The sequence below is a fragment of the uncultured Sulfitobacter sp. genome (assembly GCF_947499945.1).
Classification (GTDB): Bacteria; Pseudomonadota; Alphaproteobacteria; order Rhodobacterales; family Rhodobacteraceae; genus Sulfitobacter.
On record NZ_CANMQD010000001.1, the window covers coordinates 1,534,057 to 1,591,111 of the forward strand.

Below are 57,055 nucleotides of genomic sequence, written 5' to 3' on the forward strand. Positions count from 1 at the left end.
TGAGGACGCGGTCGCCCAGCACATGAAGACTTTTCGGGTCAGGCATGGTTGGTATCTGACCCAGCACCGTTACGATAAAAGACACCACTTGGGCCGCGCCAAAATCAGAGACGGCTGTTGGAACAATCCCCTCAGTTTTAAACTGAGGCTCAGCCAACGTGTCGTCATTGTTGAAGTCCGCAAAGAAATTGAGGTAGCGACACTGGCTTGCATGCGCGAGAGGCCAAAAATCTGCCCAACGTGTCTTGGCGGTCTGTAGGGTACCAAGCTCAATTACGAAAGCATCGGGATTGGCAAACAGCATATTCGTAAAGCCCGCACCGTGGTTCGAGATCATCATTTCGGCCTGCGCCATCAATGCAACTTGCTCCAATGGCTCAAGATCTTCGAACACTACATATTCAAACCCAAACCGCTGCAAATGCTCCAGCAACAAATCCTGCCCCGCCAATGGACGCGGCCTGCTTTGTGCGCTCCCCCGACCAATAAAGAACCGTTTTGGCAGATACCCAAAATCGCGCCCTTCTATTGCCTTGAGCGCCCGCTCTCTCAACGCGAGCAAAGGAGTGCTTACTGCGTTCATTGCTAACACGGGTAGAAAATCGATGCTGCCAAAGATGTGACCCTCAGGCGCAATATCCGCCAGCTTTTCCAGATCAGTTTGGGGCATTTGGCACATACCGCCGATAAAGTTATAGGCAGTCAACACGAGGTCATAGTCTTTCGGAGTGCGCTCAAAGAATACCCGCCCCAAGAATTCAGGGAATAACGCAGCAACAAAAGCGTCGGCAAATTCACGGTGCTTTTCTTCCTGATTTGGGAAGTGAAAATAGATGTTTCCCTGAAATCCAACGTCATCAAGAACACACAGATGACTCAGTGATTCTGTGATGAAATGATAATAGTTGAAGGTGTTCCGACACTCGATAGCGAAGTCCAAATCAGACTCTAAAAAGGTTTTTTCTTCACCAATTTTCCGACCTTCATTCCCTGATCGGCATTTTTTGAGATAGGCGTTAAGAGCTTCGATTGATGGCCTTTCCTCGCTATCATTCTCCAACCGAAAGCTATTAAATAGTCGCGTTGCAGATGCACCAGACAGCACAAGTTTGTCACCCGCCATCGCGTGCGATTTACGAAAACTGGCACGCTCGATCACTGCGGGCACTGCGTTGATTTCCACCGCACTCTTAAACCGCTTATGGCGGTCCACAGATCTAACAAACGATCGGATTTTTTCGTTAATTTCAGGGTGGGCACTCACGGCGAAACCGACAATCGTGGCTGGTGGGATCGTGCGCCAGAAAAACTTGGGTCGTCTAAGTAGCTTGAGGCCCTCATCCTGCCACGGGTTGAGGAACAGCGCTTCTGGATCTGCGGAAAGGTCAATCTTGTTGCGCACAGGTTTCAACCTCTATCGGAGGAATTGGAGGTTGTTCTAACACATTCACCGCACTCGTCCATCCGGTTGGCCCCCTTCCCTCCTTTGCTGTGGTTTTGTAAGGACGTAGGATGCGAGGGGGAAGCATATGAACACCGCGACAGTTACGCCAATGATGGCCCAGTACTTGGAGATCAAATCCGGCTATCCGGATGCTCTCCTGTTTTATCGTATGGGTGATTTTTATGAGTTGTTCTTCGACGACGCCGTCGCAGCTGCCGAAGCGCTTGATATCGCCCTGACCAAACGTGGCAAACATGATGGCAGTGATATCCCTATGTGTGGTGTTCCTGTCCACGCAGCCGAAGGATATCTCCTCACCCTGATCCGAAAAGGGTTTCGCGTCGCCGTAGGTGAGCAGCTAGAGACCCCCGCCGAAGCGAAAAAACGCGGCAACAAATCTGTGGTTAAGCGCGATGTTGTCCGCCTCGTTACACCTGGCACGTTGACCGAAGAATCATTACTCGAAGCGCGACGGCACAATTACCTCGCCGCATTTGCTGACGTGCGCGATACGCATGCGCTTGCGTGGGTCGATATTTCGACAGGCGCTTTTCATGTCATGACCGTTCCACTCGTGCGCCTAGGTCCAGAACTTGCCCGCCTCGCCCCATCCGAACTTTTGATTGCGGAAGGAAAAGAAGGTGAGCACCGCGAGCTTGAAGCCGAGTTTGGCTTGTCCCTCACCTCACTGGCCCGTGCGAGTTTTGACAGTACGGGCGCGGAGGCGCGGCTGTGCTCGCTGTTCGGCGTGTCGTCTCTTGATGCATTCGGCAGTTTTGACCGCGCCGAAGTGTCCGCGATGGGTGCCTTGATCGAATATCTCGATATGACCCAGAAGGGCAATCTGCCGCTGTTGCGCAAACCTGTGAAAGAGGCCGAAGCGCGAACAATCCAGATTGATGCTGCGACACGGCGCAATCTGGAACTTACCCATTCACTTTCTGGTGGCCGATCAGGCACTCTTCTCTCTGTAATGGACCGAACTGTCACAGCTTCTGGTGCGCGACTGTTGGAGCGTCGCATTTCAAGTCCTTCACGTGTGTTAGAGACGATTCACGCACGGCTTTACGCAATTGACTTTGCTATGGGAAATCCAAGGGTCGCCCAAGACATTCGTGACCGCTTGCGTTCTGTGCCAGACCTTGAACGCGCATTGTCGCGGCTTTCCCTTGATCGTGGTGGGCCGCGGGACCTTGCTGCGATCCGAAATGGCCTATCCGAAGCCGCTTACCTTAATCAGACGCTTCAAGCCCTTGATTTACCACCCCTGTTGAGTTCTGCCGTAACAAATCTTGCAGGGCATGACGAACTTGTCGACCTTTTGGACGAGGCTTTGATCGCTGAGCCGCCCCTACTTGTTCGGGACGGTGGCTTCATCGCGCAAGGTTATCGAGAAGAGCTAGATGAAGTCCGCCAGCTTCGCGATGAAGGACGGAGTGTCGTGGCAAACATGCAGGCCCAATTCGTCACTGATACAGGTATTTCGGCTCTAAAGATCAAACACAACAATGTGCTGGGCTACTTTATCGAGACGACGTCGACCCATGCAGAAAAGATGTTGTCGCCCCCGCTGTCCGACAAATTCATCCACAGACAGACAACGGCCAATCAGGTGCGCTTTACCACTGTGGAATTGTCAGAACTTGAGACAAAAATTCTCAACGCTGGCAATCATGCCGTTGAATTGGAAAAGCATCTCTATGCGGGCCTTAGGGAAGCAATCTTGGTGAAGTCTGGCGAAATTGGAGCGACCTCTGCGGCGCTGGCAGAGCTTGATTTAGCTGCCGCACTCGCCGATCTGGCACAGTCAGAGAATTGGGTAAAACCTCTTGTCGACAATTCCCGCGCATTCGACATTCAAGGGGGGCGGCATCCCGTGGTTGAACGTGCCTTGGCCCAACAGTCAGGCATTCAATTTGTGGCGAATGATTGCAATCTGAGCGCTGACACCGATGCCGCAATCTGGTTGCTCACTGGTCCGAACATGGCGGGTAAGTCGACCTACCTCCGTCAAAATGCACTCATGGCACTGATCGCTCAAATGGGTAGCTATGTTCCCGCACGCTCTGCCCACATCGGTTTAGTTAGCCAGTTGTTCAGCCGCGTTGGTGCATCTGATGATTTGGCACGTGGTCGATCAACCTTTATGGTCGAAATGGTTGAGACTGCTGCGATCCTCAACCAAGCGGACGATCGCGCGTTAGTAATTCTTGACGAGATCGGGCGCGGCACAGCGACTTACGATGGCCTGTCTATTGCATGGGCCACGCTGGAGCATCTCCATGACGTAAATCGCGCACGCGCTCTGTTCGCCACGCACTACCATGAGATGACAGCACTGGCTGGAAAACTGGACGGGGTCGATAATGCAACTGTTACGGTCAAGGAGTGGGAAGGCGAGGTCATCTTCCTGCATGAAGTGAAAAAAGGAGCGGCCGATCGCTCTTATGGTGTTCAGGTCGCACAGCTTGCTGGCTTACCTCCTGCGGTCATCGCTCGCGCACGGGTCGTTCTAGAGGCGTTGGAAAAGGGTGAACGTGAGGGCGGTGCGACGCAAAAGACGTTGATCGACGATCTACCGTTGTTCGCAACTGCCCAGACCCCACCACCAATGTCCCTGAAGGTGTCAGCTCTAGACAGTATGATGGATGACATTATGCCAGATGAGCTAACGCCGCGCGAAGCGCTGGACTTAATCTACAAATTGAAAGAGGCGGCCAAAACCTGACCGCCTCCTCCATATCGTAAACACTAAAATGTTTAGCCAGGTGTAGAGGATACGCCAACTTGCGCAGGACGCAGTAAACGATCATGCAGCATGAACCCTTCAGCAGCGACCTGAATGATATCGCCAGCTTTGGTGTTTGGAACTGGTGCTTCGAACATCGCCTGATGTACCTTGGGGTCAAAACGATCACCAACTTCTGGTGTCACGGACACGATCCCATGCTTTTTGAAGACCGAAAGAAGCTCTCGCATCGTCAGATCAATACCTTCAAGAAGCGGACCTGAAACAGCGCGCTGCTCCTCTGTGGCCGCTTCCAGTGCACGCTTCATATTGTCATAGACCGACAGCATATCACGGGCGAGCTTTGAGCCACCGTAGTTCTCGGCCTCACGGCGATCCTTATCAGACCGCTTACGCGCGTTCTCGGCATCGGCGAGCGCGCGCTGAAAACGATCTTTGTACTGATCGCGTTCTGCCATTACTTCTTCGAGAGCCAGTTCGGCCTCATCAATTTCTTCCATCTCGTCCGCATAAGCTTCTGCTTCTGCGGCTTCGGGATCATCCAGAAAATCGTTCGGGTCTGCCATTTTTCACCTCTAACTCCGGTCGGAAATTAGCTTTCCGACCAGTTGCGCCGTGTAGTTCACAATCGGCACGATACGTCCATAGTTCAGGCGCGTTGGGCCAATAACACCCACAGCACCGATGATCTTACGATCAGAGTTCATATATGGGGAAACTACCAAAGAGGAACCCGAAAGTGAGAAAAGTTTGTTCTCAGAGCCAATAAAAATGCGCACACCATCACCATCTTCGGCCAATTCAAGGAAATCAGCGATATCACGCTTGCGCTCAAGGTCATCGAAGAGGCTCCGCACCTTCTCCAAATCTTGCGCTTCGCCACTTCCAGTGAGAAGATTTGCACGGCCCCGCACGATAAGCCGCTCTGGCTGGTCCTCTCCACTTTCCCAAATCACAAGGCCACTCTCGACCAGTTCAGCTGCAAGGGTGTCGATTTCTTGACGGCGTCTTTTCATTTCCGTCTTGATGGTGCGCTGAAGCTCGCTCAGGGTTTTCCCCTCAACCAGGGAGTTCAAAAAATTCGCGGCTTCGCGCATGGAACTGGGGGTTTGTCCATGCGGCGGTGTAAACAGCCGGTTTTCAACATGCCCGTCAGAAAATACCAAAACCGCCAAAGCACGATCATGGGACAACGAAACAAATTCGATATGTTTGATCGGCGCTTCATGCTTGGGCGCGAGGACAAGTGATGCACCCTGCGTCACACCCGACAAGGCAGTGCCAAGACGATCAAGCATACCCGTTACATCATCTTCATTTCGACCCATCGTGGCATCAATCTGGGCGCGGTCACCCACATCTGGATTGCCAACTTCGAGCAATCCATCGACAAACATCCGCAAGCCCATTTGGGTCGGCACACGCCCTGCACTTGCATGAGGGCTATCGAGCAGACCCAGATATTCCAGATCCTGCATCACGTTGCGGATCGTTGCCGCGCTGACCTTCTCCGAGAAGTCGCGGGTGAGCGTTCTGGAACCCACAGGATCTCCATTTGCAAGATACCCTTCGACCACGCGACGAAACACTTCGCGAGAGCGATCATTCATTTCCTGCAAAAGGCCCGAGGTGTCTGTCATACTGTCACATTAAGGGTGCGGGGGTTGCATCTGCAAGGGACGGAGAGGTATCTCCAAGCTCAAATCAAACAAAAGGAATATTCCATGCGCCCATCCGGTCGGAAACTTGACGAAATGCGTGACGTCTCTGTCGAGGTTGGCTTCACGAAACACGCCGAAGGCTCCGCCCTGATCAAAATGGGCGATACACATGTTCTTTGTACCGCGTCGATTGAGCCGCGGGTACCTTCGTTTATCAAAGGCTCCGGCCTTGGTTGGGTCACAGCAGAATATGGTATGCTGCCGCGCGCGACCAACACACGGATGCGCCGCGAAGCGGCAGCGGGTAAGCAAGGCGGGCGCACGGTAGAAATCCAGCGCCTGATTGGCCGTTCCCTGCGCGCAGGTGTTGACCGCGTGGCACTGGGAGAACGCCAGATCACGGTAGATTGCGATGTACTTCAGGCGGATGGCGGCACGCGGTGCGCCTCTATTACAGGGGGTTGGATCGCCCTCCGGCTTGCGGTGAACAAACTAATGAAAGCTGGCGATGTAATGAGTGATCCGATGCTCGATCCTGTGGCTGCGATCAGCTGTGGCATTTATGCGGGTCAGCCTGTTCTAGATCTTGATTATCCAGAGGACTCTGAGGCAGGCGTGGATGGTAATTTTATTATGACCGAAAGCGGTCAAATGATTGAAACCCAGATGAGCGCTGAGGGCTCCACCTATTCCCGCGGCCAGATGAACGAACTCATCGACTTGGCTGAGAAAGGTATTGCAGAATTGACTGCAATCCAGAAAACGGTCTGCTCATGAGCCGTAAGTTTGAAGGGGAACGCATTCTCATTGCCACTCACAACGCTGGCAAACTAGAAGAGATGCAGGAACTGTTTGCGCCACTTGGCATCACGGTTGTCGGCGCAAAAGAATTGGGTCTGGAAGAGCCGGAAGAAACCGAAGACACCTTTATCGGTAATGCGCGGATCAAAGCGCATGCAGCAGTCAAGGCGACTGGCCTCCCTGCATTGGCAGACGACAGTGGCATTCAGGTTGCCGCCTTGGACAATGCCCCCGGCGTCTATACGGCTGATTGGGCAGAAACTCCCCATGGCCGTGACTTTGTCATGGCGATGCACAAGACACATGATCTTTTGGAAAAGGCGAACGCCCCTTACCCTCGCGCGGCGCGGTTTTGCGCAACGCTGGTCTTGGCCTGGCCTGACGGACACGACGAGGTTGTCGAAGGTTTTGTCGACGGGACGTTCGTTTGGCCAATGCGCGGCGAAACAGGTCACGGCTATGATCCGATCTTCCAACTCGTTGGTGAGACACGAACCTTCGCCGAGATGAGCCATGATGAAAAGAATAAGATAAGCCACCGCGCTGATGCGTTCACCAAACTTCTGGCCCAGTGCTTTGATCGTTAAACCCGCTTTTTCAGAGGATTGGCGGCAAGGTGGCTTTGGCATCTATATTCATTGGCCCTTTTGCGAAGCAAAGTGCCCGTACTGTGACTTTAACAGCCATGTTTCGCGGAACATCGATCAATCTGCTTGGAAAATGGCCTACCTTGCCGAGCTAGAGCGATGTGCAACCGAAACACCAGGACGGACTGTTACCGCGGTTTTCTTCGGAGGTGGCACCCCAAGCTTGATGAACCCCGATACAGTCGCCGCTGTGATCGCAAAGATCAAAGCACTTTGGCCAACAGCAAATGATCTGGAGATCACACTTGAGGCGAATCCAGGCTCTGTCGAAGCGGGTCGTTTTGTGGCGTATCGTGACGGTGGAGTGTCCAGAATTTCGATGGGCATCCAAGCGCTGAATGACGTCGATCTGAAACGACTTGGCAGGATACATTCAGTCTCCGAAGCCCTAGCTGCATTTGAGATTGCGCGAAATACGTTCGAGCGCGTCAGCTTTGACCTCATATATGCACGCCAGGATCAAAGCCTCAAAGATTGGGAAGCCGAACTAAGACAGGCTCTAACCTTATCAATAGATCATCTTTCACTGTATCAGTTAACAGTCGAAGACGGCACAGCTTTTGGTGACCGTTATGCAGTTGGAAAACTACGGGGCCTTCCAGATGATGACCTCGGCGCGGACATGTTTGACCTGACGCAGGACGTATGTGGAGCAGCGGGTATGCCCGCATATGAAGTATCAAACCACGCACGGGATGGTGCACAGTCACGGCATAATCTGATCTATTGGCGGTATGGTGACTACCTTGGAATTGGTCCCGGTGCACACGGACGGCTTACGGTAAACGGTCTGAGGCACGCAACTACTTGTTTTAGCAATCCGAAGCGTTGGCTCGACGCCGTTGAAGAGGGCGCAGCAGAGCAAAGTAGGGAATCCTTGTCCATTGAGGATGAAGCTACGGAGTTTCTCCTGATGGGCCTTCGGTTACGAACCGGTATTGATGTTAATCGGTATGCGGCTCTTGCGCAGAAACCGTTAGATGCGGCTGCTGTGACCCACCTAACGGACATTGGTATGATTGAAGCCTCAGAATCTATATTAAGGGTTACAGATCAAGGGTTTAGAGTTCTAAACTCTGTGATATTTGCGCTTCTGACTGACTAAGTTGCACTCAACAATCTGCAGAGCTCGTCGAGCTCCTCCAGCGTCTTATAGCTGACAGTCAACTTGCCGCTTTCCTGCCCCGGCTTGTGCGTGAGTGAGACGGCCATCCCCAGATTGGCCGCAAGATCGCCTTCTAACGCTTTGGTATCAGCGTCTTTGTCAGCTTCGTCCGATGTGCCCGTGGGCTTATCCTTTGCTGGACCAGCAAGTTCCTTTTTCACAAGTGCTTCCGTCGCCCGCACTGAAAGCCCTCCCTTGATGATCTGCTGGGCCAGCTTCAAAGGGTCCTGTGCGGGAATCAAGGCACGCGCATGGCCTGCACTAATCTTTCCCTCACGCAAAAGCTCGAGAACAGATATTGGGAGATTGAGCAGGCGCAAAAGATTCGCAATATGACTGCGGCTCTTACCTAATGCCTCAGCCATCCTCTCTTGGGTATGGCCAAATTTATCCATTAATTGCTTATAGCCGGCCGCCTCTTCAGCAGCATTCAGGTCCGCGCGCTGAATGTTCTCAATAATTGCAACTTCGAGAACTTCGATATCCGTGAATTCCCGTATGATCACCGGCAGTTCGTGGAGCTGCGCCATCTGCGCTGCACGCCAACGGCGCTCTCCCGCGACGATTTCATAGTCGCCGTTTGCACGCACACGTACGATCAGGGGTTGTAAGACACCCTTCTCTTTTATTGAAGCTGCCAAATCATCAAGGTCATCCTGAACAAATTGTTTCCGCGGCTGATCTGGGTTCGCTGAAATTCGCTCAATTGGTATCATCTGATCCGCTGCCGAAGGTCCCTTAGCAGCGACAGTTTCTGTTTCACTCACATCTGCCATCAGCGCAGACAATCCACGGCCAAGACCCCGTTTACGATCATTCTTATTAGACATGCTGCACCTCTTTTACGGCTGTTTGATTATTCTTTATGAGTTCTTCCGCAAGACTCCGATAAGCCTGAGCGCCCTTGGACAAGGTATCGTATGCAAGAACGGGCATGGCGAAACTCGGCGCCTCGCTTACGCGTACATTTCTTGGAATCATTGTCTTAAAGACAAGGTCTCCCAGATTGTCACGTGCATCCTGCTCAACCTGTTGCGATAGATTATTCCGTCGATCATACATTGTTAAAACGACGCCTTCGATCCGTAAATTCTTATTCCCAGATTGGCGGACTTCCCGAATGGTAAGCATCAGCTGAGATAATCCCTCAAGAGCGAAAAACTCACTCTGCAAAGGGACAAGAACAGAGTGCGCTCCGATCATCGCGTTCACCGTCAAAAGATTAAGAGAGGGAGGGCAGTCAATCAGGATGTAATCAAAATTAAATGCATCCATTTGCGTTTGACGCAGCGCATCGTGTAGCAAAAAGCTACGCTTTTCGTTGGACAACAGATCTAGATCAGCAGAGCTCAAATCTACAGTTGCAGGGACGATGAAAAGGTTTTCCGTCGGCGTTTTTAGAATGACCTCGTTAAGGTCAACGTCTTCAAGTAATAATTCGTAGGTCGTGAATTCCCGATCATCCAAACTGATGCCTAAACCCGTTGATGCGTTACCTTGTGGGTCTAGGTCGATAACCAGCACACGTTGCCCTTTTTCAGCCAAGGCTGCCGCTAGATTAATGGTTGTTGTCGTTTTACCTACGCCGCCTTTCTGGTTTGCAACTGCTATAATTTTTGGACCACTTGGCCGAGAGAGATCAGACACGCGTAAGCTCCTTAATCTTCAGAATTGTAGCTTCAGGATTGGTTTCACTCTTAACAACTTCGATATCGTATGACCAAAGTTTCTTTGCATTTTCGTGCTCTCGCTCCCATTGCGTTCCCTTTGGAAACAACGCGACTCCCGTCGTCGACAGGTGGCGCTCTGCGTGAGTAAACAACCCGTTCAAATCATCCAGTGCGCGCGCTGACATAACCTCAGCTCCAAGCGGTTGCATTTTCTCTACCCGCTCCGCAAGAACTTTTATGTTGAGTCCCAACTCGCGGTTTACAGTTCTAAGAAATGCACACTTCCTCTGATCGCTGTCCACCAATATAAAGGAACGGTCTGACATCTTTTCTTTTGCCATAATCGCGGCAACAATACCGGGAAATCCCCCGCCACTTCCAATGTCGAGCCAGGTGCCTTCTTCTGGCGCAAGATCGTAAATTTGAACAGAGTCTATAATATGCCGGTCCCATATCTGAGAAGCGTCGCCAGAAGAGACCAAATTTATTTTTTTTGTCCACTTCAACACAAGCTTCTCAAATTCACGGAGGCGCTCTATTGTTTCACGTGAAACATCCGTTAATGATCTGTGATCTTTCATGCTGATTTCTTTACCTGGCCCTTACGGATTACAGCCAAAACTAACGTCAAAGCAGCAGGAGTCATTCCATCAATGCGGGAGGCTTGTGCTAGATTCTCAGGACGCGCTGCAATCATCTTAGACTTGAGCTCATTAGATAAACCCTCGATTATCGAATAGTCGAGTGAAAGCGGAATACGCTCACCTTCGTCTTTACGGAGCAACGCAACGTCGTTTTCCTGCCGTTTGATATAATTGGCATACAGCGCGTCTTTTGAAATCTGCTCTCCGATATGATCCGCAACATCATCAAGATCTGGATCTAAGGCACGAATATCAGAGAAGTTAACATTCTGAAATGAAAGGAGCTGAAACCCTGTACGCCGCTGGCCATCCTGATTAATAGCGATGCCAACAGTATTGGCCTCTTTTGGTGTAAATGTTTTACTCTCTAAGAATTTACGACATTCTGTCAGGCTCTGCATCTTTCCCTCAAAAATCTTAGCACGCTCTATCGAAACACAGCCGAGCTTGATACCTTGACCCGTCAACCGCTGATCCGCGTTATCGGCTCTGAGCGACAGCCTGAATTCTGCCCTTGAGGTAAACATCCTATACGGCTCCGTTACACCTCTAGTCGTAAGATCATCAATCATCACCCCGATGTAGCTATTCGTGCGGCTGAAAATGACAGGCTCACGCCCGCTTACAGCCAGAGCAGCGTTAAGGCCCGCAACAAGGCCTTGCGCCGCAGCCTCCTCATAGCCTGTTGTACCGTTTATCTGCCCTGCCAGATATAGACCACTTACTTCCTTAAGCTCCATAGTTTGGCTTAATGCCCTCGGATCAACATAATCATACTCAATTGCGTACCCAGGTTGAAGAATTTTTACCGCATCGAGACCTTTGATCGATCTGACGTAGTCTTCTTGAACATCAACTGGGAGTGAAGTCGAAATCCCATTTGGATAAATCGTTGGATCGTCCAGTCCCTCGGGCTCCAAAAAGATCTGATGTGACGTTCTGTCGGCAAATCGCACGATCTTATCTTCAATAGAAGGGCAATACCTCGGGCCCACTCCATCAATGTGACCGCCGTACATCGCTGAGCGGCTCAAATTCTCGCGAATAATATCGTGTGTTTTCTCATTTGTATGAGTTATCCCACAAGATATTTGACGTGCGCCTGCTTTCTTCGACATAAAGGAGAATAGTGTTGGAACATCATCAGCGGGCTGCATCTCCAAGCCGTCCCAGTTAATTGTCCGCCCATCTAGCCGTGGGGGAGTACCTGTTTTTAACCGCCCTAGTTTTAGTCCAAGATCATCGATCCGCTCCGCAAGTTTTTGGGACGGATTATCACCCATCCGGCCTCCTGCTTTTTGAATATCACCAATATGGATAACCCCCCGCAAGAATGTTCCAGTAGTTAGAACAACCGCACCTGCGGCAATTGAACTCCCTGACGCCAGCTTAACACCGCAAACACGCGAACCCTTCGTCAAGAAATCGACAGCTTCACCCTCAATGATTTCAATAAGCGGGTGTGCTTCTATCTCAAAAAGCATGAATTTACGGTATATATTTCGATCAGCTTGCGTTCTAGGTCCCTGTACAGCAGGCCCCTTCCGGCGGTTTAATAGCCGAAATTGAATACCCGCTGCATCAGCCACACGCCCCATCAACCCGTCGAGAGCATCGATTTCACGAACTAGATGGCCTTTTCCAAGTCCGCCAATTGCGGGATTGCAAGACATCACGCCAATCGTCTTGCGCGACATCGTGATTAGTGCCGTTCGAGCACCCATCCGAGCGGAGGCATGCGCTGCGTCGGTACCGGCATGACCGCCGCCGATTACTATGACATCAAAATGTTTCACGTGAAACAATCCTCACTTTCCAAGGCAAAAACTAGCAAATATCTCGTCTAACAGATTCTCTGCGTCAATGCGACCAACAAGAACTTCGAGCGCATGTATCCCGATATGCAACTCAGCTGCTGCAATATCATAAATATCTGGACCACTTTGGAGTAACTTCTGAGTTTCCAAAATACAATCACGAGCGGTAGTCATCGCATGGGCATGTCTCGCATGTGTTGCAAGACCAACACCAGAAGCCATACCAGAAAGTATTTTTTCAACATCACTTAAAAGTTGATCTACCCCTAATCCGGATTTTCCAGAAACAGCAGGGTAGCTTCCCCCAGTGATATCGGCCTTCGCTTTCAGAACGATATCATCATGAGCAGGGTCAAAAGGCGGATCTGCGCCTTCCTCCAACAAAAATACCCTCAGATCGGCATCAGCGGCACGCCGCAAGGCCAATTCAACCCCAAGAGTTTCAATTTCATCGGTACTCTCACGTATCCCTGCTGTATCAAGCAAAGTCACAGCCAGTCCGCCAAGGTCCATCCGGACTTCGATCACATCTCGTGTTGTTCCGGCGACGTTCGAAGTAATTGCAGCTTCGCGGCCCGCCAACCTATTCAGTAGGGTTGATTTCCCAACATTAGGCGCCCCTACAATCGCCACTTCAAAACCAGTTCTTATGCGTTCTGCTGCTTTTGTTCCTTCAATTTCAACAGACAACTCATCTTCAACTACAGCAAGGAGGTCGTTAACTTCGTCACTAACATCAATGGGGACATCCTCATCTGCGAAATCTATAGTTGCTTCGAGGAGTGCTGCCGCACGAATTAAGGACCCCCGCCAATGATCAACCTTCGATCCTAGCGCGCCAGATAGAACACGGAGGGCTTGCTTGCGCTGCGCCTCAGTCTCAGCTTCGATCAGATCAGCAAGTCCTTCAACTTGAACAAGATCTAGCCGTCCATTCTCCAGCGCACGCCGCGTAAATTCACCTGGCTCAGCTAAGCGTACTCCCTCAAAAAGGCTAAGCTCTTCGAGCACGCGCCGCATGATCGCTATACTTCCGTGTAAATGAAGTTCAACGACATCCTCACCAGTAAAGCTCTCTGGTCCAGAGAAACTTAAGATCAACGCCTGATCAATAAAGCCTCCATCACGGTCTTTGATCATCCGCAACGCTGTCGCACGTGGTTTAGGTAATGATCCCACCATCTGCGTACAGATTTCATGCGCCAACGGGCCAGAAACCCGCACAACGGCCACCCCTGCGCGGCCCATTGCAGTTGCTTGGGCAAAAATAGTATCCATCGACCTAAGCCTTTGAATTTATGTGACGTTTTAGGTATTCATAGAATCAAAGAAGTCAGCATTAGTCTTTGTTTGCTTCAACTTGGATATCAGAAATTCAATACCATCTGTAGTCCCCATCGGGTTGAGGATGCGGCGCAGTACAAAAGTTTTCTGCAAGTCAACTTTATCGACCAGCAGCTCCTCTTTGCGCGTACCTGATTTGAGAATGTCGATGGCAGGAAATACGCGTTTGTCTGCGATTTTGCGATCCAGCACGATCTCGGAGTTACCTGTCCCTTTAAACTCTTCAAAGATGACTTCGTCCATCCGGCTACCAGTATCGATCAGCGCTGTTGCAATGATCGTTAATGAACCACCCTCTTCAATGTTGCGAGCCGCGCCAAAGAAACGCTTCGGACGTTGCAGAGCGTTGGCATCCACACCACCGGTCAGAACTTTACCCGATGACGGTACAACCGTGTTGAACGCTCGACCCAGACGCGTCACCGAATCAAGCAGGATGACAACATCACGCTTATGCTCAACCAGTCGTTTCGCCTTTTCAATGACCATTTCAGACACGGCAACATGACGCGTCGCTGGCTCATCGAAAGTTGAGGACACAACCTCACCCTTCACAGACCGCTGCATGTCTGTAACTTCCTCAGGCCGCTCATCAATAAGCAAGACGATCAAGTAGCACTCAGGATGGTTCTTTTCGATGGAGTTGGCAATGTTTTGCAGCAAGACGGTTTTACCTGTCCGCGGGGGCGCCACGATCAGAGAACGCTGGCCTTTACCGATGGGCGCTACCAGATCAATGATACGCGCAGAGCGATCCTTAACTGTCGGGTCATCCACTTCCATTTTCAGCCGCTCATCAGGATAAAGCGGTGTCAGATTCTCAAACGCAACTTTGTGACGCGCCTTGTCAGGGTCTTCAAAGTTAATGAGCGTCACCTCGGTCAACGCAAAGTACCGCTCGGTATCGTCAGGGGCCTTAATCAGCCCGTCAATAGTATCTCCTGTCCGCAAGGAATGCTGGCGGATCATGTCAGGCGAAACGTAGATATCGTCGGGACCCGGCAAGTAGTTCGCTTCGGGTGAACGCAAAAAGCCAAAGCCGTCCTGCAACACTTCGAGAACGCCGTCCCCCGAGATTTCCCAACCTTCATCCGCACGTTCGCGCAAGATTTGGAACATCATCTCACCCTTGCGCATCGTGGATGCGTTTTCAATCTCCAGCTCTTCCGCCATGGACAGCAGTGCTTTGGGAGATTGCTTTTTCAGGTCGGCAAGGTTGAGGGTCTCAAGTGTCATGCAAATATCCTTGGCCCGCGCAAAAGCGATCATAGGCCGGTCGGTAAATTGTGTCGGGTTGATCCATCCTCGGACGAGGTGATGAGCATCCAATACGTGGGGTTTGGTCGCCTGTCAATAAACGCGCGATTTAGAACTTAACCGTAACAGAGAACACAATCACAATCATCAGCAGCGTCGGCACCTCGTTCATGATCCGGTACTGCCTGCCTGTGGTAGAGTTTTTACCAACCTGGAACCCCCGCATCCTGCGCATCAGCCAAACATGAAAAACCGTCATCGCAATCACGCTTGCCCCCTTGAGCCATGGCCAGACGTCACCCCAAAATACAATTCCGGGCGTTACAACAAGCAAAAGACCAAACAGCCAAGTTGCCATCATCGCGGGCTGCATAATCACTTTTGCCAGTTTGTATTCCATCATGGCAAAAAGTTCATGGGTCTCTCCACTCAGACCTGCCCGCTCGGTGTGGTGCACCATCAAGCGAGGGAGGTAGAACAGTGCTGCCATCCATGAGATCACGGACATGATATGAAGCCCTTTGATCCAGGGATAGGCCAGACTCAAGATATCACTCATATTATTCTCTCCCTCTCAGACCTTCTCTTTATAATAATAAAGATAGAAAGAAAGATTGTTGATTTAAGTAGGTAGCAGGATTCCTGTGGATTAAATGGTTATGCACAGGAATGACTGGTCAGAACAAACTGAGCAGAACTATTGTTAACAAGATACTAATTTCTAATTTATTAAATATAAATCAGATACTTATGGAGTAAATCTTCATTTTGAGCGTGTGGGTAACTCTGTGTGTTATCTTCAGTTAATGAAAGTTACCAAATGGTAAAATTATCCTTATCCACCGTGGGCGAATCTCTGGCTAAGGTGGTGGAAATGACACCTTATCCCCCTCTTGAACCCAAACCCGTTATTGTCGACAAGTTGTTGTTAAGAACATCTTAAGATTATGCATGAGTTATCCCCATGAGTGTCCACATCATCCTTGCCTCAGGTTCCAGTATTAGGACCCAGATGCTCAGCCAAGCAGCGGTTCCTCACGAGGTCCAACTGGCGCGGGTGGACGAGGATATGATGAAGGCATCGCTCATCGCAGAGGGTGCCCCGCCTCGCGATATTGCCGATGCTTTGGCAGAAATGAAAGCGTCAAAGGTCAGTGATAAAAACCCCGGTGCTTTGGTGATAGGCTGTGATCAGGTTCTAGAGCATAACGGAACGCTTCTGAGTAAGCCTGAAACACCCCAAGAGGCACTTGCGCAGCTCAAGCGGATGCGCGGAGACCGACATACGCTATTATCCGCTGCCGTGATCTTTGAAGATGGCAAACCGTTGTGGCGACATATTGGTGTTGTGCGTCTACGGATGCGTGATGCGAGTGATGCATATCTCGAAGAATACGTTGAACGTAATTGGGAGAGCATCCGCCACGCCGTAGGCGCTTACAAGCTTGAAGAGGAAGGCGTGCGGCTTTTCTCGCGTATTGAAGGCGATTACTTTAATGTGCTTGGCATGCCCTTGTTGGAAATCCTGAATTACCTCACCCTTCGTGGAGACATTGCCCAATGACCGAACTGCCTCGCATCCCTTTGGCTGGTGTTATCGGCGCTCCGATAGCCCATTCAAAATCGCCACAGCTGCACCGTCACTGGCTTAAGACTTATGGAATTGCAGGCCATTATATCCCGATGGAGGTCAGCAATGACAATCTGGAAAATGTGCTCCGCACCCTGCCCCAAATGGGATTTGTGGGCGTTAACATTACAATTCCACACAAAGAAAAGGTAATGGAAATCGCCGATCTGGTGACGGATCGTGCGATCCTGATTGGTGCTGCAAACACGCTAATTTTTCGCAAAGATGGAAAGATTCACGCGGATAACACAGATGGCTATGGCTTCATTGAAAATCTGAAAGCGGGTGCACCGCAATGGAACCCACGGTCTGGTCCGGCTGCTGTCCTTGGTGCGGGCGGCGCTGCGCGGGCAGTTATCTCATCGCTGCTTGAAGCGGGAGTTCCAGAAATCATGCTCTCTAACCGGACAAGGGTAAGAGCCGATAAGCTTAAACAGGATTTTGGAAGTCGTATTCGTGTCTATGAGTGGGTTCAGGCAGGCAATATGATTGATGATGCCGACCTGTTGGTGAACACAACATCGCTCGGGATGATTGGAAAGTCAGAGCTGCGCGTGCCGCTTGATGGTCTGCGCTCGTCTACAATCGTCACTGACCTCGTCTATGCACCGCTCAAGACCAAACTCCTCGCCACAGCAGAGGATTATGGCTGTGCCACTGTTGATGGTCTTGGAATGTTGCTGCATCAGGCCGTGCCTGCTTTTGAGCGTTGGTTTGGTCGCCGTCCCGAAGTGGACCGTGCCACACGCGCAGCGGCATTACGTTGATGTTTAAGCTTGGCCTGACAGGCTCCATCGGGATGGGTAAATCCACCACCGCGCAGATGTTTGTTGATGAGGGTTGTGCGCTTTGGGATGCAGACGCGGCTGTGCACCGTCTCTATGCAAAAGGCGGTGCAGCTGTTGCTCCATTTGCCCAAGCTTTTCCTGAAGCAGTTATTGATGGTGCCGTTTCGCGTACTGTACTCAAAGATATCATTGGCCGTGACCAAAATGCGCTCAAGCGGATTGAGGCCATCGTTCATCCACTTGTCGGACAGGATCGCGCGGCGTTCCTTGCTAAGACGGATGCTGACATTGTCGTGTTAGATATTCCGCTACTGTTTGAAACGGGTGGCGATGCTCGTGTGGACGCAACCGCCTGTGTATTTGTGGATGACTCGACACAAGAGGCACGTGTGATGGAGCGGGGTACGATGACGCGTGAGCAGTTCCTCAGCATCAAGGCAAAGCAACTCCCCGCATCAGAAAAATGTGCTCGCGCTACTTATGTGATCGAGACAGACACACTTGAACACGCTCACGCCCAAGTGCAGAAAATCGTTGAAACTATTCGGAGCCAGTTAAATGCGTGAGATCGTCCTTGATACCGAAACTACAGGTTTTGACCCCAAGACAGGCGACCGGATTGTCGAGATTGGGGCGGTTGAATTGATGCGGCATGTCGCGACTGGTGTCACATTTCATGAATACATCAATCCAGAGCGAAGCATGCCCGACGACGCCTTCCAGGTGCACGGTCTTGGCGATGATTTCCTTCGGGACAAGCCCAAGTTTGCGGCGGTGGGGCAGGCGTTCCTCGACTTTGTGGGCGACAGCAAAATGATCATTCACAACGCCGCCTTTGATATGAAGTTTCTGAATTTTGAACTGGCCAAGATAGGCCTGCGACAGCTTCCTTGGGAACAGGCGGTGGATACGCTTGCAATCGCCCGAAAGAAGTTTCCCGGCTCACCGTCTTCCCTCGACGCGCTTTGTCGGCGCTTTGGCATCAATAACGATGCGCGTACGCTTCACGGTGCCCTGCTCGACAGTGAAATTCTGGCCGAAGTGTATTTAGAGTTGATTGGCGGTAAGCAGCCTGACTTTGGCCTGTCTACCCGTGCCGCGCCGAAAGTAGGTGAAGTAAGCACCGAGTGGACACCGCGCCCGCGCCCCACACCCCTGCCCTCACGGCTCACTGAAAAAGAAAACGCCGCCCACGCCGAGTTTGTCGGCAAGTTGGGCGGCGGTGCTGTTTGGCTAAAAAGCTAATCGGATTAAGCGTCGGCGGTGGTCGCAGCTTCTGCTTGACGGCGCTCGATTTCACCACGGTACAGGGCAACAAAATCGATATTCTCAAGGTTGAGCGGCGGGAAGCCACCGTCACGTGTCACGTCACTCACGATGCGGCGCAAGAACGGGAAGATCATGCGCGGACATTCAATAAGAAGGAACGGGTGCAACTGGTCTTCGGGAACCTGTTGAATGTCAAAGATGCCGACATAGTCAATTTCCAGCGCAAACAGAGTTGTATCCGCGCCTTTTGCCTTTGATGTCACGTTGAGCTTGATCGCTGTTTCGTACTGGTTCTCGGCAGTACGTTTTTTCGCATCAAGGTTCACTTGGACCTGTACATCAGGCTGCACATCGGACGGTGCCCCTTTTTGCGCCATGATATTCTCGAATGACATGTCACGGATGAATTGACCCAAAACGCGCAGTTGTGGGGATGCTGGTTGTGTTGCTTCGGCCTCGGCCATATCGGCTCTCCTCTTTGGAGGTTAAAGTACTCGGAGTGGCTTATCAGATCAGGTTAAAGCGCTCAATCGCTTACTTTTAACACTTAACTTTTGGTCCAGCCAGAATTCCCTTTTGGTGCGTCATCATCGGGCAATTCGGTAAATTCACCGTCAATCACATCACTTCCACGATTAGATGGCTGGGGGTGCTGTCGCCCTGCCCCCGGTGTGCCAAAGCTCTGGATGTTGATCCGCGTACGGATTGCTTTGAACACTGCCGTACGAAACGCAGGGATCAATAAGGCAAATCCAACAGCGTCAGTGAAAAACCCCGGTGTAAGCAAAAGTGCGCCCGAGAATAGTATCATCGCACCGTGCACCAATGGCTCTGTCGGGTCACGCAGATCGCTGAACGACGATTGAAGTTGACTCAACGCCAAACGGCCCTGACTGCGCACCAGATATGTACCTGCAATCGCCGTCAGAATGACGATGAGAAGCGTCGGCCACATGCCAATAAATCCGCCAACTTGAATGAATAGTGCGATCTCGATCACCGGAATGGCGATGAATGCGATTAAAAGCCACATGTTATTGCTTCCTTTCATCGGGGCTAGAGTGGACTTGAGCCCCCTTCGCACCTACATAAGGGGTCAAGAGCATTGTTTCCACGCCTAGCCCTCAAGAGGTCCATATGAATTCGCCGCTTATCCAGCTTCTGGTGCTTGCCGCAATCGCGGTTTTTCTCATCCTGAGGCTTAAAAACGTGCTTGGCACGCGAGAGGGCTTTGAAAAGCCACCCCTGCCGATCCCGCAGGAAAAACGTGGCGGTCCTGCCTTTGAAGTGATCGAAGGTGGCCCCGATCTCGATATTACTGATCATTTTGATGAGGGTACGGCGCAGGCACGTGCATTGTCCGAGATGAAGCGCATTGAGCCTTCATTCAACGTGACAGACTTTCTTGCTGGAGCGCGCGGTGCCTACGAGATGATCGTGATGGGGTACGAAACGGGTGAGTTGGACAATATCAAATCCTTCCTGTCCGAGGACATATACGAGAGCTTTGTCGACGGTGTTGCCGCGCGTGAAGACCAAGGGCTGACGATTGAGGCCAATTTTATTGGTGTTCGCGAGATGAGCCTTGAGAACGTAACGCTCGATCCTGACACGAAAGAGGCGGAAATGACGCTGAAGTTTGTGGCAGAGTTGACACAGGCTGTGCGTAATGCCGAAGGCGAGATTGTAGAAGGCAGCATCACCGATGCTAAAAAGCAAAAAGACACGTGGGTATTCTCCCGCCACATGGGCTCGGATGATCCGAATTGGTTCTTGGTTTCTACAGACGGGTAAAATGCGCAATTCGCATAAGTGCCATTATCGGGGCCTCGCTTTTGGCGGGGCCTTTGGCGTCTGAGGTGAAATATGATGTGTTGTCTTTTGACCAGCTTGACGGTTGGGCAGAAGATGACCATGCCGCAGCGTTCGAGACATTTCTAAACACTTGTAAAGACATGAAAGATCCGGATTGGAACGCGGTCTGTGCCTATGCGCAGTCACGCCCCGATCCCCGTGATTTCTTTGAGCTGCTGTTTCGTCCTGTCCTGATGGACGATGGAAAAGAAGCGCTGTTCACCGGCTATTTTGAGCCCGAACTTGAGGGTTCGCTTACGCGAACAGATCGGTACCGTTTTCCCGTTTATAAAATGCCTGTCGAAGCGAGACAGAATCGCCCATGGTTTACACGGCAGGAAATTTTGGAAAGCGGTGTGATGGATGGGCGTGAGCTGGTTATCGCCTACGTTGATGATCCGGTTGAGCTGTTTTTTCTCCAGATCCAAGGGTCGGGTCGAATCCGCCTCCCGAACGGAAACTACGTGCGAGTCGGATATCGCGGCTCTAACGGCCATAATTACCGCTCCATTGGTCAGGAGCTCGTCCGCCGCGGCGTGTATCAAGCGCATCAGGTCAGCGCCCAAGTAATCAAGAATTGGGTGCGTCGTAATCCGGTTGAGGGGCAGGACCTCCTTTATCATAATCCGTCCTACGTGTTCTTCCGTGAGGTGAGTAAAGTGCCGAGTGACAAGGGACCGCTTGGTGCGATGAACCGTTCCATCACGACAATGCGCACAGTTGCGATTGACCCATCTTTTGTTCGCCTTGGCTCCCCTGTCTGGATTGAGAAAGATGGTAAATCACCGCTGCGTCGGTTGATGATCGCTCAAGATACCGGATCAGCAATTAAAGGTGCGCAACGTGCCGACGTTTTCTTTGGCACAGGCGATGAGGCGGGGCGGCAAGCCGGAACAATTCGCGACCCGGGTCGGCTAATTGTGCTTATGCCAATTCAGCGTGCCTATGCTCTCCTCCCAGAAAGCGCGATATGAAACGTCGTCGGCTCACGGCTGAAGATCGCGAACTTTGGGATCGGGTGCGGGCAAATACCGAAAGGATGGAGCGAAGCAGTCTTGAAGTAGAGCGGTTTGATCCCGATGTGAGTCTCCCTGCGCCCGGCCCGCGAAATCTACGCAAAGCTAAATCTGTTATTCTCGGCAAACCCGTCGGGCCTTCGCGCGGACCTGCGCATAACTTAGCCCCAGCAATTCACGATCATATCCGCCAAGCGCCCGTGCAGATGGATCAAAAGTCATTTGGCAAACTCAAGCGCGGAAAGCTGCGCCCAGAGGGCAAGATCGACTTGCACGGTATGACCCTCGATCGTGCGCATCCTGTGCTAACGGGTTTTGTGATGAATGCTCATGCGCAGGGCAAACGCCTTGTCCTTGTGGTTACGGGTAAGGGGAAACAACGCGATGAAGGAGGTCCTATCCCCGTTCGCCACGGCGTGTTGCGCCATCAGGTCCCGCACTGGCTGCAAATACAGCCGATGAAATCTGTTGTTCTCCAAGTTGCACAGGCTCACGTGAGTCATGGTGGCGGGGGAGCTTACTATGTTTATCTAAGGCGTCACAGGTAGGTCGCGCTGATAGCGCAGGACGCCCAGCCCCGCGAGAAGCGCTGCACCAAAGTAGAAGAAGGCAATGGGGATCATCTGATCGGGGAAATTAATGCCCCAATCAATCAACAGCCCACTGATGCCTGGCCCAATCGCCGTACCAAACACCATAAGTGCCGCCGCTGCCGCCTTGATCGCACCGAGGTTGCGTGTGCCATAGAACACGGCCCAGAACGCAGCCGTCGCAGTGCTCTGCATTCCTTGCCCAATACCAAAGATGAACATCCCAATTCCGGCAACAAAAAGGGTGTCCGCATAGGCAAGCACCAGAAAGGATACCCCGTAAGGAATGATCTGGAATGGCAGAATATACTTCACACCAAAGCGGTCGATCGCCCAGCCCGTGATGAAGATGAAAATGATGCTAGACAGGGTAAAGACGGGCATAAGGGCGACAAATCCTGCAAGGCTCCAGCCTTTGACCTCTGTCAGGTGGACCTGTTGGAAGAACAGTGCAGTGCCCCATGCCGCAGGACCGAGGATCAGGGGAATGAGGGTATAGAAAAGTGGATGGCGCAGCATTTGGCCACGGCTCCAATGCACGCCACCCATACCGAGGCTTTGCATATCTTTCGCCATGGATTGCGGTGTACGTTCAAACCGCAACAGCCGCTGCATGACGGGGATCAAGGCAATGATACATCCCGCAGCAACAAGCCACAAACCGCGCCAGTCCCATGTTGCCAGAAGTGCTACAAAAGTGATGGGCAAAATGGCCTGCCCCGCAGCAAACCCCATTGAGGAGAGTGACAATGCCCGCCCGCGCGTTGCAACAAACCAACGCGCCATCGCCACAGCTCCAAGCTGGGACATCATCCCCTGCCCCATAAGCCGCAGCGCGTATATGACAAAGACCAATAGAACGACACTGCTCACCAGCGCCATGCTGACACAGGCAAGCGCGAGCAGGATCATTACGGCCAAGGAAAGTTGCCGCACGCGAAAGCGGTCGGTCAGTGCCCCCGCCCAGATCATCGTGATCGCGGAGAGTGTTGTGGCAAGTGTATAAAGCCCGCCCCACTCTCCATCGCTCAAGCTGAAAGCATTCTTTATCTCACCTGCGAAGAGCGCGATGAAATAGGTCTGCCCGAAGGAGGAAGTGAACGTCAGCAAAAATCCCGCGAGCAGGAACAGGCGGTTCTCGATAAGGAAGCGGAGATAGCTCATGCGCCATTGATCACTCGGGCGCATGAGAATGGGAAGGGGTTAAAGCACGTAACGGCTTAGATCAGTGGATTTCACCAGTTCACCGAGGTTCGTATCGACAAAAGCGGCATCCACCACAATCTTTTCGCCGCTGCGATCCGGCGCGGTAAAGCTCAGTTCTTCAAACACCCGCTCCATCACCGTGTAGAGCCGCCGCGCACCGATATTCTCGACCGATTGGTTCACGTCTGCCGCGATCTTGGCCAGCGCCTTTATTCCGTCTTCGGTAAAGCTGACGTTGACCTGCTCGGTTCCCATCAGCGCCGTATATTGAAGGGTCAGTGCATTGTCCGTCTCTGTCAGAATGCGCACAAAGTCCTCTTCGGTCAGTGCGCGCAACTCGACGCGGATCGGTAGGCGGCCCTGAAGTTCTGGCAGTAGGTCAGAGGGCTTTGCGATGTGAAACGCACCCGATGCAATGAACAGCACATGGTCGGTTTTGACGGGACCATGCTTGGTGCTTACCGTTGTCCCTTCGATCAAGGGCAACAGATCGCGCTGCACACCTTCACGGGAAACATCTCCGCCACGTGCATCGGCGCGGGTGCAGACTTTGTCGATTTCGTCAAGGAACACGATACCGTTCTGCTCCACCGCTTCAATTGCAGCGCGGGTGACTGTTTCATCATCGAGCAGCTTGTCCGCCTCCTCGCCAATCAGCACTTCATAGCTGTCGGAGACCTTCATCCGCTTTTTCGTCGTGCGACCGCCCATCGCTTTGCCGAACAGATCGCCAATATTCATCATCCCGCCGCCCTGTGGTTGGCCGGGAATCTCCATTGAGGAAAAGGGGTTGGATGTATCCGCCACTTCAAGCTCGATCATAGTATCGTCAAGCTGCCCGTCATGCAGTTTTTTGCGGAACATTGTGCGCGTTCCTTCGCGGGCGTCCGACCCTGCGATGGCGTCAATCACGCGCTCTTCTGCAGCGCTCTGTGCATTCGCTTTCACGTCCTCGCGCATATGCTCGCGCGTCATGACAATTGCGGCGTCCAGTAGGTCGCGGATGATCTGCTCTACATCACGGCCGACATAGCCGACTTCGGTAAATTTTGTCGCTTCGACCTTGAGGAAGGGTGCACGCGCCAACTTTGCCAAGCGGCGGCTTATCTCGGTTTTACCGACACCTGTGGGTCCAATCATCAAAATGTTCTTGGGGTAAACTTCGGCTCGAATATCATCCGGCAAATTGCGACAACGCCAACGATTGCGCAGGGCCACGGCCACGGCACGCTTGGCGTCAGTCTGGCCGATGATATAGCGGTCAAGTTCGGATACAATCTCGCGGGGGGTCAGGTCGGTCATGCTTGGATTTTCTCCACGGTCAGGTTGCCGTTGGTATAAACGCAAATGTCAGAGGCGATTTTCATGGCGTCTCGTGCGACAGCTTCGGCATCGCGATCACTGTCGATCAACCCACGCGCCGCAGCGAGAGCAAAGTTTCCGCCAGAGCCGATGGCGGCGATATCATGCTCAGGCTCTAGAACATCACCTGCGCCTGTGATGATCAGCAATTCCTTACCATCCGTCACGATCAACATCGCTTCGAGCTTTTGCAGGTATTTGTCCGTGCGCCAGTCCTTTGCCAAATCAACGCTTGCACGCTGTAACTGACCGGGTGTTGCTTCCAGCTTTGCCTCAAGCCGCTCCAACAAGGTAAACGCGTCAGCGGTTGATCCGGCAAATCCTACAACCACGTCATAGCCACCGGGTGAAAGGCGGCGGACTTTGCGGGCGGTGCCTTTGATAACGGTCTGACCAAGGCTGACCTGCCCGTCCCCCGCAATCACAACTTCGCCGCCCTTTTTGACGCCAATGATGGTTGTACCATGCCAACCCGGGAAATCGCTATCTGCCATAAAGCCTCCGTTTGTTGGTGACTATATGGCGTGAGGAGCGGGATGGAACAAGGGGAGCACTTGTTGCGATCTATACACGGCGCTAGCGTTACGACCATGGACGATGAAACTGTCACATTTTATATGGAACCCGAGTTGTGCCAAAGTGCGCAAGCGGGCAGGCATAATTTTATCGGTAAGCTGGCCGATACGGTGCGCAGGGGTGGTATGCAGGTCCGTTATGAGCCTTTCGGGATGCGCGGTGTGCCAAAAGGCAAAGGCAAGACTATGAGCCACATCAAGACCCCGCCTGATGCGCAGGGTCTCTGCTTTCGACGGGTGTATCATTATCCGTTCTGGCAGATTGAACAGAGCGCGGAGCGCTGGACGTGGGACGTGGCGCAAAGCGCGTTTGAACCTAATCCAGCTGATGCAAAAGAGGCGGCACGGTTTTACGGGTTCTGGCAAAATCGCCTGTTCGGGGAGGCCCCCCAAAAGGTGAAGCGCAGCGGTTATATCTATGTCCCCCTCCAAGGGAAGATCCTTGCGCACCGCCCGTTCCAGATTTGTAGTCCACTTGAAATGGTTGAGCACTGCCTTGCCCAGACAGATATGCAAGTCATCACGACCCTTCATCCGAACGAGCGCTATGAGAATGCCGAATTCGCGGCGTTGAAAAATCTGGAACAAACCAATGATCGCCTGACAGTTCAAACAGGTGGGATGGAAGACCTGCTGGTGGGGTGCGATTTTATTGTGACCCAGAATTCGAGTGTGGCGTTCAATGGGTATTTCTTTGGAAAGCCGTCATTGTTGTTTCGTAAGGCAGATTTCCACCACATCGCCGCACAGGCAGACATTGATGATCTTGCGGCTGGTTTTGCAAAAGTTCAACAGATAGCACCCGATTATGCAGCCTACATTCATTGGTTTTGGCAAAAGAACAGCATCAATGCCGGGCGGCCCGAGGCTGCGGAGATGATTGCAGCACGGCTTAAAAGGTTCGGTTGGCCTGTATAGCGCATGAAAAAAGGCGCCACAAAACAGGGGCGCCTTTCCAAATTCAGATTTAATGAGCTTAGATCGCTTCTTCGATCCAGCTTTTCAGCGCCGCTTTGGGGCGTGCGCCAGCCATATTGGAAACAACTTCGCCGTCCTTGAAGATAAATAGCGCAGGAATACCGCGCACACCCATCTGTGCGGCAGCGTTCGGGTTGCTGTCTACGTCGACTTTGACGATTTTAACTTTGCCGTCCATTTCGGCGGACAGCTCTTCGAGCGAAGGGCCGATCTGCTTACAGGGGCCGCACCATTCTGCCCAGAAATCCACTACTACCGGGATATCCGAGTTTTTTACTTCGGCGTCAAATGTGTCGTCTGTTACTGCAACGGTGGCCATAAAGCTCTCCATGGGTTCGGGTTTGAATGATACCTAAGAAGCTGCGGTGGCTGCGTCAAGGTGACCTGTGCGCTGCACCGCAGCAGTCACGGTATCGTGCGGTAGGGTCATGAGGGTGCTGGTGTGGGTCCACAAAATCGCAGTTTCGATTCGGTGATCAGGATAAATTTGCGCTAAAGCATGAGCATAGGCCCCCATTTGACGCAATAAACCTTCGGGACATGCGTCTGCGCTTTCTGGAACAGTGCGGTTGGTTTTGAAATCAACGGCCAGCACGCGGTTCTTCTCAACAATGAGCCTGTCAATAATCCCGTAGAGGCGGGTTGTCCCAAGGTTTGCAGTGATGGCAACTTCTGCCAGCGCGCTGGGCGCGAACACATGAGAGAGGTTCGGAGCTGCCAAAATTTCCAGCGTTTCGTCCCGAGCCATTTTCGCAGTAAGGGGGTCACTAATTTGCAATAGCTTATCAGCGACAACACCGCGTTGCATCGGATCAAGGGGGGCCAAATGCTCCAACAAGCTGTGCACTAAGGTCCCATAGGATTTTGCCGCTTCCTCGTCCATTCCCGCTTCGCCTGCCAAGGCTTTTGCACCACCGAGGTCGGAAGGAGAAACAGCCGCATTTGGCACGGGGGGCGGTGGTGGCATTTTGGAAAAAACAGGCTCTAATATAAGCTTTTTGTCAATTCTTGGCTGTACGGTCACGGTAGGAAGTGTATCCCATCCGGCTTCCTCATGACGCAATCCATGTGTAGAACCCTCTTTGAACGGCACCGCATTTAGATGCCGTAGAGCGTCGTCTGCCATTTGGTACCAGCTGCCTTCTTTGCCTAGGTCACCTGCCGCAGCAATTATCAGCCACTTCTCAGCACGAGTCATAGCGACGTAGAACAGGCGGAGCCCTTCTTGTGTTTGCGCCTCTTTCAGCACGTCAATCTGCGCCGCAATGCTTTGCGTCATTTCGGCCGCATTGGGTTTCCAGATCGGATAGTCGTTGAGTGTAATGATTTCGCTCTTCACGTCGTTCTTTTTCTGACCCGTGTCAGGCAGGATCACAATCGGCGCTTCCAACCCCTTTGCGCCATGCACGGTCATCACACGAATCTGGTCAGAGGCACTGTCGATCTGCCGCTTGATCTCCAGATCATCAGCATGCATCCATTCAAGGAAACCTGTAAGACTGGGCACTTCTGTCCGCTCATAGGCAAGCGCCTGACCAAGCAGCGCATCAATACCGTCTTCGGCCTCCATCCCCATGCGTGCGACTAGATTGCGACGCCCTTCATGGCGGGTGAGGATACGTTCGATCAAGTCGTAAGGGCGTAAGAAATCAACTTGCCCCCGAAGATCGCGCAAAATGGCCAAGGTTTCGGGATAGACATCCTTCTGACTGCGCAGCCTTTGCCACAAGTCCTGTTTGATTGGCCGGTAGTGGGCCAAGGTGAACAGGTTTTGCTCGCTCCATCCGAACAAGGGCGAACGGAGTGCGGTCGCAAGCGAAAGAGCATCATCAGGCGTGGCAAGAAAAGACAGCAACGCACCAATATCGCGCACCGCAAGTTCGGCCCCAACTTTGAGGCGGTCGGCACCTGCAATGGGCAGGCCAGCAACTTTGCACGCGCGAATAATTTCCGAGAACAGCCCTGTTTTGCGGCCCCGAACGAGAATCAGGAAATCACCCGCCGTAATGCGCCGGCGGACCAGAGTGCGGTCCTTGGCCTCGTCGGGGATGTAATGCTCCCCCTCGATCAGATATTTGATCTGCTCGGCGATTTGCTCGGCCAGAACGACCGTATGATGCTGTTCGCTTTTTCGGTCTACTGGATCGGTCCAGTGCGGCTCTTCCTCTTTGGTCTTATCCGCCTCAACCACAGGCCAGATATCCACCCGACCGGGCAGAGCATCCTTGAACGCGATATGTGCCATCGTCTGTCCCATGCGCGGATCGGGCAGGGTGTTGAATGTCCGATCCACCGCCCGCAGCACAGCGGGAGAGGAGCGGAAAGAGTAATCGAGGCTCTGGTTCTGGAACTTCAGATTGGCGGCAAGAAGGCTCGCCTCGAAGGATGCACGTTTGAGATCAAACTCACGCGGATCAGCTCCTTGGAATGAATAGATCGACTGTTTCTTGTCGCCCACTACAAACAGGGTGCGATCCATCTGCTCATCCCGCGCTCCTGCACCAGAGGCAAATTCATCCGCCAGCTTTTCAATCACATCCCATTGGCGGGGCGACGTATCCTGCGCCTCATCCACCAGAATATGATCAATGCCGCCGTCGATCCGGTACAGGACCCATGCTGCAACTTTTGGATCATTGAGCAAGGCACGCGCACGCAGGATAAGGTCATCGAAATCGAGCCAGCCGCGCCGCTGTTTTTCAGCCTCGTATCGCGTGATGAAATTCTCGGCAAAGCGATGCAGGGCGCGAGTGCGTGACACATTTTTGGCACGCATTTGGAGGTCATGCGCGTTGAGCGTGCGGTCAGCCAAATCTTCGAATGCGCTAAGCATCGGGCCGAGGGCGGTCTTGGCATCTTTGGTCGGGAAGCTTTTCCGCAACTCGAATTTCTGAGTGAGCATTTGTGCCTTGAGCTTGTCCAGATCGGCAATGGTCGGGTTGGAAAAATCAATGGCGCGCAAGGCATCGGCCAGCCGTGTCATCGTCACAGCTTTTTGAGTTGCAAACACATCAATGGCGTCGGGCATCCAGCGCGCGACTGCCCCGTCCATCACGTCCGATGGCAGGGTGTTTATGTCAAAGCCTGATGGCAGATCAAACAAGGCATTCAGGTCGGAGGGCAGCGTTGCAAACAATTCCCGCTTACCGGTAATCGACTGGGTCAGCGACGCGAAACTCTCGCCAGTATAGTGCGCGGCCAAGTTGGCGACTAAATGCGCATCTGGTCCATCGGCAATCTCGTCAAGGATATCGGCACGCAGCAACTCGGCGGCGCGGTCCTCGATCTCTTTGAACTGTGGGCTGACTCCCGCCTCCAGCGGAAAACGGCGGAGCAGAGAGGCACAGAACGAATGGATCGTCTGGATTTTCAAACCGCCAGGGGTCTCGATGGCCTGAGCAAACAGGGTCCGCGCTTCGCGCAATTTTTCGGGTGCGATGTCTTTGAGCACGCCAAGATCACGCAAACCTTTGCGCAGATCATCATCCTCCATCATCGCCCATTCGCCCAATCGTTTGAACAGGCGGTTTTGCATCTCGGATGCGGCAGCTTTGGTATAGGTGAGGCACAAAATATGCTGCGGTTTTACTTCATCGAGCAACAGGCGCGCGACGCGGTCGGTCAATACGCGCGTTTTGCCTGAACCCGCATTCGCGCTCAGCCATGTGGAGGTGTCAGGCCGTGCAGCCGTGATTTGGGCGCGGGTGGCTTCATCCCAATCGGGCAAGGTGCTCATGTCAGATCCTCTGGTTGTACGGAATCTGACCCGTCCCATTCACCGTATCGTGCGAGGTGATCAAACTCACCTTCAAACACGATTTTTTCCAACATCCGACGGGATGTGAATCCTTGGTCAAGATCAAGATAAGCGGCAATCAGCGTGCGCAAGTTCTCCAGAATTTCACGTGGTGGTTCGTCTTCTAACGGCGCGCTTACCTCCTTTGGTGGATTGCCAAGGCCGATAAACATAGCGCTTGATACGGGGGCAGCACCTACTGCTTTGAACGCGCCTTCTTCTACCATTGCCGCCTCGATCAATAGTTGTTTGTCGAAATGCTTTTGCTGTTTGTCGGTTGGCGGGACGCCGGTTTTATAATCGTAAATCTGGATTTCGCCGCTCGTGTTCCTGTCAATCCGATCCGCAACACCGCGCAAGGTAAAGCCGAGTTCAGGAATATCCAGAACGCCGCGGGCGTCCGCCTCGAAGGCGACGGGCGTCGCGGCGGCAAGGCGCATCGTTTCGCGCTCAATAAACCAGTTAGCGATCCGTGCAATCCGCGCAAGCCATACAGTACGCGCTGCGGGCCAAGGGACCAAATCGGTCAGCACTTCCTCCGCGATCCGAAGCAGATTGTCGCGTGTAAGGGTTGCGGGATCGGTGGCCGCGTCCTTCACAAAATATTCCATTACGTTGTGCGTTACGTCACCGCGCAGGAGCGCATCAGCAGACTGAACCAAGGGCCGCAAAGCACGCAGCCGCAAACTGTGACGGGCATAGATCGCGTAGGGATCGCGGATAAGTGTTTTGATCTCCGTCACCGACAGACTTCGCGGCCGCGCGGCAAGGGGAGGTCGTGGCGATGGGCGTGGCGCAGATGGAACACGGTCTACCGCCTCTAATGCGCGTGCTTGCCCCAGCCAGTGATCCCCTCGTTTAACCATTGCCGCCCATGCGTCAACGCCGCCTTGCTTTGGCAACCCTCCCATCAGATTGCCCAGACGGTTCACCCAGCGGGAGGGAACCGTTTCTGCATCCTCCGACCTAATCGAACGGGTGATCCAGACCTCTGGCGCACACACTGCTTGTTGGTAGTCATGCGCGGCAAGGCCGACACGCCGCTCCGGCAGTAGGAGGCCCGCATCGCTGCGCATTTTCCGGTTTAGCCATGGATCGGGGGGCGGTGCTTCGGGCCATGTGCCGTCATTCAGCGCACCAAGGATTACCAGATCGGCACCTTGTACACGTGCCTCCAGTGTTCCCCAAATCATGATGCCGCTGTAGGGCGCATCGCGGTCACGGACTTCACCCGCAGAAAGCAGTGCGCCGACCAGATCAGTGTAATCAGCCGCTGTGAGCGTGGTGCCAAAGCCTGACTCGCTCTCCAGCTCTTGCATGACGCGTTGGGCTTCAATGCCTGCTTTCTTCTGCCATAACTCATGCGCAGCATTTGCAGTCGGACCAGCGGCGAGGTCATTGGCAAGCTTTAGATGCGTTTCGACCCAATAGGACAGAGGGCGCATATTATCATCCTGATGCCCCATCGTTGCCGCACCGACCCATGCTGCCCACTTGTGCAAACCTTCATCATCTGGTGCCGCCTTTTCACAGATCGCCTGAAACGCCTCGGCCTCAGGATAAGGGAGGCCGCGCCGACGGATCGCCAACTCCGACCGCTGGGTATTAAGGTTATGGAGATTGCGGTCCTCGGCGCTGTTCGTCAGCGGATGTTTCATCAATGTCAGCAGCGCTTCGGCATCCAGACGCCGTGACAAAAGGGCGGCAACATGGCGCAAGAAACGACCCGGAGGAGAAAGGTGCAAAGGCGTGCCTGCGCTGTCATCCGGCAAGATGTCCCAACGCCCTAGCGCGGCAGTAACGCGGCGGCCCAACATGCGGTCCGGTGTGATAAGCGCGGCTGTTTGCCCGTCTTCAGCTGCCTGCCGCAATCTCATGGCGATGGCCAAAGCTTCGGCACGCGGCGTCTCGGCCAGTAGGAGAGTCATATCCCGCGTCGCATGTTCAAGGTCATCAAGCTGTGGCCCTTCAATCCGCCACGCATCGGTAACGGGGGCAGGGCGCAAGGACAGCGAAATCAGTTTGTTTCGTGCAGGGGCAGGCGGCGCAGAGAGCGCATGCCAGTTCTTAACGTCATTGGGCGTGCTCCCCAACCCCTTCATCAGACTGTAAAACCTGTATTGCGGATGGTCCTCAGAAATCATCGGATCATCAAGCGCTGCCCAAACATTCGATGGCAGATCAAAATCGAAGCCAGGCAGAATAAGCGCCCCTTGCGGTAACTTTGCCACCGCCTCCATCAACATCATCGTAGTCCCGCGAGAGCCGGTTGAGCCGGCGATGATCACGGGGTGGGTAGGGGGCTGCTCTGCCCAAAGGTATGCAATCGCACTTACCCTTGCGCGTTGGCGTGCCTCTTTGTCTGGCATGGCTTCGGTGAGGGAAAGATAGCTTTGTACAATCCCGAGAAAAACCTTTGCGCGCTCCCAATGCCCGGATTGATCGGTCACATCCAGTTCTGCGATTGTGTCGGGAGAAACACCTTCGCCCTGCATCTCGTCAATCAACGCAGCAAGGCTGTCTGCCAAATCATAAAGTGACGCGCGTGAGGCGAGGTCAGGCGATTTGTCCAGCAATGCTGAGATCAGCCCAATCAGCTCCAAACGCCGCCGCAGGGCGGGAACGCCCTGCGGGATGATTACACTTGGCACCAGCGTTTCGAGGTCCGTGAGCAAACGGATGCGGGGGAGTAAGGATGCTGGACCGTCTTCAAAGATTGAACGGAGGCGGCGTGCCATGCGCTGTGTGTTTACAAGAACGTCTACACGGGCCAACGCTTCGGGGGGCTGTCCCTTGAACCGCTCAAGCAGGCCGCTTACCAACGCCCGTGGAAAATCAACACCGGCTGGCAGGCCGAAAACGCGGGGGGAGTCCTGGGGCTCAAACATCAGTGTTCAATAATCCTTCGGCTGTTTTTATCCCATCGGGATGGCCGACATCGCACCATTTACCTGCGTAGCTCAGGCCGAACATTGTCTTCTTTTCTAACATCTTATCCCAGACCAGATTGAGTGAAAAAGAGTTCTGGTTAATTTCGGCCAGCAGATCGGTTTTAATGATCTGAACCCCGCCATAGATCACTCCTGCACCGCGTGACAGGCGGCCACCAGAGGCGATGGTAAAGTCGCCATTGCCCGAATGCTCAAGCGCACGCTCTGGCGGGACGCCCATTAGCAGCGCGTCCATCGTTATAGGATCCCACGCATCAAGGAGAAGCCGCAGAGGATTGGGCCCACGCCAGATTGCATCGGTATTCATCGTGATGACAGGACCATCCCCAAGCAGGGGCAGTGCATTGCGCAGCCCGCCGCCCGTTTCTAAGATATCGGGTGTTTCTAAAATCGTCTGCACACCTAAAGGTTTTAGGTGCGCCAACAAAGATTCGGGTCGGTAATGCAGATTTGCTACGATAGTGGGCGGAGTGACTTCTTTTGCCAGACCCAGTGCGTGATCAATCAATGGGCTGCCTGAAACCCGAACCATAGGCTTGGGTCGGTCCGCCGTAAGATGCTTCATCCGCGTCCCGAAACCGGCGGCAAATAGCAAAACAGGAAAGCTCATATCGCGCATTTCGATCTAAGTGTGTCGAGGATATCGGCGGTTGGTGCAGGCAAGCTTGTGGTAATATGCTTACTAATTGGCGCGAGCGTAGGATGTGTAAGATTGCGTTCGACGAACTCCCAAACGCGCGGGATCAGATCAATGTAACGCGGCTTGCCCAGCTCAATACACAGCTTCGCAAACGCGCCAACGATCCGCAAGTTTCGTTGAACACCGAGAATGGCATAAGCGGTGCGAAACGCGTCTTCGTCCTGGGGATTTTGCGCCAGATACCGATCAATCATCGCCGCCTCAATCGCAGGTGGTACATCACGACGGGCGTCTTGGAGGATCGAGACCAGATCATAGGCCGCATGGCCCGACATAGCATCCTGAAAGTCCAGAAGACCCACACGCGCAGCACCGTCACGATTCGGCAACCACAGCAAGTTTTCAGCGTGATAATCACGTTGGATTAAAACCTGTCGTGCAGCTTCGAGGGGAGCCAGAAAGTCAGACATCTTCGTCTCGAATTCGGCTTGTTCCGGAGTATTGCGCTCCCCTGTAATGCCGAACAGGTACCATTCGTACGCGCGCGCCGCGAAACTGGTCATTGTGGCAGTATCATAGGGCGCAAGCGTTGGCATTGGAGCGGCATGAAGAACAGTGAGAACGTCTACCGATGCTTGATAAAGTGGGAGCTCAAGCGACGGGTCGCGGGCAATGACCTGTTTGAAAAGATCATCCCCTAGATCCTCAATTAGTAGAAAGCCGTTTGCAACATCCCGCTGAAGAATTTCCGGCGCACTTAGTTGAATGGTGCGTAAATGATCGGCGATCGCAATGAAGGGGCGCACGTCCTCACCCTTATCTACAGGCGCATCCATCAAGATCACCGTATCACCATTAGTTCGGGTCAGGCGCTCATACCTGCGATTGGAGGCATCACCCGCTACCGTTTGTCGTTTGGCATTAGACCAGCCGGCATTTTGGATAAAGTCGGCGAGAAGGGAGGCGCGATCTGTCATGGTATCCAGTCAGTCAATTTGGCATCCCAACGCGGGTGCGACCATGCTGCGGTCAGGATGCGGTGATCGTCAGCATCGGCTGGTGCGAGTGTGATGTCCAGAGCATCATCCGGCGTGAGAGAGGTTAGTCGGTCAGGCCATTCGATCAGGCAAATGGCGGCTTCCATAGCATCCAGAAGTCCTAGCTCTTCGATCTCTGTGGCATCGGTCAGACGGTAAAGATCTGCATGCCAAATCTCAACGCCAGACGCGGCATCATAGGTTTGAACCAAGGTAAATGTAGGGGAAGGGACATCTTCGGGGCTGGCAAGCAAAGATTGAATCAGCGCACGTGCGAAATGGGTCTTTCCCGCGCCCACATCACCGTGCAGCAGTACGGTATCACCCGCACCCAAAACAGCACCGAGGCGGCGTGCGAGTGCGGTGGTTTCATCGGGGTTAGAAAGATGTGTGGTCAACTGCATGAGGGCAAACTAACCACACAGGCAAGCGCATGAAAGAGGCCTTAGTCGTTTGCTTTTCCGATCAATGTTTTATTTGCAGGCAATGAAATGGGATCACGTGAAAACCGGACAACAGTTGCGCCTGATGTAATCGGCACAATTTTACATTGCATCGGCGTCTGACCCTTGATGCAAACAGGCATTATCCACTCCTCCCGTGCTTCCAAATTCATGACCGCATCCTGTAAATCTTGCCACAAGGGGTTCGGAGTTGATTTTTCCTTCCAAAGGCGAACGGCGTCCGTGATGGTCACGTCGGCAAAGCTGCTATCGTGCTGAAACCCCCAAAGCAAATCATATGCCTTGTTTGAAAATGTCAAAATGCCCGTTTGCGAGAACACGGCGAGGGCGTCCTCAAAAGTGTCCACAAGACTTTGACCCAGTTCAAGCTCCGCGCGAAAGTTGCGGGTTAGCGAAATTTCCGCGCTAATATCTTCCATCAAAAAGGCAATAGCACCATCAGGATGAGGTCGACCAGTCACGCGGTATGTTTGTCCTGTCTCCAAGGTCCATGTTTCTTCAAACCGGCCCGTTTCTGCTGCACTAATCAAATCTGCCATGCGTTGACGCCAAGTTTTGTAATTCTTCGGCTCTGGCATGCGGCGGTTTTCACGCATTGCGTCAAAAAATGAATCAATCGTAGGGCGTGGACTAAGAAAAGAAGCGGATAATCCAGTGAGATCAGTCAGTGCTGGATTGAAGAGAGCGAGTTGCCTGTCCCGATTGAAAATTGCCAAACCAATTGAAAGCTGGGCAAAGGTTTTTGCCAGCGTTTGAACAAAATCGCGCTGGGCCTCTTCGGCGTGGATGAGAGTTGTCAGCGATGTCGCGTGATATAGCGCTCCTTGCCTAAGTGGTTTTCGGGTGACGTTAAACCACTCGGGCAATTTAGGGCATTCAAGGGTAAGCTTTACGCGTGTAGTTGTTGTACCTTCTGGCATCTGGGGAATTTCAAATAGATAGCCAGTGGCGACCTCTGCTTCGGGACACGCCCGTTTTTTCAGCGTGGCATATGCGGTGTTGTACCAGACAACCGCACCTGTCTCATCAGTTTTCCACGCGGGGAGCGGAAGGTGGTCACTCACTTCGCGCAACACTTCGAGCTCCCTAACGTCCGGGCTATCGTGGCCTATTTGTATCGTCCCATGAAAGGTGATGGTTGCAGCATTAGGGTGCCATGATACGCGAATATCTCCTGTAACCCCTTTAACGATTGTCTCACCGTCAGTTTGATAAGCAGGGCAACGCGGGAACTCCGGGTAGTCAGGCACAAGGATTTCGTGCAAGTCTTCCCATGTGTGTGCACCAAGGGCGATTGGAAGGCGCTCTAAAACAGCTTCTGATGCATGCTCAAGAACGCCGTCGCGAAATAGTATCGCCGGAACGTCATGTTCTACCGCCTCGCGCGGCATCTCTCCGGGCCGCAAGGCCCACCAAATTCCAAGCGTCACAGTTGGTAAAACTACAACAAAAATAAGAATGAGATCGTTCAATAGCTACTCCGCAAGCCAGATAGGCCTTGTCCGTTATGCAGCAGTTAACCTTTAAAAAGTGTTAATAATGAGACGGGCTTACGCTTCAGCAAAGCGTGTGTTCTCTCCATAACCCAGCGCATTTTCTCCCTCTCGGGCATCGATGGTGCTACGCGGCCAGCTGACCTCGATAACTGCCCCGATTTGCTGGCTGTGATATCCTGCTTCATCCGCTCCGTTGGCGAAACGCAAGCTTGCTCCAGACCGCTCCAGAAGTGTTTTTGCAATAAAGAGGCCGAGCCCCATCCCTTCGTATTCTGGCCGGGATGTATCCTTTTTTCGGTTGCGCCGCTGGCCCATGAAGGGATCTCCCAAGCGGCCTAATAACTGCGGGGGAAACCCATCACCATCATCAAGAATACGAGCCGTGATCGTTGTATCGGTCCAACGAATATCAATCCAGACAGTAGTTTTTGAAAAATCGACAGCATTTTGTATGAGATTGCGCAGGCCGTGAATAATTTCAGGCATCCGTAAAATTGCAGGTTGGGTGCCTGTAGAATTATCAAGACTTATGATGACGTCTTTACCGCGCTCCATATGCGGTTCCGCCGCCGCTTCGATCACAGTAATGAGAGGGGCCTGACGCAGATGCAGGTCGTCTTTTCCAGCGCGACCCATGTCACGCAAAATATCGCGACAGCGGTCGGTCTGCTCTACAATCAGTTCGGCATCCTCGCGCAACTCGGGCTGTCCGCGCAGCTCATGCACCAGTTCAGCACTCGCCAGTTTGATCGTCGCGAGAGGTGTGCCCAACTCATGTGCTGCAGCGGCGACAACGCCCCCCAGATCGGTCAGTTTCTGCTCCCGCGCTAGTGCCATTTGGGTTGCGGCCAAAGCGTCGGACATCAGATGGATTTCAGAAGTGACACGCCGCGAATAGGCAGAGGTGAACACAACGGCGATGACGAGAGCAATCCACTGACCAAAGATAAACAACTCGGGTATTTCGAGAACCTGACCTGATAGTGTGCTGAGTGGGATATAGAAGAAGGCCAATACACTGACGCTGACAATCGCCATCGCACAAAGCACCAATGTGGAGCGCAAGCTCAGCGCTGTAGCGGAGATTGTTACGGGGCCGAGCAGAAGGAGTGTGAACGGATTATTCAATCCACCCGTCAGGAAGAGCAGGAAGCTTAGTTGAAGTAGATCGAAGATGATCATGGCCATGTTCTGGCGCTCGGAAAGGCGCTTGTTCTCGGGGAATACAAATCCCGTGACCAGATTAAAAATGACCGAAATGCTAATGGCGAAATAGCACCAGCCAAGTTCAATGTTCAGACCGAACATGAGTGGTGTTATTGTGACCGCTACAAACTGACCTGCAATCGCAACCCATCGCAGCAGGATCATGGTCCGAAGCCTGATCCAATTCGCTCTTTTGCGCTCGCCTATTGGGCGGATCGTGGACTGCGGCATCTGGGCGCTTCTCTCAAATGTGACTTGCAATGAACAGGGTCTAGCGTAGGACTGTGTCTGTCTATCATCAAGGGCGCGGAATGACGCGCCATCCCAAAGGAGAGTGCTATGATCCGTAATGCCGCAATCGCCGCAGTTGTTGTTGTCGGGGTTGGAATTCTGGCGACGGTCTTCTTCACGCGGCAGAATAGTGATGATCAATTTGCCTCTTGTGGTGCTGGCGCTGTAGCGGGCGATTTGGGTGGTCCCTTCACGCTTGTGAATGGTGATGGTGAAACGGTCACGAACACCGATGTGATTACCGAACCGACGCTGATCTATTTCGGCTATACCTACTGTCCTGACGTTTGTCCGCTGGATGTGGACCGGAACGCCGCTGCCGTCGAAATCCTTGAAGAGCGTGGCCAGTCTGTGACACCCGTCTTCATTACGATTGATCCCGCGCGGGATACACCCGAAGTTGTGCGCGACTTTGCCGAAGCGATGCACCCGCGCATGATCGGCCTCACAGGAACGGCGGAACAGATTGCAGAAGCCAGCAAAGCTTACCGCACGTATTACAAAGCGCATCCGCCCGTAGATGGCGAATATCTGGTCGATCATTCTACCTTTACCTACCTCGTGACGCCCGAGCAGGGATTTGTTGAATTCTTTCGCCGCGAACTCACGCCAGAGCAGATGGCAGATAAGATCGGTTGTTTTGTCGATCACATTTGACCGAAGGCGCGCGCGCTCCATATTCAGGGTAACTTGAATTCATTCGACCCTGATAAGGCGCTGCACCATGCCAGAAGAACTTTTGCCCGACCTTGGCCCCGACAAGACTCTGTTGTTGTTGGACGATGACGAACCGTTTTTGCGGCGCCTCGCAAAGGCGATGGAGCGTCGCGGCTTTGAAGTTGAGATGGCTGGGTCAGTCGCGGCGGGATCTGCGATTGCGACCGCACGCCCGCCGGCATACGCCGTTTGTGATCTTCGGCTTGAGGATGGTAACGGCCTCGACGTTGTTGAAATTTTGCGCGAAAAACGTCCCGACGCGCGGGTTGTTGTGCTGACAGGGTATGGCGCGATCGCGACGGCAGTTGCTGCTGTGAAAATTGGTGCGACGGATTATCTGTCGAAACCTGCGGATGCGACGGATATTACCAACGCGCTGCTGGCTACGGGTGACAACCTACCCCCACCACCAGAAAACCCCATGAGTGCGGACCGCGTGCGGTGGGAGCACATTCAGCGAGTGTACGAGTTGTGTGATCGCAATGTATCTGAGACTGCGCGGCGTTTGAACATGCACCGCCGCACGTTGCAGCGGATATTGGCAAAGCGCAGCCCGCGTTAACCGCCGCCCTAATGGGACGCTTTAGATATCGTAGCGTTTGAGGCGTTTATCGACCAGCGTCCCATCGGACAGTTTATAGTCTTCAATCACTCGGTAGTCGCGAAAGCCACGGCTTTGATAATATGTTAAACCGCCTTCGTTGTCGGCGCGAATATTGGCATTGATCCAGACGTATCCCAGCGATTTTGCTGCCTTTGCCGTCGCACCAAAAAGCGCTGACCCGATCCCAAGCCCTGTTTGACCCACTTGCACAAATGTCGCGATATCTACTGCTTCGGGAGGTAGTTGCTCATTGGGTTTGATCCATTGAAACCCGACGACCTGCTCGGTGCTATCGAGTGCAACGTGCCACGCAGCACCATCGGGAGGCGTCTCCATCCATTCGGCAATGTCCTGTGCAGTAACAGGGCGCACCAATGCTGTAGTGCCGCCAATCGTAATAATTTCATTGAGCAATCGAGCCATTGATCCGGCATCCAAAGGCATTGCAGGGCGTACATGGATCATGGCAATTGCTCCAACAGTTCTGCGTGGCGTGCTGTGAAGTCCGCACGTACTTCGACGGGTGGGCGCAATGTGATCTCAAGCCCTTCCTTCAACGCGGGATCAGGTTTGCCAAAAAACTTGTCGGCCTCTTCAGCGTCAAAACCGGCGATCTGCACGGCTTCCATCCATGCGCTCACGCGGTCCGCCTTTTTTATCTGCTTCTTGATGGATGCGGGTACCTTTGCCGGTAGGCCAAAGCGGATGTGAACAGCCGCCTCCAGCCGCTCGTCCAGCGCACCGTATCCGGGACCAACAGCAGCTTTCACGGGGGAAATCATATCACCAATTACATATTCAGGCGCATCATGAAGGAGAGCGGCAAGCCGCCATTTTGCTGGTGCATTTGGCGAAATGCGGCCAAAGATAGTCTCAACCAGCAGTGAGTGCTCAGCCACCGAATACGCGAAATTACCGTAGGTTTGCCCGTTCCACCGCGCCACAAACGCAAGGCCATGCGCGATATCCTCAATCTCGATATCCACAGGGGTCGGGTCCAACAGATCAAGCCTGCGACCCGATAACATCCGCTGCCATGCGCGTGGTTGTGGTGCCATGTTTTCCTCCGTGCTGCGGTGATCTGGCTCTTATTCTTGTAAAGAGATCGGGAACGTTTTGCAGGTATGCTGGTTGATTCTGCAACAAGGAGAAGAAGATGAAAACCGCATTAACAGCAATTACGACCGCCCTAGTGATGACAACTTCAGTTGCCGCTCAAGATGTTTGTATGAGTGCGCTGGAAATGCAGTCTTCGCTAATCGATTGGTATGGCGAAAAGCCTGTGTCGGGACCGTCACAAGACGACACGCGCTTATGGGTTTCCGATGCAACAGGGTCTTGGACTCTTGTACGGACACAGTCTGGCGGCATTGCATGTGTTGAGGCGCAGGGCCGCAACTGGACCGCCGGTATGGACGCCGAAGAAGTCATTGCCTCTATTCAAGCTCGCACCGACAGTTGATCACTATCGTGAAGCCATTAAGTCACGTTGATTGAACAGTCATGCAATGTTATGGCCGCATCAACAGATTTGAAGGAGCGCCACGATGGCCAATGACTATATCGTAAAAGACATCAACCTTGCGGAATATGGCCGTAAAGAGCTTGATATTGCGGAGACGGAAATGCCGGGCCTGATGGCGCTTCGTGCTGAATATGGCGAAGCAAAACCGTTGAAAGGTGCGCGGATAGTCGGCTCTTTGCACATGACAATTCAGACTGCAGTTTTGATTGAAACTCTGGTAGAGCTAGGTGCCGATGTACGTTGGGCTTCATGCAATATCTTCTCAACTCAGGACCATGCTGCGGCTGCAATTGCTGCGGGTGGAACACCTGTATTTGCAATCAAGGGTCAGTCATTGGAAGAGCATTGGGATTATCTCGATAAATCCTTCATGTTCCCTGAGGGGCCGAATTTGATCCTTGATGATGGTGGCGACGCCACGCTCTATATTTTGATGGGTGCGCGGGTCGAGAACGGCGAGACCGAATTGCTCGATGTGCCAACATCCGAAGAAGAAGTGGCAGTATTCGCCCAGATTAAAAAGCGTATGGCAGCGAGCCCCGGTTGGTTCACCAAAATGCGTGATCAGATCGTTGGCGTTTCTGAGGAGACGACAACAGGCGTTCACCGCCTTTATGAGTTGTTCAAAAACAATCAGCTGCCGTTCCCAGCGATCAACGTGAACGACTCTGTGACCAAGTCTAAGTTTGACAACAAATATGGCTGTAAAGAAAGTCTCGTCGACGGTATCCGCCGCGCCACGGACACCATGATGGCGGGTAAAGTTGCTGTTGTGCTGGGTTACGGCGATGTGGGCAAAGGCTCTGCCGCGTCCCTTGCTGGTGCTGGTGCGCGCGTTAAGGTTACCGAGGTTGACCCAATCTGTGCGTTGCAGGCTGCGATGGATGGTTTCGAAGTTGTGCTGATCGAAGATGTGGTGGGCACTGCCGATATTTTTATTACCACCACAGGTAACAAAGACGTAATCCGAATCGAGCACATGCGCGAGATGAAGGACATGGCGATCGTCGGGAACATCGGTCACTTCGACAACGAAATTCAGGTCGCTGCCCTCAAGAACCATAAGTGGACCAACATCAAAGAACAGGTCGACATGATCGAGATGCCGTCAGGCAGCCGCTTGATCCTCCTTTCCGAGGGTCGTTTGCTGAACCTTGGTAATGCAACTGGTCACCCGTCCTTTGTGATGTCCGCGTCCTTTACCAATCAGGTTCTGGCGCAGATGGAACTGTGGATTCGCGGCGACCAGTATAAGAACGAAGTGTACATCCTGCCCAAGCATCTGGACGAGAAAGTAGCACGCCTGCACCTTGACCGCATCGGTGTGAAACTGTCCAAACTTGATCCAGAACAGGCCGCATATATCGGCGTCTCGCCTGATGGTCCGTTCAAGCCAGAGCATTACCGCTACTAACTGCTCGTGGACGAAAACAATACATACAAGCATCGCCCCGTTTTGCACTGGGCGGTGCTTTTTCTTTTTATTATAGGCGGTATCGGTTTTGGTGGCTGGCAGGCGATGGTGCATCCTGAAACGCCCCTTGCACCAGAATGGAACCCGACCCGCCCGCTGGTTGTCACCGAGCCGTTAACCCGCCTGACCCAGTGGAAATTGCGCCGTGCGCTTGTCAACGACCAAGCGTGCTTGGCAGCTTTGGCAACAGGTGCGCGTGCACAAAGCAAGCCCGATTTGGTGGACAGCCCGCAATGTCGGATCTCACCGCAAGTCATGCTGAGCAACGTGGCGGGAACCGATTTGAAGCCAGTCAATACACGCTGTCAAACCGCGCTTCGTCTGGCGATGTGGACGCAACACAGCTTGCAACCAGCAGCGCAGGAAATATTCGGCCAGACCCTCGCGCGGATAGAGCATTTTTCAAGTTATTCCTGCCGTGCGATGCGAACAGCGACGGGCAGTACAGGCCGAATGAGCACCCATTCGACAGCCGATGCAATAGATATCAGTGGCTTCAAGCTTGCGGACGGAACCTCCGTCGATCTGCTGCGTGATTGGGATGATGAGGGGAGCAAAGCACTCTTTCTACGCCGTGCGAATGAAACGGCTTGTGATTGGTTTCGCCTCACACTTGGTCCTGAATATAACCGTCTCCATGCTGATCACTTCCATCTTCAGCATACGGGTTTCGGTTTATGTAGATAGCAATGGGGAAATCACGCTTCATAATTTCCTTTTGCCCCTTGGGTGAATTAGTTTAGGCTTTTGTGAAATGTCAGCAACTAAGCTGGCACAGTCCAGCAAGGGAGTATTACAATGGGTAAACGGGACGAGTGGATCGCGAAATACGCGGAAGATCTCAAAGGCAAATGCGGCATGGAGCCTGATATGGCTCTGCTGACAAAAGTCACAATCGGCTGTGGTCCATCAATCTATAATGCTGACGCCTCTACAGTAGCAGGCAGCCAGCCAGCCGAGCTTGAAACGGTTAAAAACAACTTCCTCATCAAAAAGCTGGGCCTGCCAGACGGTCCAAACTTGATGGAAGCAATCAACAAAGTGATCGAAGTGTACGGCAAGTCCGAGCGCAACAAATACCGTGCCGTTGTCTACTACATGCTGACAAAGCACTTCGGCAAAGAGTCGGTTTATAGCTAAGCCTGAATAGGTTTCTGTTAGTAAACGCCCGCTTGGTTAAGCGGGCGTTTCTTTTTTGAATGCAATGCAAATCATTGAATTCTTGCGAAATTATGCTGGTATGGGTATCGATACTACATCGGTCAGTACGGCCAGAACATATTTCGAATACGTGTGCCGGGGTTTAGGGAGCGCACGGGGTGAGAAGGGTTCTGGCGAGGTGCTGGAACCCTTTTTCGTTTAATCGCTATATTATTACGGGTCGGTTTGACCTAAGGTACAGATAATCTTCCATTCCGTTTCTGTGACAGGCTGCACAGATAGGCGCGAACTGCGCACCAGCGCCATATCGGCGAGCCGCTCATCCGCTTTTACCATATCCAGTGTCACAGGTTTCGCAAACGGGCGCACTGCACGGATATTAACGCACTCCCAGCGCGGATCATCTGTTGTGCTGTCGGGGTGGGCTGCGACGCAAACCTCTACGATACCAACGACAGCCTTCTCTTTTTGGGAATGATAGAAGAACCCCAGATCGCCAACCGCCATATCCCGCATGAAATTGCGTGCCTGATAGTTGCGCACGCCGTCCCATTCCTCACCGACGTCGCCCTTTGCGACCTGATCGTCCCATCCCCAGACGGAAGGTTCGGATTTGAACAGCCAATAGGCCATCAGCCGATCACCTTTTTCCATTCGGTGAGGGTGACACTGCTGAACAGGCCCGCCTTTGCATAGGGATCATTCGCGGCCCAAGCTTCGGCGGTCGCCATATCAGGTACATCCAGCACAATCATTGAGCCACACATGCCGCCATCCGCATCAATAAGCGGGCCGGCCAGATGCACGTGGTCGGTGCTTTTCAAATACTCCACATGCGCTGGGCGGTTTTCCATCCGCACTTCAAGTGCGCCTGCCTTGTCATGGGCCATCAAGCATACAAGCATATCATTCTTCCTTCAAAGGTCTGGTAAGCAGGCTGTGGACAGCCGTTTTCACATCTAACGATTTATCAAGCAGACCAGCAACGGCCATTGTAATGGGCATGTCCAATCCGGCATCTTGTGCAATCTTTGCAACGGCACGGGCAGTTGCTGCGCCCTCAACAGTGGTGCCAGCATCAAAGGGTTCACCCCGTCCAAGGCTGAGGCCGAGCCGATAGTTGCGCGATCCTTCCGAGGTGCAGGTCAACGTGAGATCGCCAAAGCCTGACAGTCCAGCAAGTGTGTCCGGATCAGCCCCGCGATAGGCCGCCATTCGCTGCATCTCCGCATAACCACGTGTCATCAACGCGGCACGCGCACTTTCTCCCATACCTGCCCCCATGGCCGTGCCGCAGGCAATCGCTACAACGTTCTTGAGCGCTCCGCCCAGTTCTGCGCCGATGGTATCCGTCGTTCGATACAGGCGCAGCGACGGTGTGGTTAGTTCAGCCTGTAACCGCTGGGCTACGGCATCATCCGCCACAGCCAGCGTAAGCGCGGTAGGCAACCCGCGTGCGATGTCAGCAGCAAAGCTGGGCCCCGTCAGGATCGCTGCTTGGGCGGTGGGGACCTCTTCGGTGATGATCTGAACGGGGCCAGCACCACTGCTTAGCTCGATTCCTTTGCAGCAGGCGACTAGTGACTTGCCAGCCAAAGCCTCTGAGTGCGCGCGGATAAAGTCCCGCAATTTTTGCATTGGAAGGGCAAGTAGCACGGTTTTTGCGACCAGTGCTTCGTCCAAATCTCCGGTGACGGTAAGTGAATTGGGAAATGGGCAGTTAGGGAGCCGTGCTTTGTTTTCTCGCGCAGTTTGCATGTTGGCCGGATTTCTGGCCCAAAGGGTAACAGGCCCTTTGGTTGCCAAAGTGATTGCCAACGCGGTGCCGAATGCGCCGCCGCCCAATACGGAAATGGTCATGCTTTCGCTCCCTTTTTACCGCTCCCCAACATGGCGGGTGCAGTTTGATCCAGAGGCCAGCGGGGCCGCGCAGACAGACCCATACCGTCAGGGTCCCGAGTTGTCATCTGCTCCAATGCTGCATAGGCGATCATCGCCGCATTATCGGTGCAAAGAGCTAAGGGTGGCGCTATGAAATCGGCACCAAATTCGGCTGCGGAGGTTTCCAGTCCGCTTCGAATTGCCATATTTGCGGCAACCCCGCCTGCGACGCAAATACTCGGCGTATCTGTGAGCTGCACATAAAGCTCGAGTGCGCGGCGTGTTTTTTCTGCCAGAACATCAACAACTGCTGCTTGGAATCCTGCGGCGAGATCGGCCTGATCTTGTGCCGCAAGCGTGCTTTCTTGGACCAGACTATCGCGCTGACGCAGCACAGCAGTTTTCAGGCCAGAAAAAGACATATCGCACCCGTCACGGTCCAGCAACGGGCGCGGCAGTTTGAAACGCCTAGGATCACCTTGTTTTGCACGCTCTTCAATCGCCGGGCCACCTGGCTGGGGCAGTGAGATAAGTCGCGCCACTTTGTCAAAGGCTTCGCCGGGGGCATCGTCGATGGTACCGCCGAGGCGTTGAAATTGATCTGGCCCCGCCACGATAAGAAATTGACAGTGCCCACCAGAGACAAGCAACATTAGATAGGGATACGGCACGTTATCAGTAAGACGAGGTGTGAGCGCATGACCCGCAAGATGATTAATGCCATAAAGCGGTAAGCCCTGCGCCAGCGCGATTCCCTTGGCACACATCACACCCGACACAACGCCGCCGATTAGACCCGGACCTGCGGTAACGGCCACCGCGTCAATATTATCCAAACTTACATGAGCTTCGTTCAAAGCTTGCAGAACGCACAGATCAAGTTTTTCCGCATGCGCCCGCGCCGCGATCTCTGGCACGACCCCGCCAAAATTGGCGTGTAGTTCGGTTTGTCCCAGCACGACTGATGACAACACTTGGGTGTCACCAATCTGCCCGCGCAGCACAGCAGCAGCGGTATCATCACAGCTGCTTTCAATGCCAAGAATCGTGAGGGAGGTCATATGCTGGCCTGTTTTCATTGCGAAGGGGACCCTGCGCAGGTAACACCTAGGCGTCCGGCAAACAATCCTGAGAGCGTTATTCGACTGATGTCATTGCCCACCCTCCTGCTTACACGGCCCCGAGGCGCCTCTTGTGGGTTTGTCGCGGCGCTTGAGCCAGCAGCGCGTAAAGCGGTCCAGGTTTTGATTGCGCCCCTGATGGAAATAACCAGCGTGGGGGCGAAGCCTGTTCCTGAGGAAATACAGGGTGCTATTTTCACGTCGGCGAATGGCGTTGATTTTGGGCCTGAAGGGCAGGGGCGACTTGCCTTTTGTGTAGGTGCTCGAACCACTGCCGAAGCGCGTAGGCGGGGATGGGATGCAGAGCAAGCGGGCAGGACAGCGATCGAATTGATAGCAGCCCTTCGGAAAGTCCGGCCCTCAATTGGATTGGTCCATTTGAGTGGTGAGCATACGATCGGCGACATCGCTGATACTCTGACTGCCGATGGAATTGAAACGGTGCATGTCCCGATCTATCAGCAAAACCTGTTGCCGCTGGAACCTGCTGCGCGGCAAGCGCTTGCGGGTCCATGTATTATACCTGTTTTTTCCCACCGTACGGCCAAGCAATTGCGTGCTGAGGCGTCTGGTCTGCTTGAATTCGCGCACATAATCGCGCTGAGCGATTCTATAGCAGCCCCATTTGAGGGAGAAAAACTTGCAAGCTGCGTCATATTACCGTCACCGCAGACTATATATATGCGCAAAGCGGTTGAAACCCTGTGCTTGAACCTCAGCTTAGCTTGAGGGCCTTGAGGATGCGCGATAGACTTGTATCGTTGTCCAAGGTCTGAGGACATGAATCGAAAAGGTGTGTGTTGTGGCGTCATCGAAGAAAACTGGCTCTCCCCGTAAGAAAACAGGGAAGAGTGAGGCAATCGAAAGCAAGGTCGAAGATGCTGTTATAGTGGAGGCTGAAACCTCCACTGACGCAACGTCAGTAGAAGTAAGTGATCAGCCTGATAAAGCAGAAAAATCTGAGGCAGAAGCGGCCACTGTTGCGGATGCGGCAGATCCCGATGTGCAGACCGTCGAGGAGATAGCCTTACAGCCGACAGAAGACGCGAAAGAAGCTGATGCGACGGAGCAAGAAATTTCACCAATGCCAGAAGGTGTTGCACCCGCACCAGAGGCCGAGAAGAAGAGCGTTTTCCTTCCTCTCGTTTTGGGCGGTATCGTCGCTGGCGCTATCGGATTCATGGCGTCCGAATATGAAGTTTTTGGTCAGGCTGACAGCGACATCACAACAAAACTGCGTAGTGACCTGAACACGCAGCAAGAGCGCATTGCAGCACTTGAGACAGCAGAGCCACCTGCCGTCGATATCCCGACAGTGGACCTGTCGCCCATTGAGACGGAGTTGGCAGAAATCCAAGACCGGCTCGCAGCCCTCGAAGAACGTCCCGTTGTGTCTGTTCCCGAAGGCGTGGATGCTGAAGCAATTGCCGCATATACTGCCGAACTTGAGGCGCTAAAAGCGTCAGCAGAAACACAGCGCAGCGAGATTGAAGCGCTTTTGAATAATGCCAAAAGCGTCGAGGAAGCTACCGCAGATGCGGCAAAAGCTGCCAGCGCACAAACCGCGATCGCAAAGATCGTATCCGCGATTGATGCGGGCCGGCCGTATTCTGACGCGATTGCTACACTCAACGACCTTGATCTGGGTGAGATTGATCCCGCTCTTGCCGCCTCTGCCGACAGCGGCGTTGCGACGTTAAGCGTGCTACAAAGCGAGTTCCCTGCCGAGGCGCGGACTGCCCTCGCGGCGGCTCGTGCGACTGGTTCCGGTGACGGTCAGCAAGGGTTGGGCGGTTTTCTAAAGCGCTCCCTTGGTGCGCGCTCGGTCGCACCGAAAGAGGGCAATGATCCTGATGCAGTTTTGTCTCGCGCAGAAGCAGCAATCAAAAGAGGTGATCTTGCGACCACATTGACTGAACTAGATACCCTGCCCGAAGAAGCGCAGGCCGCGATTGCGGACTGGCGTGCGGCGGCTGATGCTCGCATTGCCGCCCGCAACGCAGCCGATGCTTTGGCACAACGCCTGACGGCAGACTAAGGAAAACAATATGCTCTGGTCCCTGATTAAAATCATCTTTTTCTTCTGTGTCGTTGCCGCGCTTGCGTGGGGGGCAAACCTTTTGCTTCAGGCCGATGGCGGTCTGCAATTCAGCGGCTTTGGGTTGGAGCTGAACCCCGGTCCGTTACAGTCAGTCATCCTGCTGATTCTGTTGGTGTTTGTGGTTTGGCTGTTCCTCAAGGTGATGTCTCTCTTGATTGCCGTTTTTAAGTTCCTCAACGGTGACGAGACAGCGCTTTCGCGTTACTTTGATCGCAACCGCGAGCGCAAAGGTTTTGACGCTTTGTCCGAAGGTATGCTGGCGCTTGCCAGTGGTGAAGGGACAGTCGCACTGGCGAAGGCGGCTAAGGCCGAGAAATATCTCAAAAAACCCGCTCTTACAAATCTGCTCACGGCGCAAGCTGCTGAGATGGCAGGTGATACGCGCAAAGCCGAAGAAACCTACCGCAAACTGGTCGAGAACGAGCAAACCCGTTTTGTTGGAGTGCGCGGTATTCTGAAACAAAAGCTTGCTGCGGGTGATACCGAGACTGCATTGCAGTTGGCCGAAAAGGCATTCGCGCTCAAGCCAAAGCATGAGGATACAGGTGATATTCTATTGCGTCTTCAGGCCGAGAAAGAAGACTGGACGGGCGCACGCAAAACGCTGAGCGCAAAGCTGCGCAATGGTCAACTGCCCCGTGACGTTCACAAGCGTCGCGATGCAGTACTTGCGTTGTCCGAAGCAAAAGACATTTTGGACGACGATAAGTCCATAGAAGCACGTGAGGCTGCGATTGAAGCAAATCGCTTGTCACCTGACCTGATCCCTGCGGCAGTCATGGCAGCCAAAGGCTACATTTCACAAAACAAGCCACGCTATGCCACGCGTGTTCTGAAAAAAGCATGGGAAGCACGGCCACACCCCGACCTCGCCGCAGCCTTTGCCGCAATTGTGCCGGATGAAACGCCAACTGCACGGATTAAACGTTTCGCCACCCTAACCAAGGTGAACCCGCAGCACCCTGAGACAAAGATGCTACTCTCCGAGTTGCACATCGCAAATGAGGATTTCCCCGAAGCGCGTCGTGCGCTGGGCAATCTGGTCGAGACTGATCCAGATGCGCGGTCTGTTACCCTTATGGCTGTGATTGAGCGCGGCGAAGGAGCGACTGATACAGTTGTAAAAGGCTGGCTTGCCCGCGCGATTTCTGTGCCACGTGGTCCGCAATGGATCTGCGAAAGCTGCCAGCACATCCACAATGAGTGGAAGCCGATTTGCGAAAACTGTTCCAGCTTTGACACGCTTGAATGGAAACGTCCGCCTCTCTCAGAGGTTGCCTCCCCGACGGGGGTTCAGATGCTGCCATTGATCGTCGGCGCGCTTGAGGATAACTCAATCGCTGACGATGTTATTCCAGCTGATGAGAGTAGCACGATTGAAGATGCTGAGATCATCGAGGCAAAGATCGAAGCAGATGAAGAAAAAGATTAGGACGCGAAGTAGTTAGCGCATGCTGGCTAGGCGGTCCTTTGTAGGGCGCGATATGTCTGATACCTTTACAATTCGTGTACAAAATATGTCGTGCGGTGCATGTGCCGCACGTGCGCAAAAGGCATTGGATGGCGTCGATGGGATTGAGGGCGCTGCAGTCAATTTTGCCGACGAATCTGCACGCTTTACGGTGGATTCTGCCAAGGCACTCAAGGACGTTTTCGCAGCGCTTGAAAAAGCAGGCTACCCTGGTGCGCTGAAAGAGGACGAAGACGCAGCGGCACGGCGTGAGGAAAAAGAGAACGACGTTATCGCCTTGCGCCGCGCAACATTGATTGCTGCCGCACTTGCCCTGCCTGTTTTCATTCTTGAAATGGGCAGCCACCTCTTTCCCGCGATGCATCATGCAATCCACAACAGCATCGGGACTGAAACATCGTGGCAGCTTCAATCGGTGCTGACCACAATCCTGATGTTTGGCCCGGGTTTGCGGTTTTTCCGCCGGGGTATTCCTGCGCTCTTCAAGGGTGCGCCGGACATGAACAGTCTTGTCGCATTGGGCACAGGCGCTGCTTATCTCTACTCCGTTTTTGTTTTAGCAGCGCCCGAGCTGCTGCCAGAGCAATCGCGTGCGGTCTATTTTGAATCCGCGTGTGTGATCATAGTGCTGATCCTCTTGGGTCGTTGGCTTGAGGCGCGGGCAAAGAACCGCACAGGCGCCGCGATTGAACGCCTGATCGGGTTGCGCCCCGATCTGGTCCGTGTCGAGGTTGAAGGGGAGTGGGTTGAACGCCCCCTTGCCGAACTTGTCTCGGGCCAAACATTCATGGTCCGCGCGGGAGAACGTATTGCCGCAGACGGTGAGGTGGTCAGCGGCCACAGCGATGTGGATCAAAGCATGCTCACTGGTGAACCGATGCCTGTGTCAAAGACCGTTGGCGATGGGGTGACGGGCAGCACGATTAATACGGATGGAACCCTGATTTGCCGTGCTACGGCGATGGGCAGCGACAGCAAGCTTGCCCAGATTATTGCTCTTGTCGAAACTGCCCAAGGGGCGCGGCTGCCCATTCAAGCGTTGGTCGATCAGATTACCTTGAGGTTTGTGCCTGCTGTTCTCGTCGTTGCTGCCCTGACAATGCTGGTGTGGGGGCTGGTTGGGCCAGAGCCTAAGCTGCCATTTATGCTGGTGGTTGGTGTTTCGGTTCTTATTATCGCATGCCCTTGCGCCATGGGGCTTGCGACGCCCACGTCTATTATGATCGGGACAGGACGTGCTGCTGAACTGGGTGTGTTGTTCCGCACGGGAACGGCATTGCAACATCTTCAGGGTGCAACGCTGGTTGCGTTTGACAAGACGGGAACCCTCACTGAAGGGCGACCAACGCTCGTTGATATCATTCCTGCTCAGGGGAGTGATCGTGATGATGCCTTGACGATGATAGCTGCTGTTGAAGCGTCATCGCAACATCCTGCCGCACGCGCTATTCTTGAAGCGGCGGAGGGGCTTTCCCTTCCTGAAGCCATGAATACCGAAGCGGTGGCAGGTCGCGGCGTCAGCGGCCAAGTCAACGGTGCGCAGCTTTATGTCGGCAAGCATGGTTGGATATCCGGTTTGGATGTTGATCTCAGCAGCTTTGACAAAGCGCGTGCAGCGGCGGAAGTAAAAGGGCAGACCGTCTTCTTTGCTGCCAAAGATGGTGCGCCGCTTGCGATGTTGGTGATTTCGGACAAGATCAAGTCCGGTGCTAAGACGGCGATTGAAGCGCTGCAAAAGCGCGGTGTCCGTGTCGCGGTGATCAGCGGTGATGGGCAGGCAGCTGTTGACCACCTTGCAGCGGAGTTGGGCATTGATGCGGTTGTTGCCGATGTCCTGCCAGAGGGTAAAATTGCCGCTCTCGATAGCTTGCGCAGAGGTGGTGATGTTATCGCCTTCGTGGGTGATGGTATCAATGATGCCCCTGCTTTGGCACATGCAGATATCGGAATCGCGGTTGGCACAGGTACAGACGTGGCGATGGATGCTGCTGATGTTGTGCTGATGGGGGGCGATCCTGCTGGCGTTGCTGTCGCGGTAAGTGCCTCACAAAAAACGATGCGGAACATCCGTCAAAACCTCGTCTGGGCCTTTGGCTATAACGTGGCGCTTATCCCCGTTGCGGCAGGGGTGCTCTATCCGTTTTTCGGTATTTTGCTGTCGCCTGCATTGGCTGCGGGTGCGATGGGTCTTTCCTCGCTCTTTGTCCTGACCAACGCGCTTCGCCTACGCAAAATGGTAGCTTAACATAAAACGCCGCCGCGTGGATTTGACCCCTGCGGCGGCGTTTTCAACTCTAGCTGACGAATAGCGTTAAAAGTCGAGGTTTTCCACGTTCAGAGCGTTCTGTTGAATGAACTCACGGCGGGGTTCGACCACATCGCCCATCAGCTTGGTGAACAGATCATCCGCTTCAGCCATATCCTCAACGCGGACCTGCAACAGGGTACGGGCATCGGGGTCCAACGTAGTCTCCCACAGCTGATCAGGGTTCATCTCGCCTAGACCTTTGTATCGCTGGAGCGACAGCCCTTTTTCACCTTCTGCAAGAACAGCATTCAGCAAGTCCATCGGTCCGTTGATAAGCTGGGAGCGATCCTTGCGAACCAGTGTTGCGGGAAGGTTGTAGACGTCCTGCAAGTGCTCGGTGAAGGTCCCAGACTTGCGGGCTTCACCGCCACGCAACATCTTACCGTCTAGCGTGCGCACTTCCTCAACACCACGTAGTATACGTGCTAATTTGATGCCGTGATCCTGTGTAATACGACCTTGCCAGCCGCGTTCATATTCAAGTGCGATCAGATCAAGGCGCTTGGCTACTTTATCGGCAACGCCTTGCAGGTCGCTATCCACAGCACCGGGCACAAACGCCCCTGCAATTGCGGCTTGCTCAAGAATATGACGCGGATAATGCGTCGGGAACGCTTCCAATACGCGGCGCATCTGGCGGGCATGTTCAACCACACGGGCCAAATCCTGCCCGCTGATCTCTTCTCCATTGCCCTGACGCAGCATAGCACCATCGATGCCCTGCTGGATCAGGTACTCTTCCATTGCAGCTTGGTCTTTGAGGTAAACCTCGGATTTCCCACGCGACACTTTGTAAAGCGGCGGCTGCGCGATGTAGAGGTGACCGTTCTCGATCAACTGCGGCATTTGGCGGTAGAAGAAGGTGAGCAGCAGGGTGCGGATGTGCGCCCCGTCCACGTCAGCATCGGTCATAATGACGATCTTATGGTAGCGCAGCTTGTCGATGTTGAACTCGTCGCGACCAATACCAGTGCCGAGCGCCATCACAAGGTTGCCGATCTCCTGAGAGCCGAGCATGCGGTCGAACCGCGCGCGCTCGACGTTCAGGATCTTACCTTTGAGTGGCAGGATCGCTTGTGTCTGACGATCACGGCCCGTCTGGGCGGAGCCACCAGCCGAGTCACCCTCCACGAGGAAGACTTCGGTCTTGGACGGATCTTTCTCTGAGCAGTCTTTGAGCTTACCTGCGAGGAAGTTCACATCCATGGCTGTCTTGCGCCGCGTTAGGTCACGCGCCTTACGCGCCGCTTCACGGGCATGGGCGGCTTCGATAATCTTACCCACAACGATTTTTGCAATTTGCGGGTTTTCCTCGAACCATTCAGCGAGCTTTTCGTTCACAAGACCCTCAACAGCAGGGCGCACTTCCGAGCTGACTAGTTTGTCTTTGGTCTGGGAGCTGAACTTGGGGTCAGGCACCTTAACGCTGAGAACACAGGTCAGGCCTTCACGAGCGTCATCGCCAGTAAAGGTAACTTTTTCTTTTTTGGCGATGCCAGATGATTGGGCGTAGTTGTTGATCGTCCGCGTCAGCGCACCACGAAAGCCCGCCATATGCGTGCCGCCATCGCGCTGGGGGATATTGTTGGTAAAGGGCAGCACATTCTCATGGTAGCTGTCATTCCACCACATCGCGACTTCAACGCCAATGTCGTCCTTCTCACCGGTGATGAAAATCGGTTCCGGCAGGATCGAGGATTTATTGCGGTCGAGGTATTTGACGAATTCTTTGACGCCGCCATCGTAGAACAGGACAGTCTCAAGCGGTTCTGTTGGCCGCTCGTCGCGCAGGATGATTTTCACGCCGGAGTTCAAGAAGGCCAGTTCGCGCAGGCGCTTCTCTAGCGTCTCAAATGAATAGTCGAGGTTTGAGAAAGTCGAGAGAGAAGCGAGGAAGCGGACTTCGGTGCCTGTCCGGTCAGTTGCGCCCAAAGTCTCAAGATGCTTGGTGGTATATCCACCTTCAAAACGCGCGATATGCTCGTGACCATCGCGCCACACGCGCAGTTCGAGCCAATCGCTGAGCGCGTTCACAACAGACACACCAACACCGTGCAAACCACCTGACACCTTGTAGGAATTGCTGTCGAATTTACCGCCTGCATGCAGTTGGGTCATGATGACCTCAGCGGCTGAAACGCCTTCACCATCATGCATTCCAACAGGAACGCCGCGCCCGTTGTCGGACACAGAAACAGAGCTGTCTTCATGGATCGTAACGGCCACATGGTCGGCATGACCAGCCAGCGCTTCATCAATTCCATTATCCACAACTTCATACACCATATGGTGCAGGCCTGACCCGTCGTCAGTATCCCCAATATACATACCGGGACGTTTGCGAACGGCCTCTAAGCCTTTGAGAACTTTGATGGAATTCGCGCCGTATTCTTCGGGTGCTTGCTCTGTCTCGGACATTGATGTGATCCTGTTTTTCAATCCCCTAAATATACGGTTTTTGAGGGGGATTGTCACGCGATTGGCACAAGATTTTGTGGTTTGAGCAGAGGGGGGTCATGTCAGTGTACTGACCGTTGAAACACCTTCTTCATCTGTCACCAGAATGGTCTGAGCACGCGAGCCCATCGCTTCAAAAAGGCCGTCTTCGGTGCCCGTCATCCATGCCTGTGCACCCAGTGCAACAATTTCGTCATAGAGCGCTGCACGACGGTCGGCATCAAGGTGTGCAGCGACTTCATCCAGCAACAGCAGCGGCGGAGCGCCAAAATCACTGGCCAGCGCACGAGCATTCGCAAGGATGAGAGAGACCAACAGCGCCTTCTGCTCTCCCGTTGAGCAGTCCCGCGCCGCAACACCTTTTGCAGCATATGTGCCAAATAAATCAGCACGGTGCGGTCCAATTAGCGTCCGTCCAGCCTTGAGATCACGCATACGTCCGTCAGCCAGCGCCGAACGCATTGTATCCACATCGTCAGGCATCTCGCATTCCAGCGTGAGTGTCGCAGTTGGAAAAGCGGTCTCTGCCGCCTCCTGCGCATCTGCTAGTGCTTTGAGGGCATGCAGGCGGTTATGATGAATTGCCACTGCGGTCTCAGCCATGCGCGCCTCAAGTGCGCCATACCATGAAGGTTCACGTACCATGTCTTTGAGAAGGCGATTCCGCTCTCGCATGGCCTTTTCATAGGCAAGCGAAATTTCGGCATGATCAGGGAGAAAGCTTAGCGTGATACGGTCGAGAAACCGGCGCCGCCCTTCTGCACCTTCAATCCAAAGGCGGTCCATTGATGGAATAAGCCACAGAACGCGCGCAATACGCCCTAGCGCCGTCTGTGGCGCAGGCTTGCCATCAATACGCACCTGCCGTGCGGCACCCTTCTCAGAGACGATTTCAATTTCGCTGACGCCTAAGGGGCCGTGTAGCAAAGCCGTAATTTTCCATCCAACGGCTTCGGGGCGGCGGGTCATGTCCTCAGCGCTTGCACGGCGCAGACCACGACCTGGGGAGAGGAGCGAGATCGCTTCGAGTATATTCGTCTTGCCCGCACCATTGTTGCCATGGATTGCAACAGGTTGTGCGCCCACTTCGATTACGGCCCGCTTATGCGATCGGAAGTGTGAAAGCGTCAATTTAGAAAGATAGAGGCCAGCCATCAGAGGTCGGTTTCTTCAAAAGAAAGCGCACGAAATTTTTCAACAATTCCGCACCCCTTATACACGCATTGGCATCACAACATAGACGGCGGAGGTGTCGTTGCCCTCACGCATCAGTGTAGGATCACCAGAGGAGTTAAACATGAACACAGCATTCTCACGGTCCACCTGAGAGGCGATCTCCAGCAGGTATTTCGCGTTGAAACCAATTTCCAAACGCTCGTCGGAATAAGCTACAGCCAATTCTTCTTCTGCAGCGCCGCTGTCCGGTGCATTTACGGAAAGGATCAAGCGGTCCTCATCAAGTTGCAACTTTACGGCACGCGACCGCTCGGAACTTACAGTCGCCACACGGTCAACAGCGCGGGCAAAATCGGCAGCATCTACTTCAAGTTTGCGAGTGTTCCCCTGCGGAATAACACGTGTATAATCGGGGAACGTTCCATCAATCACCTTTGATGTCAGGGTGATCAGCGGCGTGGCAAAGCGCACTTTTGTCTCGGACACTGATACGGCAATTTCCATGTCATCATCGTCTAGCAGCTTGCGCAATTCACCAACAGTCTTACGCGGTATAATCACACCGGGCATATCTGAAGCATCGGCGGGCATATCGGCGTCGATCCGGGCAAGCCGGTGGCCATCAGTGGCCACGCAGCGCAGCTTTTTGCCGCCGTCACCTTCGGCGATGTGCATGTACACACCGTTGAGATAGTAACGGGTTTCTTCCGT

General features: G+C 53.4%; 54 protein-coding genes (2 of these 54 running past the window's edge). 22 read left to right on the forward strand and 32 right to left on the reverse strand.

Going from position 1 to position 57,055, the window contains the following annotated elements:
• Positions 1-1,402, reverse strand: partial view of a glycosyltransferase family 61 protein gene (locus tag Q0775_RS07660; RefSeq protein WP_298858931.1) — the 5' portion only. The gene continues 317 nt to the left of window position 1, outside the view; 1,402 of the gene's 1,719 nt are visible here — the first part of the coding sequence; it begins with the start codon at positions 1,400-1,402; its stop codon lies off the left edge, out of view.
• Positions 1,403-1,529: 127 nt separating this feature from the next.
• On the opposite strand from Q0775_RS07660, the gene mutS reads away from it, so the two are divergent.
• The gene (mutS, locus tag Q0775_RS07665) at positions 1,530-4,172 is read left to right on the forward strand and encodes a DNA mismatch repair protein MutS (protein ID WP_298858933.1); all 2,643 of its coding nucleotides are present in this window, start codon (positions 1,530-1,532) and stop codon (positions 4,170-4,172) included.
• Positions 4,173-4,204: 32 nt separating this feature from the next.
• Here the strand turns inward: mutS and Q0775_RS07670 are convergent, their stop codons facing one another.
• Both Q0775_RS07670 and hrcA read right to left on the reverse strand, forming a co-directional pair.
• Positions 4,205-4,759, reverse strand: coding sequence for a nucleotide exchange factor GrpE (locus Q0775_RS07670; RefSeq protein WP_298858935.1), 555 nt, complete (start codon positions 4,757-4,759; stop codon positions 4,205-4,207).
• A gap of 9 nt (positions 4,760-4,768) precedes the next feature.
• On the reverse strand, positions 4,769-5,833 hold the full coding sequence (hrcA, locus tag Q0775_RS07675) for a heat-inducible transcriptional repressor HrcA (RefSeq protein ID WP_298858937.1): 1,065 nt from the start codon (positions 5,831-5,833) through the stop codon (positions 4,769-4,771).
• 84 nt (positions 5,834-5,917) lie between these two features.
• Between hrcA and rph the strand changes: the two genes are divergently transcribed.
• From rph to hemW, 3 genes are read left to right on the forward strand one after another with little or no spacing between them, the layout of a single operon-like run.
• Positions 5,918-6,631, forward strand: a complete 714-nt coding sequence (gene rph / locus Q0775_RS07680) for a ribonuclease PH (RefSeq protein WP_298858939.1) — start codon at positions 5,918-5,920, stop codon at positions 6,629-6,631.
• A complete protein-coding gene (gene rdgB, locus Q0775_RS07685) occupies positions 6,628-7,242 on the forward strand; it encodes an RdgB/HAM1 family non-canonical purine NTP pyrophosphatase (RefSeq protein WP_298858941.1) in 615 nt (204 codons plus the stop codon). Before rph ends, rdgB begins: the two co-directional genes overlap by 4 nt.
• The gene (gene hemW, locus Q0775_RS07690; RefSeq protein ID WP_298858943.1) at positions 7,202-8,407 is read left to right on the forward strand and encodes a radical SAM family heme chaperone HemW; all 1,206 of its coding nucleotides are present in this window, start codon (positions 7,202-7,204) and stop codon (positions 8,405-8,407) included. The genes rdgB and hemW overlap by 41 nt, the downstream gene beginning before the upstream one ends.
• On the opposite strand, the gene Q0775_RS07695 is transcribed toward hemW, so the two are convergent.
• The 7 genes from Q0775_RS07695 to Q0775_RS07725 all read right to left on the reverse strand — a co-directional run bounded on the left by Q0775_RS07695 (position 8,404) and on the right by Q0775_RS07725 (position 15,758).
• Complete coding sequence (locus Q0775_RS07695; RefSeq protein ID WP_298858945.1) at positions 8,404-9,297, reverse strand: ParB/RepB/Spo0J family partition protein; 894 nt, start codon at positions 9,295-9,297, stop codon at positions 8,404-8,406. The genes hemW and Q0775_RS07695 overlap by 4 nt on opposite strands.
• On the reverse strand, positions 9,290-10,114 hold the full coding sequence (locus tag Q0775_RS07700) for an AAA family ATPase (protein WP_298858947.1): 825 nt from the start codon (positions 10,112-10,114) through the stop codon (positions 9,290-9,292). The genes Q0775_RS07695 and Q0775_RS07700 overlap by 8 nt, the downstream gene beginning before the upstream one ends.
• Positions 10,107-10,718: a 16S rRNA (guanine(527)-N(7))-methyltransferase RsmG gene (gene rsmG / locus Q0775_RS07705; RefSeq protein WP_298858949.1), complete on the reverse strand. Its 612-nt coding sequence runs from the start codon at positions 10,716-10,718 to the stop codon at positions 10,107-10,109. Before rsmG ends, Q0775_RS07700 begins: the two co-directional genes overlap by 8 nt.
• Entirely contained in the window at positions 10,715-12,586 is a 1,872-nt protein-coding gene (gene mnmG / locus Q0775_RS07710; RefSeq protein ID WP_298858951.1) for a tRNA uridine-5-carboxymethylaminomethyl(34) synthesis enzyme MnmG, read from the reverse strand. The genes rsmG and mnmG overlap by 4 nt, the downstream gene beginning before the upstream one ends.
• A gap of 3 nt (positions 12,587-12,589) precedes the next feature.
• Entirely contained in the window at positions 12,590-13,876 is a 1,287-nt protein-coding gene (gene mnmE / locus Q0775_RS07715; protein ID WP_298858953.1) for a tRNA uridine-5-carboxymethylaminomethyl(34) synthesis GTPase MnmE, read from the reverse strand.
• Positions 13,877-13,906: 30 nt separating this feature from the next.
• Positions 13,907-15,178 (reverse strand): transcription termination factor Rho, encoded by a 1,272-nt coding sequence (rho, locus tag Q0775_RS07720; RefSeq protein ID WP_298858955.1) that lies wholly within the window; start codon positions 15,176-15,178, stop codon positions 13,907-13,909.
• Positions 15,179-15,308: 130 nt separating this feature from the next.
• Positions 15,309-15,758 carry a CopD family protein gene (locus Q0775_RS07725; RefSeq protein ID WP_298858957.1) on the reverse strand — a complete coding sequence of 150 codons (450 nt, stop codon included), beginning with the start codon at positions 15,756-15,758 and terminating at the stop codon, positions 15,309-15,311.
• 405 nt (positions 15,759-16,163) lie between these two features.
• Here Q0775_RS07725 and Q0775_RS07730 point away from each other — a divergent pair, with 405 nt between their 5' ends.
• From Q0775_RS07730 to dnaQ, 4 genes are read left to right on the forward strand one after another with little or no spacing between them, the layout of a single operon-like run.
• Positions 16,164-16,763, forward strand: coding sequence for a nucleoside triphosphate pyrophosphatase (locus Q0775_RS07730; RefSeq protein WP_298858959.1), 600 nt, complete (start codon positions 16,164-16,166; stop codon positions 16,761-16,763).
• Positions 16,760-17,596 (forward strand): shikimate dehydrogenase, encoded by an 837-nt coding sequence (locus Q0775_RS07735; protein WP_298858961.1) that lies wholly within the window; start codon positions 16,760-16,762, stop codon positions 17,594-17,596. Before Q0775_RS07730 ends, Q0775_RS07735 begins: the two co-directional genes overlap by 4 nt.
• Entirely contained in the window at positions 17,596-18,183 is a 588-nt protein-coding gene (gene coaE, locus Q0775_RS07740) for a dephospho-CoA kinase (protein WP_298858963.1), read from the forward strand. Before Q0775_RS07735 ends, coaE begins: the two co-directional genes overlap by 1 nt.
• Positions 18,176-18,862 carry a DNA polymerase III subunit epsilon gene (gene dnaQ / locus Q0775_RS07745; protein WP_298858965.1) on the forward strand — a complete coding sequence of 229 codons (687 nt, stop codon included), beginning with the start codon at positions 18,176-18,178 and terminating at the stop codon, positions 18,860-18,862. The genes coaE and dnaQ overlap by 8 nt, the downstream gene beginning before the upstream one ends.
• A 5-nt stretch (positions 18,863-18,867) precedes the next feature.
• Here the strand turns inward: dnaQ and secB are convergent, their stop codons facing one another.
• Positions 18,868-19,350, reverse strand: a complete 483-nt coding sequence (gene secB, locus Q0775_RS07750; RefSeq protein WP_298858967.1) for a protein-export chaperone SecB — start codon at positions 19,348-19,350, stop codon at positions 18,868-18,870.
• Between the two features lie 83 nt (positions 19,351-19,433).
• A complete protein-coding gene (locus Q0775_RS07755) occupies positions 19,434-19,919 on the reverse strand; it encodes an FxsA family protein (protein ID WP_298858969.1) in 486 nt (161 codons plus the stop codon).
• 104 nt (positions 19,920-20,023) lie between these two features.
• Here Q0775_RS07755 and Q0775_RS07760 point away from each other — a divergent pair, with 104 nt between their 5' ends.
• The 3 genes from Q0775_RS07760 to Q0775_RS07770 are packed head-to-tail and all read left to right on the forward strand — an operon-like array spanning position 20,024 to position 22,304.
• Positions 20,024-20,680 (forward strand): Tim44/TimA family putative adaptor protein, encoded by a 657-nt coding sequence (locus tag Q0775_RS07760; RefSeq protein ID WP_298858971.1) that lies wholly within the window; start codon positions 20,024-20,026, stop codon positions 20,678-20,680.
• Positions 20,681-20,703: 23 nt separating this feature from the next.
• Complete coding sequence (locus tag Q0775_RS07765; RefSeq protein ID WP_298859988.1) at positions 20,704-21,714, forward strand: MltA domain-containing protein; 1,011 nt, start codon at positions 20,704-20,706, stop codon at positions 21,712-21,714.
• Positions 21,711-22,304, forward strand: coding sequence for a Smr/MutS family protein (locus Q0775_RS07770; protein ID WP_298858973.1), 594 nt, complete (start codon positions 21,711-21,713; stop codon positions 22,302-22,304). Before Q0775_RS07765 ends, Q0775_RS07770 begins: the two co-directional genes overlap by 4 nt.
• On the opposite strand, the gene Q0775_RS07775 is transcribed toward Q0775_RS07770, so the two are convergent.
• Genes Q0775_RS07775 through hslV form a run of 3 tightly spaced genes read right to left on the reverse strand, consistent with a single transcriptional unit; the run spans position 22,287 to position 25,408 of the window.
• Entirely contained in the window at positions 22,287-23,510 is a 1,224-nt protein-coding gene (locus tag Q0775_RS07775; protein ID WP_298858975.1) for an MFS transporter, read from the reverse strand. The two genes, Q0775_RS07770 and Q0775_RS07775, sit on opposite strands and share 18 nt — an antisense overlap.
• Before the next feature lie 39 nt (positions 23,511-23,549).
• Positions 23,550-24,854, reverse strand: coding sequence for an ATP-dependent protease ATPase subunit HslU (hslU, locus tag Q0775_RS07780; RefSeq protein ID WP_298858977.1), 1,305 nt, complete (start codon positions 24,852-24,854; stop codon positions 23,550-23,552).
• Positions 24,851-25,408, reverse strand: a complete 558-nt coding sequence (gene hslV, locus Q0775_RS07785; RefSeq protein ID WP_298858979.1) for an ATP-dependent protease subunit HslV — start codon at positions 25,406-25,408, stop codon at positions 24,851-24,853. Before hslV ends, hslU begins: the two co-directional genes overlap by 4 nt.
• 96 nt (positions 25,409-25,504) lie before the next feature.
• On the opposite strand from hslV, the gene Q0775_RS07790 reads away from it, so the two are divergent.
• Positions 25,505-26,407, forward strand: coding sequence for a hypothetical protein (locus Q0775_RS07790; protein WP_298858981.1), 903 nt, complete (start codon positions 25,505-25,507; stop codon positions 26,405-26,407).
• Positions 26,408-26,465: 58 nt separating this feature from the next.
• On the opposite strand, the gene trxA is transcribed toward Q0775_RS07790, so the two are convergent.
• The 8 genes from trxA to regB all read right to left on the reverse strand — a co-directional run bounded on the left by trxA (position 26,466) and on the right by regB (position 38,288).
• Positions 26,466-26,798 carry a thioredoxin gene (gene trxA / locus Q0775_RS07795; RefSeq protein ID WP_298858983.1) on the reverse strand — a complete coding sequence of 111 codons (333 nt, stop codon included), beginning with the start codon at positions 26,796-26,798 and terminating at the stop codon, positions 26,466-26,468.
• A gap of 21 nt (positions 26,799-26,819) precedes the next feature.
• Positions 26,820-30,203, reverse strand: a complete 3,384-nt coding sequence (addA, locus tag Q0775_RS07800; protein ID WP_298858985.1) for a double-strand break repair helicase AddA — start codon at positions 30,201-30,203, stop codon at positions 26,820-26,822.
• Entirely contained in the window at positions 30,200-33,151 is a 2,952-nt protein-coding gene (addB, locus tag Q0775_RS07805) for a double-strand break repair protein AddB (RefSeq protein ID WP_298858987.1), read from the reverse strand. Before addB ends, addA begins: the two co-directional genes overlap by 4 nt.
• A complete protein-coding gene (locus Q0775_RS07810; protein ID WP_298858989.1) occupies positions 33,144-33,824 on the reverse strand; it encodes a nucleotidyltransferase family protein in 681 nt (226 codons plus the stop codon). Before Q0775_RS07810 ends, addB begins: the two co-directional genes overlap by 8 nt.
• Positions 33,821-34,831, reverse strand: coding sequence for a phosphotransferase (locus Q0775_RS07815; RefSeq protein WP_298858991.1), 1,011 nt, complete (start codon positions 34,829-34,831; stop codon positions 33,821-33,823). Before Q0775_RS07815 ends, Q0775_RS07810 begins: the two co-directional genes overlap by 4 nt.
• Positions 34,828-35,295, reverse strand: coding sequence for a tRNA (adenosine(37)-N6)-threonylcarbamoyltransferase complex ATPase subunit type 1 TsaE (gene tsaE / locus Q0775_RS07820; RefSeq protein ID WP_298858993.1), 468 nt, complete (start codon positions 35,293-35,295; stop codon positions 34,828-34,830). The genes Q0775_RS07815 and tsaE overlap by 4 nt, the downstream gene beginning before the upstream one ends.
• A gap of 41 nt (positions 35,296-35,336) precedes the next feature.
• The gene (locus tag Q0775_RS07825) at positions 35,337-36,827 is read right to left on the reverse strand and encodes a PAS-domain containing protein (protein ID WP_298858995.1); all 1,491 of its coding nucleotides are present in this window, start codon (positions 36,825-36,827) and stop codon (positions 35,337-35,339) included.
• 78 nt (positions 36,828-36,905) lie between these two features.
• Complete coding sequence (regB, locus tag Q0775_RS07830) at positions 36,906-38,288, reverse strand: sensor histidine kinase RegB (RefSeq protein WP_298858997.1); 1,383 nt, start codon at positions 38,286-38,288, stop codon at positions 36,906-36,908.
• Positions 38,289-38,396: 108 nt separating this feature from the next.
• Here regB and Q0775_RS07835 point away from each other — a divergent pair, with 108 nt between their 5' ends.
• Together Q0775_RS07835 and Q0775_RS07840 are read left to right on the forward strand one after the other, a co-directional pair.
• Positions 38,397-39,005, forward strand: coding sequence for an SCO family protein (locus Q0775_RS07835; protein WP_298858999.1), 609 nt, complete (start codon positions 38,397-38,399; stop codon positions 39,003-39,005).
• 67 nt (positions 39,006-39,072) lie between these two features.
• The gene (locus Q0775_RS07840) at positions 39,073-39,627 is read left to right on the forward strand and encodes an ActR/PrrA/RegA family redox response regulator transcription factor (RefSeq protein ID WP_298859001.1); all 555 of its coding nucleotides are present in this window, start codon (positions 39,073-39,075) and stop codon (positions 39,625-39,627) included.
• A gap of 21 nt (positions 39,628-39,648) precedes the next feature.
• Here Q0775_RS07840 and Q0775_RS07845 read toward each other — a convergent pair whose 3' ends face one another.
• Together Q0775_RS07845 and Q0775_RS07850 are read right to left on the reverse strand one after the other, a co-directional pair.
• Positions 39,649-40,134, reverse strand: coding sequence for a GNAT family N-acetyltransferase (locus Q0775_RS07845; RefSeq protein ID WP_298859003.1), 486 nt, complete (start codon positions 40,132-40,134; stop codon positions 39,649-39,651).
• Positions 40,131-40,727 (reverse strand): HD family hydrolase, encoded by a 597-nt coding sequence (locus Q0775_RS07850; RefSeq protein WP_298859004.1) that lies wholly within the window; start codon positions 40,725-40,727, stop codon positions 40,131-40,133. The genes Q0775_RS07845 and Q0775_RS07850 overlap by 4 nt, the downstream gene beginning before the upstream one ends.
• 98 nt (positions 40,728-40,825) lie before the next feature.
• On the opposite strand from Q0775_RS07850, the gene Q0775_RS07855 reads away from it, so the two are divergent.
• From Q0775_RS07855 to Q0775_RS07870, 4 genes are all read left to right on the forward strand, one after another.
• The gene (locus Q0775_RS07855; RefSeq protein WP_298859006.1) at positions 40,826-41,131 is read left to right on the forward strand and encodes an S-adenosyl-L-homocysteine hydrolase; all 306 of its coding nucleotides are present in this window, start codon (positions 40,826-40,828) and stop codon (positions 41,129-41,131) included.
• An 85-nt stretch (positions 41,132-41,216) separates the two neighbouring features.
• Positions 41,217-42,608 (forward strand): adenosylhomocysteinase, encoded by a 1,392-nt coding sequence (ahcY, locus tag Q0775_RS07860; protein WP_298859008.1) that lies wholly within the window; start codon positions 41,217-41,219, stop codon positions 42,606-42,608.
• Positions 42,609-42,662: 54 nt separating this feature from the next.
• On the forward strand, positions 42,663-43,355 hold the full coding sequence (locus tag Q0775_RS07865) for an extensin family protein (protein ID WP_298859010.1): 693 nt from the start codon (positions 42,663-42,665) through the stop codon (positions 43,353-43,355).
• A gap of 111 nt (positions 43,356-43,466) precedes the next feature.
• Positions 43,467-43,808 (forward strand): DUF2853 family protein, encoded by a 342-nt coding sequence (locus Q0775_RS07870; RefSeq protein WP_298859012.1) that lies wholly within the window; start codon positions 43,467-43,469, stop codon positions 43,806-43,808.
• A 234-nt stretch (positions 43,809-44,042) separates the two neighbouring features.
• Here the strand turns inward: Q0775_RS07870 and Q0775_RS07875 are convergent, their stop codons facing one another.
• The 4 genes from Q0775_RS07875 to tsaD are packed head-to-tail and all read right to left on the reverse strand — an operon-like array spanning position 44,043 to position 46,771.
• A complete protein-coding gene (locus tag Q0775_RS07875) occupies positions 44,043-44,462 on the reverse strand; it encodes an EVE domain-containing protein (protein WP_298859014.1) in 420 nt (139 codons plus the stop codon).
• Positions 44,462-44,734: a YciI family protein gene (locus Q0775_RS07880; protein ID WP_298859017.1), complete on the reverse strand. Its 273-nt coding sequence runs from the start codon at positions 44,732-44,734 to the stop codon at positions 44,462-44,464. The genes Q0775_RS07875 and Q0775_RS07880 overlap by 1 nt, the downstream gene beginning before the upstream one ends.
• A 1-nt stretch (position 44,735) precedes the next feature.
• Positions 44,736-45,689 carry an NAD(P)H-dependent glycerol-3-phosphate dehydrogenase gene (locus tag Q0775_RS07885; RefSeq protein WP_298859019.1) on the reverse strand — a complete coding sequence of 318 codons (954 nt, stop codon included), beginning with the start codon at positions 45,687-45,689 and terminating at the stop codon, positions 44,736-44,738.
• Complete coding sequence (gene tsaD, locus Q0775_RS07890) at positions 45,686-46,771, reverse strand: tRNA (adenosine(37)-N6)-threonylcarbamoyltransferase complex transferase subunit TsaD (protein ID WP_298859021.1); 1,086 nt, start codon at positions 46,769-46,771, stop codon at positions 45,686-45,688. The genes Q0775_RS07885 and tsaD overlap by 4 nt, the downstream gene beginning before the upstream one ends.
• 87 nt (positions 46,772-46,858) lie before the next feature.
• Here tsaD and Q0775_RS07895 point away from each other — a divergent pair, with 87 nt between their 5' ends.
• From Q0775_RS07895 to Q0775_RS07910, 4 genes are all read left to right on the forward strand, one after another.
• A complete protein-coding gene (locus Q0775_RS07895) occupies positions 46,859-47,560 on the forward strand; it encodes a uroporphyrinogen-III synthase (RefSeq protein ID WP_298859023.1) in 702 nt (233 codons plus the stop codon).
• A 73-nt stretch (positions 47,561-47,633) separates the two neighbouring features.
• Positions 47,634-48,869, forward strand: coding sequence for a hypothetical protein (locus Q0775_RS07900; protein WP_298859025.1), 1,236 nt, complete (start codon positions 47,634-47,636; stop codon positions 48,867-48,869).
• A gap of 10 nt (positions 48,870-48,879) precedes the next feature.
• Entirely contained in the window at positions 48,880-50,364 is a 1,485-nt protein-coding gene (locus tag Q0775_RS07905; protein WP_298859027.1) for a heme biosynthesis HemY N-terminal domain-containing protein, read from the forward strand.
• A 52-nt stretch (positions 50,365-50,416) separates the two neighbouring features.
• Complete coding sequence (locus Q0775_RS07910) at positions 50,417-52,648, forward strand: heavy metal translocating P-type ATPase (RefSeq protein ID WP_298859029.1); 2,232 nt, start codon at positions 50,417-50,419, stop codon at positions 52,646-52,648.
• Positions 52,649-52,714: 66 nt separating this feature from the next.
• Here the strand turns inward: Q0775_RS07910 and gyrB are convergent, their stop codons facing one another.
• From gyrB to dnaN, 3 genes are all read right to left on the reverse strand, one after another.
• Positions 52,715-55,129 carry a DNA topoisomerase (ATP-hydrolyzing) subunit B gene (gyrB, locus tag Q0775_RS07915; RefSeq protein WP_298859031.1) on the reverse strand — a complete coding sequence of 805 codons (2,415 nt, stop codon included), beginning with the start codon at positions 55,127-55,129 and terminating at the stop codon, positions 52,715-52,717.
• A gap of 96 nt (positions 55,130-55,225) precedes the next feature.
• Complete coding sequence (gene recF, locus Q0775_RS07920) at positions 55,226-56,323, reverse strand: DNA replication/repair protein RecF (protein WP_298859033.1); 1,098 nt, start codon at positions 56,321-56,323, stop codon at positions 55,226-55,228.
• 57 nt (positions 56,324-56,380) lie between these two features.
• Positions 56,381-57,055 carry the 3' portion of a DNA polymerase III subunit beta gene (gene dnaN / locus Q0775_RS07925; protein WP_298859034.1) on the reverse strand. 444 nt of this gene lie beyond the right edge of the window, so only the last 675 of its 1,119 coding nucleotides appear in the window; its start codon lies off the right edge, out of view; its stop codon occupies positions 56,381-56,383.

Excerpts from the sequence above, each read along its gene's own strand:
- mutS (WP_298858933.1), top strand. The coding sequence starts at position 1,530 with ATGAACACCGCGACAGTTACGCCAATGATGGCCCAGTACTTGGAGATC.
- Q0775_RS07670 (WP_298858935.1), bottom strand. The coding sequence starts at position 4,759 with ATGGCAGACCCGAACGATTTTCTGGATGATCCCGAAGCCGCAGAAGCA.
- hrcA (WP_298858937.1), bottom strand. The coding sequence starts at position 5,833 with ATGACAGACACCTCGGGCCTTTTGCAGGAAATGAATGATCGCTCTCGC.
- rph (WP_298858939.1), top strand. The coding sequence starts at position 5,918 with ATGCGCCCATCCGGTCGGAAACTTGACGAAATGCGTGACGTCTCTGTC.
- rdgB (WP_298858941.1), top strand. The coding sequence starts at position 6,628 with ATGAGCCGTAAGTTTGAAGGGGAACGCATTCTCATTGCCACTCACAAC.
- hemW (WP_298858943.1), top strand. The coding sequence starts at position 7,202 with ATGCGTTCACCAAACTTCTGGCCCAGTGCTTTGATCGTTAAACCCGCT.
- Q0775_RS07695 (WP_298858945.1), bottom strand. The coding sequence starts at position 9,297 with ATGTCTAATAAGAATGATCGTAAACGGGGTCTTGGCCGTGGATTGTCT.
- rsmG (WP_298858949.1), bottom strand. The coding sequence starts at position 10,718 with ATGAAAGATCACAGATCATTAACGGATGTTTCACGTGAAACAATAGAG.
- mnmE (WP_298858953.1), bottom strand. The coding sequence starts at position 13,876 with ATGGATACTATTTTTGCCCAAGCAACTGCAATGGGCCGCGCAGGGGTG.
- rho (WP_298858955.1), bottom strand. The coding sequence starts at position 15,178 with ATGACACTTGAGACCCTCAACCTTGCCGACCTGAAAAAGCAATCTCCC.
- Q0775_RS07725 (WP_298858957.1), bottom strand. The coding sequence starts at position 15,758 with ATGAGTGATATCTTGAGTCTGGCCTATCCCTGGATCAAAGGGCTTCAT.
- Q0775_RS07730 (WP_298858959.1), top strand. The coding sequence starts at position 16,164 with ATGAGTGTCCACATCATCCTTGCCTCAGGTTCCAGTATTAGGACCCAG.
- Q0775_RS07735 (WP_298858961.1), top strand. The coding sequence starts at position 16,760 with ATGACCGAACTGCCTCGCATCCCTTTGGCTGGTGTTATCGGCGCTCCG.
- coaE (WP_298858963.1), top strand. The coding sequence starts at position 17,596 with ATGTTTAAGCTTGGCCTGACAGGCTCCATCGGGATGGGTAAATCCACC.
- dnaQ (WP_298858965.1), top strand. The coding sequence starts at position 18,176 with ATGCGTGAGATCGTCCTTGATACCGAAACTACAGGTTTTGACCCCAAG.
- secB (WP_298858967.1), bottom strand. The coding sequence starts at position 19,350 with ATGGCCGAGGCCGAAGCAACACAACCAGCATCCCCACAACTGCGCGTT.
- Q0775_RS07755 (WP_298858969.1), bottom strand. The coding sequence starts at position 19,919 with ATGTGGCTTTTAATCGCATTCATCGCCATTCCGGTGATCGAGATCGCA.
- Q0775_RS07760 (WP_298858971.1), top strand. The coding sequence starts at position 20,024 with ATGAATTCGCCGCTTATCCAGCTTCTGGTGCTTGCCGCAATCGCGGTT.
- Q0775_RS07770 (WP_298858973.1), top strand. The coding sequence starts at position 21,711 with ATGAAACGTCGTCGGCTCACGGCTGAAGATCGCGAACTTTGGGATCGG.
- Q0775_RS07775 (WP_298858975.1), bottom strand. The coding sequence starts at position 23,510 with ATGAGCTATCTCCGCTTCCTTATCGAGAACCGCCTGTTCCTGCTCGCG.
- hslU (WP_298858977.1), bottom strand. The coding sequence starts at position 24,854 with ATGACCGACCTGACCCCCCGCGAGATTGTATCCGAACTTGACCGCTAT.
- hslV (WP_298858979.1), bottom strand. The coding sequence starts at position 25,408 with ATGGCAGATAGCGATTTCCCGGGTTGGCATGGTACAACCATCATTGGC.
- Q0775_RS07790 (WP_298858981.1), top strand. The coding sequence starts at position 25,505 with ATGGACGATGAAACTGTCACATTTTATATGGAACCCGAGTTGTGCCAA.
- trxA (WP_298858983.1), bottom strand. The coding sequence starts at position 26,798 with ATGGAGAGCTTTATGGCCACCGTTGCAGTAACAGACGACACATTTGAC.
- addA (WP_298858985.1), bottom strand. The coding sequence starts at position 30,203 with ATGAGCACCTTGCCCGATTGGGATGAAGCCACCCGCGCCCAAATCACG.
- addB (WP_298858987.1), bottom strand. The coding sequence starts at position 33,151 with ATGTTTGAGCCCCAGGACTCCCCCCGCGTTTTCGGCCTGCCAGCCGGT.
- Q0775_RS07810 (WP_298858989.1), bottom strand. The coding sequence starts at position 33,824 with ATGAGCTTTCCTGTTTTGCTATTTGCCGCCGGTTTCGGGACGCGGATG.
- Q0775_RS07815 (WP_298858991.1), bottom strand. The coding sequence starts at position 34,831 with ATGACAGATCGCGCCTCCCTTCTCGCCGACTTTATCCAAAATGCCGGC.
- tsaE (WP_298858993.1), bottom strand. The coding sequence starts at position 35,295 with ATGCAGTTGACCACACATCTTTCTAACCCCGATGAAACCACCGCACTC.
- regB (WP_298858997.1), bottom strand. The coding sequence starts at position 38,288 with ATGCCGCAGTCCACGATCCGCCCAATAGGCGAGCGCAAAAGAGCGAAT.
- Q0775_RS07835 (WP_298858999.1), top strand. The coding sequence starts at position 38,397 with ATGATCCGTAATGCCGCAATCGCCGCAGTTGTTGTTGTCGGGGTTGGA.
- Q0775_RS07840 (WP_298859001.1), top strand. The coding sequence starts at position 39,073 with ATGCCAGAAGAACTTTTGCCCGACCTTGGCCCCGACAAGACTCTGTTG.
- Q0775_RS07845 (WP_298859003.1), bottom strand. The coding sequence starts at position 40,134 with ATGATCCATGTACGCCCTGCAATGCCTTTGGATGCCGGATCAATGGCT.
- Q0775_RS07850 (WP_298859004.1), bottom strand. The coding sequence starts at position 40,727 with ATGGCACCACAACCACGCGCATGGCAGCGGATGTTATCGGGTCGCAGG.
- Q0775_RS07855 (WP_298859006.1), top strand. The coding sequence starts at position 40,826 with ATGAAAACCGCATTAACAGCAATTACGACCGCCCTAGTGATGACAACT.
- ahcY (WP_298859008.1), top strand. The coding sequence starts at position 41,217 with ATGGCCAATGACTATATCGTAAAAGACATCAACCTTGCGGAATATGGC.
- Q0775_RS07870 (WP_298859012.1), top strand. The coding sequence starts at position 43,467 with ATGGGTAAACGGGACGAGTGGATCGCGAAATACGCGGAAGATCTCAAA.
- Q0775_RS07875 (WP_298859014.1), bottom strand. The coding sequence starts at position 44,462 with ATGGCCTATTGGCTGTTCAAATCCGAACCTTCCGTCTGGGGATGGGAC.
- Q0775_RS07880 (WP_298859017.1), bottom strand. The coding sequence starts at position 44,734 with ATGCTTGTATGCTTGATGGCCCATGACAAGGCAGGCGCACTTGAAGTG.
- Q0775_RS07885 (WP_298859019.1), bottom strand. The coding sequence starts at position 45,689 with ATGACCATTTCCGTATTGGGCGGCGGCGCATTCGGCACCGCGTTGGCA.
- tsaD (WP_298859021.1), bottom strand. The coding sequence starts at position 46,771 with ATGACCTCCCTCACGATTCTTGGCATTGAAAGCAGCTGTGATGATACC.
- Q0775_RS07895 (WP_298859023.1), top strand. The coding sequence starts at position 46,859 with ATGTCATTGCCCACCCTCCTGCTTACACGGCCCCGAGGCGCCTCTTGT.
- Q0775_RS07905 (WP_298859027.1), top strand. The coding sequence starts at position 48,880 with ATGCTCTGGTCCCTGATTAAAATCATCTTTTTCTTCTGTGTCGTTGCC.
- Q0775_RS07910 (WP_298859029.1), top strand. The coding sequence starts at position 50,417 with ATGTCTGATACCTTTACAATTCGTGTACAAAATATGTCGTGCGGTGCA.
- gyrB (WP_298859031.1), bottom strand. The coding sequence starts at position 55,129 with ATGTCCGAGACAGAGCAAGCACCCGAAGAATACGGCGCGAATTCCATC.
- recF (WP_298859033.1), bottom strand. The coding sequence starts at position 56,323 with ATGGCTGGCCTCTATCTTTCTAAATTGACGCTTTCACACTTCCGATCG.